The organism is Streptomyces mirabilis (assembly GCF_039503195.1).
In the GTDB taxonomy this organism is placed as follows: domain Bacteria; phylum Actinomycetota; class Actinomycetes; order Streptomycetales; family Streptomycetaceae; genus Streptomyces; species Streptomyces mirabilis_D.
In genome coordinates this window covers 959,655-1,017,325 of record NZ_JBCJKP010000001.1, presented here as the reverse complement: position 1 = coordinate 1,017,325, position 57,671 = coordinate 959,655, and the positions used below count along the sequence as shown (strand labels likewise).

The 57,671-nt window shown below is 71.2% G+C and carries 45 protein-coding genes and 6 pseudogenes (2 of these 51 cut by a window edge); 23 read left to right on the top strand and 28 right to left on the bottom strand.

Annotated elements, in window-relative coordinates; genetic code table 11:
* On the bottom strand, window positions 1-324 hold the 5' portion of the coding sequence (locus tag AAFF41_RS05165) for a phage tail sheath subtilisin-like domain-containing protein (RefSeq protein ID WP_319751622.1). 1,257 nt of this gene lie to the left of the window's left edge; 324 of the gene's 1,581 nt are visible here — the first part of the coding sequence; the start codon lies at window positions 322-324; its stop codon lies beyond the left edge, outside the window.
* 231 nt (window positions 325-555) lie between these two features.
* On the opposite strand from AAFF41_RS05165, the gene AAFF41_RS05160 reads away from it, so the two are divergent.
* The 3 genes from AAFF41_RS05160 to AAFF41_RS05150 all read left to right on the top strand — a co-directional run bounded on the left by AAFF41_RS05160 (window position 556) and on the right by AAFF41_RS05150 (window position 5,293).
* Window positions 556-2,208 (top strand): eCIS core domain-containing protein, encoded by a 1,653-nt coding sequence (locus tag AAFF41_RS05160; protein WP_319751623.1) that lies wholly within the window; start codon window positions 556-558, stop codon window positions 2,206-2,208.
* Between the two features lie 127 nt (window positions 2,209-2,335).
* The gene (locus tag AAFF41_RS05155) at window positions 2,336-3,760 is read left to right on the top strand and encodes an RICIN domain-containing protein (RefSeq protein WP_343323561.1); all 1,425 of its coding nucleotides are present in this window, start codon (window positions 2,336-2,338) and stop codon (window positions 3,758-3,760) included.
* 93 nt (window positions 3,761-3,853) lie between these two features.
* Entirely contained in the window at window positions 3,854-5,293 is a 1,440-nt protein-coding gene (locus AAFF41_RS05150; RefSeq protein ID WP_343323560.1) for a hydrolase, read from the top strand.
* A 34-nt stretch (window positions 5,294-5,327) separates the two neighbouring features.
* Here AAFF41_RS05150 and AAFF41_RS05145 read toward each other — a convergent pair whose 3' ends face one another.
* From AAFF41_RS05145 to AAFF41_RS05130, 4 genes are all read right to left on the bottom strand, one after another.
* On the bottom strand, window positions 5,328-6,527 hold the full coding sequence (locus tag AAFF41_RS05145) for an RNA-guided endonuclease InsQ/TnpB family protein (protein ID WP_343323559.1): 1,200 nt from the start codon (window positions 6,525-6,527) through the stop codon (window positions 5,328-5,330).
* A 272-nt stretch (window positions 6,528-6,799) separates the two neighbouring features.
* Window positions 6,800-8,896 carry an ATP-binding protein gene (locus AAFF41_RS05140; RefSeq protein WP_425526106.1) on the bottom strand — a complete coding sequence of 699 codons (2,097 nt, stop codon included), beginning with the start codon at window positions 8,894-8,896 and terminating at the stop codon, window positions 6,800-6,802.
* Window positions 8,893-9,612: a Pvc16 family protein gene (locus AAFF41_RS05135; protein ID WP_060898972.1), complete on the bottom strand. Its 720-nt coding sequence runs from the start codon at window positions 9,610-9,612 to the stop codon at window positions 8,893-8,895. The genes AAFF41_RS05140 and AAFF41_RS05135 overlap by 4 nt, the downstream gene beginning before the upstream one ends.
* A gap of 133 nt (window positions 9,613-9,745) precedes the next feature.
* A complete protein-coding gene (locus AAFF41_RS05130) occupies window positions 9,746-10,408 on the bottom strand; it encodes a helix-turn-helix transcriptional regulator (protein WP_343323558.1) in 663 nt (220 codons plus the stop codon).
* Between the two features lie 189 nt (window positions 10,409-10,597).
* Between AAFF41_RS05130 and AAFF41_RS05125 the strand changes: the two are divergent.
* Window positions 10,598-13,431 (top strand): annotated as a pseudogene (locus AAFF41_RS05125) (AAA family ATPase).
* Window positions 13,432-13,443: 12 nt separating this feature from the next.
* On the opposite strand, the gene AAFF41_RS05120 reads toward AAFF41_RS05125, so the two are convergent.
* Window positions 13,444-19,008, bottom strand: a complete 5,565-nt coding sequence (locus AAFF41_RS05120; protein WP_343323557.1) for a hypothetical protein — start codon at window positions 19,006-19,008, stop codon at window positions 13,444-13,446.
* 278 nt (window positions 19,009-19,286) lie between these two features.
* Between AAFF41_RS05120 and AAFF41_RS05115 the strand changes: the two genes are divergently transcribed.
* The 3 genes from AAFF41_RS05115 to AAFF41_RS05105 all read left to right on the top strand — a co-directional run bounded on the left by AAFF41_RS05115 (window position 19,287) and on the right by AAFF41_RS05105 (window position 20,571).
* A complete protein-coding gene (locus AAFF41_RS05115; protein WP_343323556.1) occupies window positions 19,287-19,640 on the top strand; it encodes an SH3 domain-containing protein in 354 nt (117 codons plus the stop codon).
* A 59-nt stretch (window positions 19,641-19,699) separates the two neighbouring features.
* Window positions 19,700-20,083 carry an SH3 domain-containing protein gene (locus AAFF41_RS05110; protein ID WP_319751629.1) on the top strand — a complete coding sequence of 128 codons (384 nt, stop codon included), beginning with the start codon at window positions 19,700-19,702 and terminating at the stop codon, window positions 20,081-20,083.
* Between the two features lie 104 nt (window positions 20,084-20,187).
* A complete protein-coding gene (locus AAFF41_RS05105; RefSeq protein ID WP_343323555.1) occupies window positions 20,188-20,571 on the top strand; it encodes a cupin domain-containing protein in 384 nt (127 codons plus the stop codon).
* On the opposite strand, the gene AAFF41_RS05100 is transcribed toward AAFF41_RS05105, so the two are convergent.
* The 3 genes from AAFF41_RS05100 to AAFF41_RS05090 all read right to left on the bottom strand — a co-directional run bounded on the left by AAFF41_RS05100 (window position 20,562) and on the right by AAFF41_RS05090 (window position 22,091).
* A complete protein-coding gene (locus AAFF41_RS05100) occupies window positions 20,562-21,029 on the bottom strand; it encodes a peroxiredoxin (RefSeq protein WP_319751631.1) in 468 nt (155 codons plus the stop codon). The two genes, AAFF41_RS05105 and AAFF41_RS05100, sit on opposite strands and share 10 nt — an antisense overlap.
* Complete coding sequence (locus tag AAFF41_RS05095; protein ID WP_097282726.1) at window positions 21,026-21,406, bottom strand: DoxX family protein; 381 nt, start codon at window positions 21,404-21,406, stop codon at window positions 21,026-21,028. The genes AAFF41_RS05100 and AAFF41_RS05095 overlap by 4 nt, the downstream gene beginning before the upstream one ends.
* A gap of 106 nt (window positions 21,407-21,512) precedes the next feature.
* Window positions 21,513-22,091 (bottom strand): TetR/AcrR family transcriptional regulator, encoded by a 579-nt coding sequence (locus AAFF41_RS05090; protein WP_054229457.1) that lies wholly within the window; start codon window positions 22,089-22,091, stop codon window positions 21,513-21,515.
* A 248-nt stretch (window positions 22,092-22,339) separates the two neighbouring features.
* Here AAFF41_RS05090 and AAFF41_RS05085 point away from each other — a divergent pair, with 248 nt between their 5' ends.
* On the top strand, window positions 22,340-23,794 hold the full coding sequence (locus AAFF41_RS05085; protein ID WP_319751632.1) for an MFS transporter: 1,455 nt from the start codon (window positions 22,340-22,342) through the stop codon (window positions 23,792-23,794).
* Window positions 23,795-23,855: 61 nt separating this feature from the next.
* Window positions 23,856-24,302, top strand: a complete 447-nt coding sequence (locus tag AAFF41_RS05080) for a hypothetical protein (RefSeq protein ID WP_343323554.1) — start codon at window positions 23,856-23,858, stop codon at window positions 24,300-24,302.
* Window positions 24,303-24,332: 30 nt separating this feature from the next.
* Here AAFF41_RS05080 and AAFF41_RS05075 read toward each other — a convergent pair whose 3' ends face one another.
* Both AAFF41_RS05075 and AAFF41_RS05070 read right to left on the bottom strand, forming a co-directional pair.
* Window positions 24,333-24,800, bottom strand: coding sequence for a hypothetical protein (locus AAFF41_RS05075; RefSeq protein WP_319751634.1), 468 nt, complete (start codon window positions 24,798-24,800; stop codon window positions 24,333-24,335).
* A 209-nt stretch (window positions 24,801-25,009) separates the two neighbouring features.
* Window positions 25,010-25,916, bottom strand: a pseudogene (locus AAFF41_RS05070) (EamA family transporter).
* 188 nt (window positions 25,917-26,104) lie between these two features.
* Between AAFF41_RS05070 and AAFF41_RS05065 the strand changes: the two are divergent.
* Window positions 26,105-26,961 (top strand): annotated as a pseudogene (locus AAFF41_RS05065) (LysR family transcriptional regulator).
* Here the strand turns inward: AAFF41_RS05065 and AAFF41_RS05060 are convergent.
* Entirely contained in the window at window positions 26,943-27,551 is a 609-nt protein-coding gene (locus AAFF41_RS05060) for a LacI family DNA-binding transcriptional regulator (protein ID WP_343323553.1), read from the bottom strand. The pseudogene AAFF41_RS05065 and the gene AAFF41_RS05060 sit on opposite strands and share 19 nt — an antisense overlap.
* Window positions 27,552-27,739: 188 nt before the next feature.
* The gene (locus AAFF41_RS05055) at window positions 27,740-28,012 is read right to left on the bottom strand and encodes a hypothetical protein (RefSeq protein ID WP_319751636.1); all 273 of its coding nucleotides are present in this window, start codon (window positions 28,010-28,012) and stop codon (window positions 27,740-27,742) included.
* A 1,001-nt stretch (window positions 28,013-29,013) separates the two neighbouring features.
* Between AAFF41_RS05055 and AAFF41_RS05050 the strand changes: the two genes are divergently transcribed.
* From AAFF41_RS05050 to AAFF41_RS51475, 5 genes are read left to right on the top strand one after another with little or no spacing between them, the layout of a single operon-like run.
* Window positions 29,014-29,664: a GntR family transcriptional regulator gene (locus AAFF41_RS05050; protein WP_343323552.1), complete on the top strand. Its 651-nt coding sequence runs from the start codon at window positions 29,014-29,016 to the stop codon at window positions 29,662-29,664.
* A gap of 48 nt (window positions 29,665-29,712) precedes the next feature.
* Window positions 29,713-30,462, top strand: a complete 750-nt coding sequence (locus AAFF41_RS05045; protein ID WP_319751638.1) for a PIG-L deacetylase family protein — start codon at window positions 29,713-29,715, stop codon at window positions 30,460-30,462.
* Window positions 30,459-31,169 (top strand): 4-carboxy-4-hydroxy-2-oxoadipate aldolase/oxaloacetate decarboxylase, encoded by a 711-nt coding sequence (locus AAFF41_RS05040; protein ID WP_319751639.1) that lies wholly within the window; start codon window positions 30,459-30,461, stop codon window positions 31,167-31,169. The genes AAFF41_RS05045 and AAFF41_RS05040 overlap by 4 nt, the downstream gene beginning before the upstream one ends.
* Window positions 31,166-32,308 (top strand): 4-oxalomesaconate tautomerase, encoded by a 1,143-nt coding sequence (locus AAFF41_RS05035; RefSeq protein WP_343323551.1) that lies wholly within the window; start codon window positions 31,166-31,168, stop codon window positions 32,306-32,308. The genes AAFF41_RS05040 and AAFF41_RS05035 overlap by 4 nt, the downstream gene beginning before the upstream one ends.
* Entirely contained in the window at window positions 32,229-34,166 is a 1,938-nt protein-coding gene (locus AAFF41_RS51475; protein ID WP_425526233.1) for an MFS transporter, read from the top strand. The genes AAFF41_RS05035 and AAFF41_RS51475 overlap by 80 nt, the downstream gene beginning before the upstream one ends.
* Window positions 34,167-34,693: 527 nt before the next feature.
* Here the strand turns inward: AAFF41_RS51475 and AAFF41_RS05020 are convergent.
* From AAFF41_RS05020 to AAFF41_RS05005, 4 genes and pseudogenes are all read right to left on the bottom strand, one after another.
* Window positions 34,694-34,924: pseudogene (locus tag AAFF41_RS05020) on the bottom strand (alpha/beta hydrolase fold domain-containing protein); the annotation flags it as partial.
* Window positions 34,925-35,003: 79 nt separating this feature from the next.
* A pseudogene (locus tag AAFF41_RS05015) lies at window positions 35,004-35,453 on the bottom strand (alpha/beta hydrolase fold domain-containing protein); the annotation flags it as partial.
* 538 nt (window positions 35,454-35,991) lie between these two features.
* The gene (locus tag AAFF41_RS05010) at window positions 35,992-36,771 is read right to left on the bottom strand and encodes an RICIN domain-containing protein (protein WP_343323550.1); all 780 of its coding nucleotides are present in this window, start codon (window positions 36,769-36,771) and stop codon (window positions 35,992-35,994) included.
* 128 nt (window positions 36,772-36,899) lie between these two features.
* A complete protein-coding gene (locus AAFF41_RS05005) occupies window positions 36,900-37,253 on the bottom strand; it encodes a hypothetical protein (RefSeq protein WP_319751645.1) in 354 nt (117 codons plus the stop codon).
* A 477-nt stretch (window positions 37,254-37,730) separates the two neighbouring features.
* Here AAFF41_RS05005 and AAFF41_RS05000 point away from each other — a divergent pair, with 477 nt between their 5' ends.
* On the top strand, window positions 37,731-38,684 hold the full coding sequence (locus AAFF41_RS05000) for an alpha/beta hydrolase family protein (protein WP_319751646.1): 954 nt from the start codon (window positions 37,731-37,733) through the stop codon (window positions 38,682-38,684).
* On the opposite strand, the gene AAFF41_RS04995 is transcribed toward AAFF41_RS05000, so the two are convergent.
* Window positions 38,685-39,515, bottom strand: coding sequence for a M55 family metallopeptidase (locus AAFF41_RS04995; RefSeq protein WP_319751647.1), 831 nt, complete (start codon window positions 39,513-39,515; stop codon window positions 38,685-38,687).
* A 203-nt stretch (window positions 39,516-39,718) separates the two neighbouring features.
* On the opposite strand from AAFF41_RS04995, the gene AAFF41_RS04990 reads away from it, so the two are divergent.
* The gene (locus tag AAFF41_RS04990; RefSeq protein WP_343323549.1) at window positions 39,719-40,915 is read left to right on the top strand and encodes an NAD(P)/FAD-dependent oxidoreductase; all 1,197 of its coding nucleotides are present in this window, start codon (window positions 39,719-39,721) and stop codon (window positions 40,913-40,915) included.
* A 159-nt stretch (window positions 40,916-41,074) separates the two neighbouring features.
* The gene (locus AAFF41_RS04985) at window positions 41,075-41,971 is read left to right on the top strand and encodes an RNA polymerase sigma-70 factor (RefSeq protein ID WP_319751650.1); all 897 of its coding nucleotides are present in this window, start codon (window positions 41,075-41,077) and stop codon (window positions 41,969-41,971) included.
* Window positions 41,972-42,402: 431 nt separating this feature from the next.
* Here AAFF41_RS04985 and AAFF41_RS51470 read toward each other — a convergent pair whose 3' ends face one another.
* Both AAFF41_RS51470 and AAFF41_RS04980 read right to left on the bottom strand, forming a co-directional pair.
* Complete coding sequence (locus AAFF41_RS51470; protein ID WP_425526105.1) at window positions 42,403-42,555, bottom strand: SDR family oxidoreductase; 153 nt, start codon at window positions 42,553-42,555, stop codon at window positions 42,403-42,405.
* The gene (locus AAFF41_RS04980) at window positions 42,552-43,172 is read right to left on the bottom strand and encodes an SDR family NAD(P)-dependent oxidoreductase (RefSeq protein ID WP_425526104.1); all 621 of its coding nucleotides are present in this window, start codon (window positions 43,170-43,172) and stop codon (window positions 42,552-42,554) included. The genes AAFF41_RS51470 and AAFF41_RS04980 overlap by 4 nt, the downstream gene beginning before the upstream one ends.
* A 247-nt stretch (window positions 43,173-43,419) precedes the next feature.
* Here AAFF41_RS04980 and AAFF41_RS04975 point away from each other — a divergent pair, with 247 nt between their 5' ends.
* Window positions 43,420-44,034 carry a TetR/AcrR family transcriptional regulator gene (locus AAFF41_RS04975; RefSeq protein WP_319751652.1) on the top strand — a complete coding sequence of 205 codons (615 nt, stop codon included), beginning with the start codon at window positions 43,420-43,422 and terminating at the stop codon, window positions 44,032-44,034.
* Window positions 44,035-44,115: 81 nt separating this feature from the next.
* Here the strand turns inward: AAFF41_RS04975 and AAFF41_RS04970 are convergent, their stop codons facing one another.
* Together AAFF41_RS04970 and AAFF41_RS04965 are read right to left on the bottom strand one after the other, a co-directional pair.
* Window positions 44,116-44,787, bottom strand: a complete 672-nt coding sequence (locus tag AAFF41_RS04970) for a response regulator (protein ID WP_343323548.1) — start codon at window positions 44,785-44,787, stop codon at window positions 44,116-44,118.
* Window positions 44,756-46,060 (bottom strand): sensor histidine kinase, encoded by a 1,305-nt coding sequence (locus AAFF41_RS04965; RefSeq protein WP_319751654.1) that lies wholly within the window; start codon window positions 46,058-46,060, stop codon window positions 44,756-44,758. Before AAFF41_RS04965 ends, AAFF41_RS04970 begins: the two co-directional genes overlap by 32 nt.
* Window positions 46,061-46,404: 344 nt before the next feature.
* On the opposite strand from AAFF41_RS04965, the gene AAFF41_RS04960 reads away from it, so the two are divergent.
* A complete protein-coding gene (locus AAFF41_RS04960; protein ID WP_319751655.1) occupies window positions 46,405-47,181 on the top strand; it encodes an ABC transporter ATP-binding protein in 777 nt (258 codons plus the stop codon).
* Entirely contained in the window at window positions 47,175-49,745 is a 2,571-nt protein-coding gene (locus AAFF41_RS04955) for an FtsX-like permease family protein (RefSeq protein ID WP_319751656.1), read from the top strand. Before AAFF41_RS04960 ends, AAFF41_RS04955 begins: the two co-directional genes overlap by 7 nt.
* Window positions 49,746-49,839: 94 nt before the next feature.
* Here the strand turns inward: AAFF41_RS04955 and sthA are convergent, their stop codons facing one another.
* From sthA to AAFF41_RS04935, 4 genes are all read right to left on the bottom strand, one after another.
* Window positions 49,840-51,243 (bottom strand): Si-specific NAD(P)(+) transhydrogenase, encoded by a 1,404-nt coding sequence (sthA, locus tag AAFF41_RS04950; RefSeq protein ID WP_319751657.1) that lies wholly within the window; start codon window positions 51,241-51,243, stop codon window positions 49,840-49,842.
* An 82-nt stretch (window positions 51,244-51,325) separates the two neighbouring features.
* Window positions 51,326-52,660 carry an enolase C-terminal domain-like protein gene (locus AAFF41_RS04945; RefSeq protein WP_343323547.1) on the bottom strand — a complete coding sequence of 445 codons (1,335 nt, stop codon included), beginning with the start codon at window positions 52,658-52,660 and terminating at the stop codon, window positions 51,326-51,328.
* A 42-nt stretch (window positions 52,661-52,702) separates the two neighbouring features.
* Entirely contained in the window at window positions 52,703-54,040 is a 1,338-nt protein-coding gene (locus AAFF41_RS04940) for a gluconate:H+ symporter (protein WP_343323546.1), read from the bottom strand.
* A gap of 143 nt (window positions 54,041-54,183) precedes the next feature.
* The gene (locus AAFF41_RS04935) at window positions 54,184-55,143 is read right to left on the bottom strand and encodes a 5-dehydro-4-deoxyglucarate dehydratase (RefSeq protein WP_319751660.1); all 960 of its coding nucleotides are present in this window, start codon (window positions 55,141-55,143) and stop codon (window positions 54,184-54,186) included.
* A gap of 106 nt (window positions 55,144-55,249) precedes the next feature.
* Here AAFF41_RS04935 and AAFF41_RS04930 point away from each other — a divergent pair, with 106 nt between their 5' ends.
* Together AAFF41_RS04930 and AAFF41_RS04925 are read left to right on the top strand one after the other, a co-directional pair.
* Window positions 55,250-56,038 carry an IclR family transcriptional regulator gene (locus AAFF41_RS04930; protein WP_319751661.1) on the top strand — a complete coding sequence of 263 codons (789 nt, stop codon included), beginning with the start codon at window positions 55,250-55,252 and terminating at the stop codon, window positions 56,036-56,038.
* Window positions 56,039-56,106: 68 nt separating this feature from the next.
* Window positions 56,107-56,706 (top strand): annotated as a pseudogene (locus AAFF41_RS04925) (metallophosphoesterase family protein); the annotation flags it as partial.
* A 294-nt stretch (window positions 56,707-57,000) separates the two neighbouring features.
* Here AAFF41_RS04925 and trxA read toward each other — a convergent pair.
* Together trxA and clpB are read right to left on the bottom strand one after the other, a co-directional pair.
* Window positions 57,001-57,450, bottom strand: coding sequence for a thioredoxin (trxA, locus tag AAFF41_RS04920; RefSeq protein ID WP_319751702.1), 450 nt, complete (start codon window positions 57,448-57,450; stop codon window positions 57,001-57,003).
* A 5-nt stretch (window positions 57,451-57,455) separates the two neighbouring features.
* On the bottom strand, window positions 57,456-57,671 hold the final stretch of the coding sequence (clpB, locus tag AAFF41_RS04915; RefSeq protein ID WP_343323545.1) for an ATP-dependent chaperone ClpB. 2,427 nt of this gene lie beyond the right edge of the window; the window shows 216 of its 2,643 coding nt (coding positions 2,428-2,643); the start codon falls outside the window, past its right edge; it ends in the stop codon at window positions 57,456-57,458.

The following is a 57,671-nucleotide window of genomic DNA, read 5'->3' as shown; positions in this document are numbered from 1 at the left end:
CTGCGCGCCGGAGCCGGTCACCGCGGCGGGGGCCGCGGAGTCGCCCGAGGCGCCGCCGGGCGTTCCGCCGACCCGGACGACATACGCGGCGCTGCCGCCGTTGTTGAAGAAACCGTAGACGGAGTGCGCGAGGTAGTACCCGTCGGTGAACTCACCGAAGGCCGCCACGTACTGCGTCCAGTTGGTCACCAGTGTCGGCTCGTGCAGGGGGCCGATCGGGGCGAGACCGACGAAGGCCGCCACCGAGGTGCCCACGCCCTCGATCGGACGCGAGCCGCTGGCCACCTCCTCGACGTAGACGCCCGGCGACAGGTAGGACGGCATGCTCTGCTCTCCTCGGGGTACGAGATGGGACGTCACTCACCCTCACGCGCGAAGCGCGCCCCCCGAAACGTCCTGCGGTGCCGGGTCGGGGGCAGCTGTGTTGCCCCCAGGGGCATATGGCGCGGGCGATGAGGGACGCTGCCCCCAGGACTGCCCTTGAGTGCGTTCCCCATGACGGCGCCGTCCGGTACACCTTGCAGATTGGTGCACCCGCGTTCGAATGGAGTCCTAGTGCACGCGCAGGGCAAGGAGACCGACAAGACCCGTGGCCGGACGGGCGAGGGCCGGCCGTCCGGCCGCGCCCCCGCGCCCGGGCCCGCCGCGGGGATCCTGGCGCTGCAGCGCGCCGCGGGCAACGCGGCGGTGGCCCGTGCCGTGGAGGAGCAGCGGCACGAGCACGACGCGAACTGCGGCCACGGGCCCTCGGTCCAGCGTTCCGCGGTGCACGAGGTGCTGCGGTCCCCGGGCCGGCCGCTCGACGCTCCGCTGCAGACCGAGATGGAAGGCCGGTACGGCGGAGAGGACTTCAGCGGTGTACGCGTCCACACCGACGCGGCGGCCCAGCGGGCGGCGGCGCAGATCGGTGCGAAGGCGTTCACCTCCGGACCCGACGTGGTCTGGGACGGTCAGGACAAGCACGTCCTCGCCCACGAGCTGGATCACTACCGTCAGCAGATCCGGGGCCCCGTTCCCGGCACCGACAACGGCTCCGGGCTGATGATGTCCGATCGCGGGGACTGGGCCGAGGTCCAGGCGGAGGAGAACGCCCGGCGGGTGATGAGCGGGGCGCCGCCCGTGCAGCGCGCCGTCGACCACACGGCGGAGCGGAGCGGGTCGGGGACGGCGGAGGCGGGGGCGCCGGCGATCCAGCGCACGGTCTGGACGTACAACGCCAGCACCCAGACCCGCTTCGCCATGGGAATTCCGGCATCGGGTGTCTGGCAGGACGAGACCAACCCCGCCCAGACCGCCACCTCCGCGCAGTTGGGCGTCGGGGCCGACGGTCTGCGCCACGGGGACAAGTACGACGACGTCACCAGGCGTCACTTCGGAAGTGGGAACGTCGAGTTCTCGCAGCGTGGCACGATCCCCGACACCCCACAGGCGCACCGGAACGGCGCCGCCTACAAGGAACGCGAGGCCAGGGTCCGCAACGCGCTGGTCGACGCCAAGAGGAAGATGGCGGAGACCATCGCCATGCTGGGGGCGGGCGGACCTCCCGGCGGCCGGCTCCTCGATGCGCTCAGGTCCGGCTTCCCGGCCTTCCAGCGGGCCACACCGCAGCAGATCGAACCGTTGCTGTCGCATGTCGTGGAGGTTCTCACCCGGGTCCAGACGGGCCTGAACGCGTCGGGCGCGCAGATCGCGCTGGCGGGGGAGACGGCGTGGTACGACCTGGGTGCGTTGGGGTCCGGCCAGGCCAACGTGGCCGGTTGGGTCGCCCCCACCCTGGGCGAGCGGCTCAGGCCCCACGACATGAAGAGCGAAGAGCTGCCGACGATGGACGCCGGACGCGAGGGTCCGATCAACCTGCGGACACCCGGCGAGAACGTCTGGTACATCATCCACGAGGCCACCCACCGGTTCGCCGGCACGCTCGACTTCCAGTACAGCCCCTACGAGCACGAACTCAGCGAGGACCGGGCCGACGTGGGCATGGCACAGGACCTGGGCTGGAGTCAGCAGCAGCTGGCGCAGCACTCCGCGGGCAGGCTGGACAAACGTGTCGCCCGTGACCCGGACCAGTACACCGGTCAGGACGAACCGGCCCACCCCCACAAGCAGTTGAACTGGTACGCCATGGGCAGGCGGGCCCTGATGAACGCGGACTCCTACGCGCAGTTCGTCGTCGTGGCCACCGGGGGGACGCTGCCCCGGCGCTGACAGGGTCGGGCCGGGTGCCGCTGCCCCGGCCACAGGGCCGAGAGGGCACCGCGCCCTACCTGTTCATGCAGGGACCTTACCCCTGAGGCCACTGCCCCGGGAGCGGACCTGCGGCTAACGTCCCCGCGTGAGCCTTTGGACTTCGCTGGAGCCTGCCTCCAGCACTGTGGATCCCGGTGGTAGCACCAAGGTGCGGTTGCGGTTGCGCAACACCGGTGACGTGGTGGATGAGTACCGGTTCGAGCCGGTGGGTGATGTGGCGCCGTGGACGGTGGTGGAGCCGCAGACGCTGCGGCTGTATCCGGGGACGACGGGGACGGTGGAGTTGACGTTCTCGCCACCCCGTTCTCCCGACGCGGTGGCGGGTCCGAATCCGTTCGGGGTGCGGATCACGCCGACGGAGCATCCGGAGGCGACGACGGTTCCCGAGGGGAATCTGACGATCACGCCGTTCACGGAGGTGCGGGCGGAGTTGGTGCCGCCGACGGTGAAGGGGCGTTTTCGGGGGCGGCCGAAGCTGGCGGTGGACAATCTGGGTAATACGAGGCTGACGGCGTCGGTCAGTGGCAGTGACAACGGCGATCATCTGTCGTACGACATCCATCCGAGCAATGTTCAGATCGAGCCGGGTCGTGCGGCGTTCGTGAAGGCGACGCTGAAGCCGCGGCAGATCATCTGGTTCGGGTCGAAGGAGCAGCGGCCGTACACGCTGGCGATTCAGCGTTCGGGTACGGGTCCGCAGCCGGTGGAGGGCACGTATGTGCAGCGCGGGTTCCTGCCGCGTTGGCTCGCCACGTTCCTGGGTGTGTTCATGGCGCTGGCGATCACGTTCGTGATGCTGTGGATCGCGTACAAGCCCCAGGTGCGCACGTCCGCCACGGAGAAGCTCCAGGAAGCCGGCATCAGCACGCTCCCGGCACCCACCCCGTCCTTGTCGCAGGCGCCGAGCTCCGCGCCGGCGGACGTCCCGGCGGCTCCGTCCCAGCCGCAGCAGACGCCCGAGAGCGGTGGTGGAGGAGGCGGCGGCGGAGCGGAGGCCAGTCCCAAGGCGACGAAGAAGACGGCGACCGGGCCGCTGCCCGCGAGCAACATCGTGCTCAGGAACCCCACGACCAAGAAGTGCGCCGACATCCCGGGCTACGACAAGGGTTCGGTGAACGGCCCGGTCAGGGAGTTCACCTGCGACGGCACCACCCATGACAACCAGCTCTGGAACCTCGAAGTGCGCGAGAAGGGAGGCGGTCCCGAGAAGTCGGACCTCTTCCAGATCCGCAACGTCAAGGACCAGTTGTGCATGGACCTGCCCGACTACGGCGCCAAGCCCGCGCAGACCGGCGTGTTCGAGTTCCGGTGTGACGGCACGACCGCCGACAACCAGCTGTGGTGGCTCGACAAGCAGGACGACGGCCACTACTGGATCCGCAACTACTCCAGCAACCACCTGTGCCTGGACGTCGCCGGCTTCAGCACCGGCGGCAACGACACCCCGCTCACGATCTACTACTGCAGCAACACCGACGACCAGGAGTGGGACATCGTCCACCCGTCCTGACCCACAAAGGGCAGGGCGCCGCAACTCTTTGGGCAGCCGTCATGCCCCGACGCTTGCTGACGGGAGCGAGGTCCCGGCCATAGCGTCGACGGGGTGAGCCTTTGGACTTCGCTGGAGCCTGCCTCCAGCACTGTGGATCCCGGTGGTAGCACCAAGGTGCGGTTGCGGTTGCGCAACACCGGTGACGTGGTGGATGAGTACCGGTTCGAGCCGGTGGGTGATGTGGCGCCGTGGACGGTGGTGGAGCCGCAGACGCTGCGGCTGTATCCGGGGACGACGGGGACGGTGGAGTTGACGTTCTCGCCACCCCGTTCTCCCGACGCGGTGGCGGGTCCGAATCCGTTCGCGGTGCGGATCACGCCGACGGAGCATCCGGAGGCGACGACGGTTCCCGAGGGGAATCTGACGATCACGCCGTTCACGGAGGTGCGGGCGGAGTTGGTGCCGCCGACGGTGAAGGGGCGTTTTCGGGGGCGGCCGAAGCTGGCGGTGGACAATCTGGGTAATACGAGGCTGACGGCGTCGGTCAGTGGCAGTGACAACGGCGATCATCTGTCGTACGACATCCATCCGAGCAATGTTCAGATCGAGCCGGGTCGTGCGGCGTTCGTGAAGGCGACGCTGAAGCCGCGGCAGATCATCTGGTTCGGGTCGAAGGAGCAGCGGCCGTACACGCTGGCGATTCAGCGTTCGGGTACGGGTCCGCAGCCGGTGGAGGGCACGTATGTGCAGCGCGGGTTCCTGCCGCGTTGGCTCGCCACGTTCCTGGGTGTGTTCATGGCGCTGGCGATCACGTTCGTGATGCTGTGGATCGCGTACAAGCCCCAGGTGCGCACGTCCGCCACGGAGAAGCTCCAGGAAGCCGGCATCAGCACGCTGCCGCCCAGCCCCTCGACCTCCGCCGCGCCCCCCACGCCTCCCTCGCCCAGCGCCGAGGCCCCGGTCGTGCCCTCGGCGCCCGAGACACAGGCCGCGAGCGGTTCCGGAGGGGGCGGTGGAGGTTCCTCCGAGACCAAGCCGAAGGAGTCGGCCACACCGCAGGAGGACACGGCGGCGACCGCCGTCGCGCAACTGGCCGCGCAGGACCCCGGACGGCACATCTGCTACCGGGCCTATCTGACGGACAAGGGCTGGACCAAACCGGTGTGCGACGGCGCCATGGCCGGCACCGTGGGACAGAACCGCCCGATCAAGTCCCTCAACCTCGCCACGTCCGACACCGACGGCACCGCTGCCACCGCCTTCGTCTACGACTCCCGGTCGACCAACGGCAACGGGCACTATTTCGGGCCGTGGAAGGGCGTGGTCGACGGCGCCGACCTCTACATCGGCAGCACCAAGAAGGACGACCCGTACATGCTGGGCTTCGCCATGAACGTCGGCCAGAGCAAGAGCGTCGTCTGCCAGACCACGCACGTCCACAACGAGGGCTGGCACGGCCTGGGCTGCGACGAGCCCGGCGGGGACAACTACATCTTCGGCGGGACCCTGAGCAACCTGCTCTGGCTCGAGGCCGTCAAGTTCACCGTTTGAATCCTCCCCCTCGTAAGCGAGGGGGATTCCTAGCTCACGCTGCCTGCCGCCCCGGCGGGGTGTCAGGTCTTTTACGATCAGCACTAGCCGGGTTGAGACCAGCCCGGACGAGCATCACGCGGGCGGAGTTCTTGTCCCTGGGGGATGAGATTCCGCACGCGGTGCAGGTGTAGGTGCGTTCCGACAGTGGCAGTGCGTGCTTGGCTCTCGCTCCGCAGTGCGCGCAGTCCATGGTGGTGTGCGCGGGGCGCACGAGCCGGAGGTCCCGATCGTGCTTACGCGCCATGTTGATCAGCTCCGCCTTGGTGGCGGAGATCGCCGCGTCGGCCGCCTTGCGGGCCATGGTGGACTTGGCGAGAAACTTCGGGCGGAAGTCCTCGACGGCGATGGTGTCATGATCGCGGACGACCTGCTTGGCCCATTTTCGGCCGGTGTCCTGGCGCTGCCGGGCGACCTTCTTGTACAGCTTCGCCGTCAGCTTCTTCGCTGTCCGGTAGCCCTTGGAGGCGGCCTGCCCGGCCTTGGGCTCACGCCGGGCCATCATCCGCCGATACCCGGTGAGTTTCGCGGCGGCCTTCCGCCCGTGCTCGGTGTGAGGAAGGTCGTGGGTGTCGCTGGTGGTGGTCGCGGTCTGCTTCACCCCCCAGTCGATACCCAGCACGTTGCCGGTCTCCGGCAGCGGCTGGACTTCGGTTGCCACGAACGAGGCGTACCAGTGGCCGAGGCTGTCGCGGTGGACACGCACGGACGACGGGTCGGCAGGAAGGTCTCGCGACCACACCACCGTCACGCCGATGCCGCCCGCGAGGTGCAGGCGCCCGTCCTTGAGCCGGAAACCGTTGCGGTTGTAGTTCAGGCTCGGGTCGGCCACGGACTTCTTCTTGTACTTCGGCATCCCCGCCCGCTGCCGCATCGGCAGCCGGGTCTTGATGTCCTTCAATGCCTTGGCGCGGGATTTGCCGAAGTCCCGGATGATCTGCTGTTGCGGAACACTGCTGCCCTCACGCAGCCACGCATTGTGGGTGCGGGCCTCGGTCAGCATCTTGTCCAGCCGCGCCGGACCGCACTTCTCCTCGTCCCGGTGGGCCTTCTTGGACCGGGCGCAGCATTCGTTCCAGATCCACCGGCACCGGTCCCACTCGCCCAGCAACGCCGTGAGCGCGGTGGATGACACCCGAAGCCGGTAGGTGTACCGGGCGTGCCCGGCCTCCCCGACTTCCAATGGTGCCGTCATGGTGTGCCAGCGTAGCGACCATGGACGACGGGCTACGCACAACTGCGAGGATCCCCACTGCACTTCATGTCCGCTGGGCTGTCCACGCCAAGCGCGAGCGGCGGTCACGCAACGCCGATCTCACCTACCTCCCGGAGGGCGTCCTCGGCACTCCCGCAGTGGACGCCGAATCGCCCGGCGGCGATTCGACTACCCCACCCCCGCTACGCGGGAAGCCGGATTCCTTCCCGGCGTGATGGCCGGGGCGTTTACGCGAGCAGCCGGGCGAGGAGCTACCAGGTGCCCTCGCCCGGCACCAGCCGGCCCGCCTTGCGGTACTCGCGGCGCGCGCCCTCCAGGAGGTCGGCCGTGTCGACCTGCGCACCGCGGCCGGCGGCGCCGTAGGCGGCCGTGACCACGGCGCTGCGGATCGAACCACCGGCCAGCTCGAAGTCACGGGCGACGGCCCGCGGATCGGTGTCCTCGGCGCACGGTACATGGGTCAGGGCGTGCTGCCACAGGGCCAGCCGCTGGTCGGCGTCCGGGAACGGGAAGTCGATCACGAGGTCGAGACGGCGGGTGAACGCCTCGTCGATGTTGGCGCGCAGATTGGTCGTGAGCAGCGCGATGCCGTCGAAGGACTCCAGCCGCTGGAGCAGATAGGAGCTCTCCATGTTGGCGTACCTGTCGTGCGAGTCCTTGACCTCGGACCGCTTGCCGAACACGGAGTCCGCCTCGTCGAAGAGGAGCACGGCGTCGGTGCGGTCCGCCTCCGTGAAGATGCGCTCCAGGTTCTTCTCCGTCTCGCCGACGTACTTGTCGACGATCGAGGAGAGCTGCACGACGTAGAGGTCGAGGCCGAGTTCGGCGGCCACGACCTCCGCGGACAGGGTCTTGCCGGTGCCGGAATCACCCGCGAAGAGGCCGAGGACGCCCCGGCCACGCCCGCCGCCCGCGCTCAGCCGCCAGTCACCGAGCACCTGGTCACGGTGGCGGGCGCGCAACGCCAGCTCGTGCAGTTGCACCAGTGGTTTGTCGGGCAGGACGAGATCCTCCCAGCCGACGTCCGGACGGATCCGGCGCGCGTGCCGCTCCAGCCCGGAGGCGGACTGCTGCCTGGCGGCCAGCCGCAGATGAGCGGGGGTCAGCGCGGTCCCTTCGAACACGGCGAGGCGCTGCGCGGCACGTGCGGCGCGCAGGATCCGGTCGCCACCGAGCCGGTACGGCGCGACCACCGGGGCGAGGTCGAAGCCGGGGGCGAGTTCCGGTACGGCGGCGACATGAGCGGAAGTCGCGGTGTCGCCCCCGGTGCCGAGCGCCACCGCCCACGCGTCCACCGCTCCGGAGCGCAGCCGGGGCGCGTCCAGGACGAGCGGATCGCGATGGTCGCACCAGTGCGGATCGTACGGACGCGGATCGGTGAACAGCACGGACACGTCGTCCACCGCCAGCGCCCGCATCAACGGGGCGGGATCCTCCGGCAGCGGCGACACGACGATCGCGCAGTCACGCAGCCGGGCCTCGCGGAGCAGCTCGGCGATCGGCTCCTGCCCGGCGGTCCTGTCCGGAGCGAAGTGGAGCGCCTCCTGCCCCGAAGCGTCGCGCAGCGCGCCCGCGGCACAGGCGAGACCGTCTCCCGCCCGGTGTTCGCGCAGATAGACGGTGAGCGGGGCGGCCGCCAGCCGCCCGGCGAGCCTGCGCAGGAAGACCTCGTCGTACTGCTCGCCCCGCACCGGCGCCCGGAGCCGGTGGACATGACCGGTCAGTGCGGCGTCCAGGGTGTCGTCGCCCAGTAGGTGCGCGATCAGCCGGTCGGGTACGCGCAACGACCGGCTCAGAAAGGGGCGTTCGGGCTCCTCGACCACTGCCAGGCCCAGCGCGGCCAGCGGAGCCGAGGGATGGAACCGGGCCCGTGCCTCGGCACGGTGTGCCGGAAGTCCGCACAGGTCGAGCGCGAGCCCGGTGGTGGCCCGGCGGCGGCTGACGTCGTCGTTGAGGTAGCCGTACAGCGGCTCGAAGGTGCGGTCGAGGTCCGGGGCCAGCGCGATGAGCAGGATCCGGACGTCCAGCTCGGTCAGCCCGAGCCGCCCCGCCAGCAGATCCAGCCGGTCACCCCGCTCGGAGTCCCAGCTCTCGGGGGCGGGGTCCTGACCGGCCGGCTCCAGCAGATGCCGTACCGCGTCCTCGGACAGATACAGGCCGCGCAGCGGATCGGCGGCGGTGGGATCGGTCGCGCTGCGGTGTTCGACCAGCAGCGCCACATGCTCGCGGAGTCGGGACACCCGGACCAGGAGCGCGTCGGCCGATCCCTCGAAGGCGGTGGCGGGTGACGTGTCGTCCGTGGACGACGAGGTGTCGGTGGCGGCCGACGCCGGGACGTGCGGGGTCACTTCGCTCGCTTCTCTCCGTTTCGATCCTCCGCGACCGGGTGGTCCCCGGCCGGGAGTTCCGTGCCCGCCGCCGTGTCGGCCGCGGTCGTGGACGCCAAGTGCCGTGCCCGGTGCCGCCGTTCGGGCGAGCCCTCCAGGGTTCCGTCCATCCCGCGTACGCGCACGCCGGCGCCCTCCGTGACCGGCGGCCCGGCGTCGTACTCCGGGAACGACGGGAACGGCGCGGTCACCACCAGATCCAGCGACGGCTTCAGCTCGCCGCCGAGCGCGGACCAGATCTCCGCGAGGGACCGGGACTCGGTGTGCAGATTCGCCACCGAGAGCGGCACGGACAGCCCCAGTGCGGCCAGCGCGTCGGGCAGTGCGTGCGGGGGCAGGATCTCGTGGGGGAGCAGTGTCGCCAGCACCGCGGACAGCAGTCGGTGTTCGTCCTGCGGCTGCTTGGTCCAGGCCGTCACGAGATACGAAAGCCGGAACCAGCGGGGCGGCTGGCGGCGGCGCAGCACGATGCCGCGTTCGTCCCGCACGGCCATGGCGCCGCGCTCACGGCGCCGTACGTCCTCGCGGATGTCGTACAGGTAGGCGTTGATGGCGGGCGCGTTGCGGCGGGCGGCCCACTCGCGGCTCGGCGCGTCGAAGGCGACCTCGATACCGGAACCGGCCAGCGCACCGCTCCTGAGCAGCCCTTTGAGGACCTCGTCCACCTCGTGAATCACCGTCGTGCTCCCGCCGTGCCGTCACGTCCCGCCGCGTACCAGCCGTGGGCCGGCTGAGTACCCGCTGTGTACCCGTCTGCTGTGATCCGCTCGGTACCCCGCTCGACAGGCCCCGTGCGAACGATCGCCCGCCTCAGATGTAGCCTTCCCTGAGCGCATAGGCCACGGCGTGGGCGCGATTGCGCAGATGGAGCCGGGTGGTCAGCCCGTGCATCACGTTCTTGACGGTACGTTCGGAGTAGGAGAGCTTGCTCGCTATCTCCCCGGTGTCCAGCCCCTCGGCGACGAGCCTCAGCACATCGATCTCGCGTGGCAGCAGGCCGGAGAGTGGAACACCGGTCTGGCCGGAAGCGGTGCGCTGGAGCGATCCCACCTGAGTGATGAGGCGTCCCAGCAGATCCGCCGGCAGATCCCCGTCGCCCCGCGCGGCCGCGAGCACGGCCTGTACCAACCGGTGCGCACTGGCCTCGTGGCGCCAGACGATGGCGCCGACACCGCACTCGATGACGTCGAGCAGCTCGGCCTCGCGGATCGCGTTCACCACCAGCACGGCACGCGCCCCGTCGCTGCGTACGAGTCGGCGCAGCCGGGACAGCGTGGTCTCGTCAGGTCCCTCGTTGACCAGGACGGCCACGGTGCCGGGCCCGGCCTCCGCGCTGTCGAGGAGGTTGATCACGGGGTGCTGCGCCAACTGGCTGCGCACCCCGGCCCGGGAGATCGGGTCGGGTGCCTGGACCACCACCGGTATGCCATTTCCGGAATCCACCGCACCGGTGTCGGCGGGCCGCTGTGACACGCCTGCGTCAGTGGTCCGTAATGAACTGCGCAACCGCTTCTCCCAAATCCACGTGCTGGTCGCCCCTGTGTCGCCAGTGGCCGAAGGGCTTGTCCCAGACTTCTGTGCTCGGCGTGCCTCGCGCAATCGTGGAGGACCACGAGACGTACCACGAGATGGATCATGAAACGTCCCCGACAGGAGACATCGATGGGCGAGACCGAGGCGCTGCGTGAACGACGGGAGGCACTCGAGCTGGTGGCCGCCGAGGCGGACCGCGCCCGCGCCGGGTCCGGCCGTCTGGTGCTGCTCAAAGGGGCCACCGGCACGGGGCGCACCGCCCTCCTGGAGGCCGTCACCGAGCGGGCGGCGGCCCGTGGCATGCGGGTGCTGCGGACCCGCTGCTCGCCCGACGGCGAGGCCGGGGAGTTCGCGGCGGTCCTCCAACTTCTGTCATCGGGCGGCGAACTCGATGCCGGAACCAAGCTGTTTCCGGACGTTTTCGACGACAATCCGCACCACTGGTCGTACGCCGAACACCTGTGGAGGCGGCTGCGCTCCCACGCCGCCGACGCCCCGCTGCTGCTGGCCGTGGACGACGTCCACTGCGCCGACGAACCCTCGCGCCGTTGGCTCGTCGACGCCGCCCGGCGGATCGACGCACTGCCCGTCCTCCTGGTGGCGACCGAGCGCAGCCAGTACGACATCGACCCGCCGTCCGCCGGCCTGGCGCACGCGCTCTCGCCCACCCTGGTGCGCACCCACACCCTCGCCCCGCTGAGCGCGAACGCGGCGGCGCAGCTGGTCCGTTCGGACATCGACGCCGCCACGCCCGCCTGGGTGGACGACTGCGTCCGGGCCGGCGCGAGCAGCCCCCTGCTGCTGCGCGCCCTGCTCGACGACCTCCGCGCACAGGAACCGGACGGCGCGCCCCCGAGGCCCGTGCCGGACACCTGTGCCGCGCTCTACCCGGGTGCCTATCCGGCCGCCGTCTCCTGGTGGCTGGACAGCGCCGGAGAGGCGACGGCGAGGGTGGCCCGCGCCCTCGCGGTGCTGGACGCGGACGTGTGGGAGGAGGGCCACGCGGAGGAGTTCACCGAACTGCTCGCCGAGACGGCCGGCGCGGACCCCGCGCGGGTACCCGGCTGGCTGACCGCCATGACCCGCCTCGGCCTGCTGCGGCCCGGTCCCGACGGGCGGCCGCGCTTCGCCCACCCGCTGCTGCGGGACGCGGTGCTCAGCGGCTGGCCCACCGTCCGGCGGCAGGCGGCCCACCGTACGGCGGCCGAAGTGATGCTGGGCCGTGGCGACCGCGCCGAAGCGGTGGCCGGACAACTGCTGCGGACCCCGGCCGTGGGCGCGGCCTGGGCCACCGTGGCGCTGCAGGACGCCGCGTCCGTGGCGGTGCGGGACGACAGGCCCGACGACGCCGTGTCGTATCTGCGTCGTGCGCTGGACGAACCGCTGACGCCCGCCCGCCGGACCATGGTCCTCACCGAGCTGGGTTCCCTGGAGTTCGCCGCCGCCCGCTCCTCGGCCGGGATACCCCGGCTGACCGAGGCGACCCGGCTGCCGGGCATGCCGCAGGACCGGGTACGGGCGGCCGTGGCCCTGGGCACCGTACTGGCCCGGCGCGGCAAGGCGCGCGCCGCGATGGACGTCCTGCGCGACCTGGACGAGCAACTGACCGGCCATCCGGACCTGACACGGCTGCTGGGGACCGCCTCGGCGCTGCTGTCGGACCACGACCAGGGCATCCGCCAGGAGGCGTACCGCTGGCTGCACGGTGCCGCCGAGCGGGCGCCGGACCTGGTCGGAACGGCAGGTCGGGCCCTTCTGGTCCGCTACGACGCGACGGCCGGACTGATCCCCGCAGCCACGGCGATGAAGCGGATCCACGCCCTGCTGGACGAACCGATCGACGCGCTCGCCGAACCCTTCCTGCTGGGTACGGCCGCCGCCGTCGCGCAGTGGGCCGACGAACTGGCCGAGGCCGAGGGGCTGGTACGCCGGGGACTGGACCGGCAGAGCCCGTCCCTGTTGCACCCCATGCACCTGGCGCTGCTCAACGTACGGGCGGACATCGCCGCGACGCGCGGACAGTACGCCGATCTGCTCGCCGAACCGGCGGCCTGGCAGGTCCCCGAAGCCACCCGGCACCGGCCCGACCCGGCCAACGCGCACGGACACGCCGTGATCGCCCTGGTCGAGACGGGCCGCACCGAAGAGGCGGCCCGCCTCGCGGACAGCTTCGCCCTGGGCGACGCGCACGACTCCTGGGAACTCAACCGATTCCTCTACGCGCGGGGCGTGTTGCGGTCCGCGCAGGGGGATCACGCCGGCGCGCTGGACGACTTCCTGGAATGCGGCCGCCGGCAGACGGCACGGGACGTGGTGAGCCCCGTGGTCACCCCCTGGCGGACCGCGGCGGCCGAGTGCCGCAGCGCGCTGGGCCGTCCGCAGGAGGCCCTCACGCTGGCCCGTGAGGAACTGCGGCTCGCCCAGGTGTGGGACACCCCCGGCTGGTGGGGCGGGCGCTGCGCGGGCTCGCCACCGCGACCGGGGGCCGTCGCGGTCTGGAACTCGCCGACCGTGCCGTCCGCATCCTGCGGGACGCCTCCGCGCAGACCGAGCTGATCCCCGCCCTGATCGGACAGGGGCGTCAGCTCGTCGCGGCGGGGGACCGGAGCCGGGCTCGCGACGCGCTGCGCGAGGCGGCCGAGCACGCCGAACGGCTGGGCGCGGTAAGGATGCGGGCGCTGGCCGAGGAGGTTCTCCCCGAAGGCCGCTCCCGCGGCTCGGCGACCGCGCTCACCGGATGGGAGGCGCTGACCGGCAGTGAACGCCGGATCGCCGCCCTCGCGGCCGACGGGCGGACGAACGCCGAGATAGCCGAACTCCTGCACCTGGCCCGGCGCACCGTCGAGACCCATCTGACCAGCTCCTACCGCAAGCTGGGCATCCGCCGCAGGACGGAGCTCACCGCGGTCATCGGCGAGCGGCCGGCGGATCCGGCGGAGCCCGTGGAGGAGCCGGGCGGCTGACACGCCCCCGCATCAGGACGTGAGGCGGCCGTCCGGGTCGTGGAGTCTGGTGTGGTGGGAAGGATCCTGGAGCATACGGCGGGCCACGGGCGCCGGGATCCGCACGACGACCGGAGTGGGGACGGTGAAGTCCCGCACGGCGACGGAGGGGGCGCCGGGGCGGCTCCGGTTGCTCACCCGGGCCACCACCCGCACGTCCAGGGTGAACTGCACCAGCGTCGCCTCGAACTTGGGCTTGTGCAGAGGCATCGAGCCGGACCCGTGGGCCGAGCTGTCGGTGGCGCCGCCGACCTGGTCGACGTTGCCGAGGAGCTGGTTCATCCGGAACTCGTCCGCGTTGAGCACACCGGCGCCGCCCAGTCCCCGCACCGACTTGTTGTGCTCCACCGCCTGCTGGTGGTCCGTCCCCGTGGGCCGGGGCGCGTCCAGGGCGCTCTGCGCCACCGTCTCGAAGGTCATCTTGTCGCCGACGCCCAGCACACGTCCGGCGCGCAGCCGGGCGTGCAGTGAGGTCCGCAGATCCTGCCCCTGCGCGCCGGAGGCGTGCACGACGGGAAGGTCGACCCCCGCCGCGGTGAGCAGAGGCAGGGCGGAGATCAGCCACTCGGTGGACACCGCCTCGCGCTGCGCGTACGCCGCAGCGTCGCCCGTCTTGCGGTAGCGCTCCCCGCCGTGCGCCGCCCGCACCGCGTCGTCGATCACCCGGCGGATCTCGGGAGCGCCGCGGAACCCGTTGACCTGCGCCTCCATCGGCAGACTCACCCCGCGGCCGTGCCAGGGCCCCAGTCGGCTCGCTTCGGCGTCGTCCTGCCGCAGGAACGCCTGTCCCGCTTCCGCGCGCGGCACCGGCCGCAGCCGGGACAGTGCCTCGAGGTCCTTGACCAGAATGCGGTGGACCAGGGACTGGCCGCCGAGGGTGGCGAGGCCCACCCGCCCACGGGACGAGTGCAGTTCGAGGGTCGCCTCGATCGGCACCCGCATTCTGACGGAACGGGCGGAGGCCTCGGCGACGGTCTTCATGCCGAGCTGACCGCGCCCCACGGCGGCCGACTTCGTGACATCGCTGACGCCGACGCCGAGCCCGCCGGAGCCGCCGACGCTCTTGAGCGGACCGCCGCCGCCCTCCGGCTTGCCCGCACCAGCCACGACCCCCTCGACGGTCCGCGTGTCGCTCGTCTCGCGGGTGTCCGCCCGCTGCGTGGCGGCCGACGTGATGTACTCCATGTCGCGGCCGTCCTTCGCCTCGCCCTCGGACGTGCCCTGCCGGGTGCGGCGTACGCGGAACACGGCCCAGTACGGTGTGTTGCGCCCGCGGAAGAGTTCGACGGGCACCCCGCCGTCCATGGCCCCGGAGAGCAGTCCGGCCGACCCGTCCCGGTCCAGGACGCGCAGCAGCCGCTGCATGTTGTCGTGCGGATCGGCCAGTTGCCGCTTCGGCAGGAGTTCGTCGGCGAGAGACCGGTCACGCCGCCCGACGTCGGCGCGCAGCCGCTCGAGCAGGGGAACGAAGTCGGGCAGTTCCTCGATCATGCCGAAGCCGAGCGGCAGCTCCTGGGCGAGGGCGGGCGCCGCCGGGGCGGTCGTGCTCGACGACTCCCCGCTGCGGGACGCCTCGGTCTGCTCCTGGGTGGCCTTCCCCTTGCCCTTGGACTCTTCGCCCTTGGATTCCGGGCCCTTGGACTCCGTGCCCAGGCGTGCGGACTCCCCCGACGAGGACGTCTGCCCGGCGGCCCCGGGAACGCGCAGGCCGGCCGCCGCCAACTGTTCCTGGGTGAGCCAGACGGCGGCCGCGGCGGGCAGCGTCCGCTCGCCCTTCGCGACGTACGGGCCGCCTCCCGTGACCTTGACCTCGCTGACCATCCGGACCACCAGATCGCAGTGGACCAGGTAGAGGGGCCGGGTGCGCGGGGTGTGGGCGTTGCGTTCGACGGTGCCGCTCAGCGTCGTCGCCGTCGCCGTGCTCCGGCCCAGGCTCCGCCCGGCCGACACGCCCTCGCCCAGCCGCCAGCCGGGGCCGTTCTCCGATCCGAGGGCGCCGCCCTGCACGGTCGTGGAGGTACCGCTGCCCTCCTGCCCGGTCATCTGGTGGCCGCCGAGCAGGAACGTCTCGGTACCCGCCCCGGTGCCCTCCGCCACCACCTCCGGGTTGGTGAGGGCGAACCGGGTACCGATCGCGCCGTTGAGCGCGTGGAGCCTGCGGGGGTACTGCAGGTTCTTCACCACCCACCCGGAGGACACCGCCTGGCGCAGCGCCGAGGTGATGGCCTGCGGACTGAAGCGTTCCTCGATCGCCAGTCGTGGCGCGAGGCCCTCCGTCTGCAGCGCGTGGTCCTCCCGCAGTTCCCGGTTGCGGCTCGCGGCCCGCGACAGGAGCTCGAAGGCGAGGTCCCGGATGGGTCCGCCGCCTCCGACGGTCTCCACCAGCGTCCAGTCCCGGACCGCCCGGCCCGCGATCGAGCGCGGTGCCATGGTCGACAGATCGCCGATGCCCGACGCGTTGAACTGCCGCTGCGGCGGCGCCAGTCCGGCGGTGCGCCTGCGGGTCCTGGCCGTCAGCCGGTCCTTCCCGGCCGTGTCCAGGGTGAACGCGGTCGGGGTGAGCAGCCGTACGTCCTGCTCGGCCAGATCGAGAGCCTCGGTGTCCGCGGTCGAGGCGATGTGCGCGGCGTCGGGTGTGTCCCGCCCCGGCATGCCCGGGGTGAGGGCACGTTTGGCGGTCCGCTCCCGTGTCGTCATGGTGACGTCCACGTCCAGGCGCAGGGCGCCGCCGAACGCGCTGGTGTTCTCACCGCCGTTGGTGAGCACGTCGGAGCGTGTCGCCGGTCCCGCCTGGTTGCGCCGGGTGCTCTGCCGGGTCCGTTCGCCGCGCACCGTGGCGGACAGGGCACCGGGGATCAGCCGGAACTGGCCGAGTGCCAGTCCGCCGATCGACCGTGAACTGGACCGCCCGCTCTGCGAGTTGCTGGTGACGCCGCTGTGGCTGCGCACCAACCAGTCCTTCGTCTCGCCCAGGTAGCCCGTCTCGCGCAGGGCGCCGACGACCTTGATCTGCACGTCGTGCGCGTGCCATCGGCTCTTGCGCCGCATCCGGACCCGGATCCCGGAGGAGAGCAACTGGTCCTTGTTGACCCGCAGGTTGGTCTCCGAGAGTACGGTGATCAGCTCGCGGTAGTTGCGCCGCTGCACCTCGCCCTCCTCGCGGCTCACCTCGGTCCCCGCCCCCGCGCCGAACGCGGGCAGATAGCCCGCGAGTCGCGGATCGGCGGCGAAGAGCCGCTCGATGCCGGAGAGCAGCGGAGCGGCGTCCAGCTGGCTGATCGCCACGCTCGACCCCATGGCTCCGAACGGCAGGTGGCGCTCGGTGTCCTGACCGGCCGACGACCCGGCCCCGTCCCGTGCCTCTTCACCGTGCCGCCGGTCGAGCTTCTTCCCGTCCGCGTCCGTTCCCGGCTCCCTGATCACGGAGCCCGCCGTGACGCCTTCGGGCAGTTCGAGGCCCAGCGACCGGGCCTCGTCGGCGCGCAGACTGACCCACACATCCATCGAGTGCCGGGCCGTGCGGGCCCCGGAGCGCACCTTCATGGCGGGGGAGAGCGGTCCGGTGCCCTCGACGCTGAATCGCACCGTGCCGAGGTAGAGCACCTTGTCGCCCCTGACCTCGGCGCCCTGACGACTCGACACCGTCTGCTCGGCCACCGTGAACCGCGCTTTGCGCGCGCCGGCCGTGGGCATGACCGTCGCGCGCACCGCGGCGGCGTTGCCGAGCACGCCGAACCCCGCCGCCGGGCCCGCGCCGAAGGTCCCTCCTCGGCCCTTGGCCGCCGTGTGGGACACCGAGTGCTGTGCCTGCTGGTGCGTACGCAGTTGGGTCTTGCCGGTCGTCCAGGTGGGCGACAGGGCGGTGAGGTCGGCGCGCATCCGGTAGGTGCCCGTGGCACTGCCGTCCTTGGAGACGAGATCCTCCCCGATCACCCAGCCGCTCAGCAGCCGGGGCAGGTCCTCCAGGACGGTCGTGGCGGCGGTGGCGTCGTGGAGCCGGGCACGCCCGGGCGCACCGCGGGAGGTCAGGGAGGGGTGCAGCACGGAGCGGACCGTGTCGAACAGGCCGCCGCCGCCCGGATGGGGGGCCGCGGCGTCGTCCAGGGCGACCGGGGCCAGCGAGTCCGCGAGCCGCACGCTCCGGGCGGTCCCCGTGCTGAGGGGGCGCGGTCGCGCGGGTGCCTCGGCGGTGACCGGCACCAGGTGTTCGGTGGGTACCCGCATCATGAGGGACCCGGAGCCGCTGAACGTCTGCGCCCGGCCGCCCCGCCCCTCGTCCTGGGGCTGGACCCGTACGCCGTAGCGCACCCGGCGCCGCATCTCGACGGACCCCTTGTCGCTGCGCAGCACCCGGGGTTCGGACATGGCCTTCTGCACACGGGAGTCGGTGGAGGACTGGAACGGCTGTGCGTTGGCCATGACAGCCCCGCCGAGCCAGACGCCCGGGACGACCGGCGCCAGCCCGAACGCCATGAAGTTGACACCCTTGCTGGACGAACCGCCCGAGGAGTGGCTCACCACGCCCGAGGTGTTGTGCTGGGTGTCCACCTTGATGGTGGCGCCCTCGGCCGTCCGCGCGTCCTGGGCGGCCTGCCGGGGGACGACCTCGGTGCCGGTGCCGGTGCCGGTGCCGGTGCCGCCGTCGCGATCGTCGGCTCGCGGCTTCCCCTTCCCCTTGCCCATGGCGGCCTCCGACACGGCCAGCAACGCGGCCATGGCCTTGGCCTGTTCCACGGCAGCGGCCTGAGCCTTCACGGCCTCCGGGGAGACGAAGGTCTCGGGCAGGTCGGTGCCGTCCCGGGAGATGGTGACGGTGACGTCGTACCAGCCCTTGCCCTCCGGGCCCTCGACGGCGAAGGAGCGGCCCTGGCCGTAGAACGTCTCCGGCCGCCCGGCCAGCTCCTCGCGTATCTCGGCCACCGTCCCGTCGGACCGTCCGAGGACCGTCCCCAGGGTGGTGGACACCACCTCGTGCCCGGTGAGCCCGTACGCCGTGGAGAGCCCCGCCGCCCGTAACTCCCGCAGGTACGGCGGCAGTCCGAGCGGCGGATGGGAGGAGCCGGGCCCGCTGCCGGTCGGACGGGGGACCGGCCGACGGGTGCCCTCCCGCCGGGGGCGTGTCGCGGTGGCGGCGCGGGGCCGGGCGTTCCCCACGCCTTCCTCGGACTCCTCCGCCGCCTCGTCGATCGCGGGAAGGACCGCGGGCAGCCGGGTGGCGGCACTGCTCTCGGGCAGTTCCTCAAGGGTGGGCAGCACGGAAGGGGCGGGCCTCGGCGCACGCGTGGCGCCCGCCACGCCCTCGGCGGCCGGGAGCCGTCCACGCAGGGCGCGCGCGGTCGCCGCGTTGCCCGCGTCCCGCTGCAGGGCCAGCAGTGCCTGGGGAGTCATCCCCGGGCCGGCGGTCGCCGGGAACGCCGGGTGCGGCGCCGAGACCTCCGCGCCGTTCCTGGCGGCCGAGGCCGTGTCCGGGCCGACGGCTCCCCGGCCGTGGTCCCCGGTTCTGCCGTTCCCGCCCGATGCCTGTCGCTGCCTTCGCACAGTGAGCCATTCCCGTCATGAGGACCGCCGTCCCGCCCCCATCGGATCCGTCCGCTGGGGAGCGTAACCACTGCGTAGGCCCCACAGGGAGCAAGATCATGGGCTCGGACATATGGACGCCCGCCGACCACCGAAGGGACAACGGCAGTACACCCGCGCTCCATCTTCCGCAGCCGTGCGCTCACTTCGAACACCGTTGAATGGCGTTGCCGCCGTGCTTCCTCGGCGCCCACTGTGGCGGTGGTCGAAAGCGAAACACCACACAGGGGGAATTCCTCATGCGCCGTATTCCGGCCGTCGTCACCACGTGCGCCGCGACGCTCGCCTTCCTCGTCCCGGCCGGCCTGGCCGCCGCCGCGCCTGCCTCGCCCGCCTCACCCGCCGAGCAGTCGTACACCGTCGTGCCCTACGAGAACGTCAAGGTCCGCCAGCTGCCGACGCGGGACAGCGCCTACCTGGCCACCCTGACCGCCGGTCAGTCCTACACCGCGTACTGCTGGACCCACGGGCAGACCATCACGGACCACGGCTACACGAACGACATCTGGATCGGATTCGCCGACGGATTCAGCAGCGCCGTCTATTTCAAGGGCGACTCGTACGCGAATCTGCCGGCCTCCGCCCAGTGCTGATGGCAGCGGAACTCACCGGAATCCACCTCGATCGTCCCTCCGTGCCAAGGAGTTCACCCATGAGCATCCGACGCAAGGCCGCCGCCGTTCTCGCCGGAGCCGTGCTCGCGTGCGGCCTGCTGAGCGCGGGAACCGCCTCGGCCGCGGCGCCGACCGGCCACACGCGGCAGGCCGCCTTCGAGACGTACACCGTCGTGCCCATCGTCGACGCGCCCGTCCGTTCCGGCCCGGGCAACGGCCACCCCGTGATCGGCAGGCTGCGCGCCGGGTACAGCTACTCCGCCTTCTGCTGGCTCTCCGGCGAGACGGTCGTCGACCACGGTTCCACCAGCCACATCTGGGTCTATCTCTCCGGCGGCCCCGGCATCGGCAACGGCTGGGTCAGCGCCCTGTACCTGCGCGGCGACGAGCGGGCCGATCTTCCGGCCTCGGCGCAGTGCTGACCCGCTCGGACCAGTCAGATGACTGAAGCTTCCTCGAGCCACCGCTTCGCACAATGGACGAGGCCTCGCCCGACCGCCTCACGAAGCGAGGGATCAGCATGCACGTGGACGCCCATGACGATGAGATCTGGGCCGTACTCGAAGGTGAGATCACCTTCTTCGTCGGAGAGCAGCGCTACGACCTGGGCCCGGGCGACGTCGCTTTCGGTCCGCGCGGCGTCCCGCGCCGCCATGTCGTGCGCAGCCCGGAATCCCGTCTGCTCGTGACCTCGGTGCCGACCGGGGTCGCGGAATGGTTCACCCGCAACGGCACCTCGGTGGCCTTTGCCGGTGAACTGCCCCGTCCCTCGGCCTTGACGCCGCTGCCGGCCTGGTGGGCGCCTACGACCTTCATGTCGTCGGGCCGCCGGCCAAGGGCGAGTGACGCGGGCGCGCCGGGCGGGGCACGACGATCCGGCCGCCGCGGGGGAGTCGAAGGTCAGCCCTGATGGGCCCGCAGCGCGGCGAGGGCCCGGTCCGCGTGGGCGCTCATCCGCAGTTCGCTGCGCACCACCTCCAGGACGGTGCGGTCCTGCGCGATGACGAAGGTGACCCGCTTCGTGGGTGCCAGGGAGAAGCCGCGCTTCACTCCGAACCGCTCGCGGACCGTGCCGTCGACATCGGACAGCAGCGGGTACCCGAGCGTGTGACGCCCGGCGAACTCCCGCTGCTTGTCGACCGCGTCCCCACTGATGCCGACCGGCCGGCCGCCGGCGGCGGTGAACTCGGCGGCCAGATCACGGAAGTGGCACGCCTCGGTGGTGCAGCCGGGGGAGAGGGCGGCGGGATAGAAGAACAGCACGACCGGTCCCTCGCCGAGCAAATCGGTCAGCTTGCGCTCCGTGCCGGTCTCGTCGGGCAGGGCGAAGTCCTCGACCTTGTCGCCCACGTCCACACCACGCGTCATGACTGACCCTTCCCACCATTGGCAACGCTGCGTGCCCACAGTACAAGGGGCACCTGCAAGGGGAGTCGCGCGATCGCCGCGGCCTTCTGCGGAGCGGGACGCCGACGCCAGTCCACGGCCATCTGGACGTTGGCGGGGAACACCCCGACGAAGAAGGCCGCGGTGGCCAGCGCGGCCACCCGCCGGGTACGGGGCACCGCCACCCCGGCGGCCAGCGCCAGTTCGGCGACACCGCTCGCGTACGTCCAGGTCCGGGGTGCCCCCGGCAGCGCCCGCGGAATGGTCGCGTCGAACTGCCGTGGCGACACGAAGTGACCGACACCAGCGGTGGCCAGCAGGCCGGCGAGCAACAGGGCTGAGCGTTCCGACCGTGGCACGGCTCCTCCTCCAGGGGACTGCCGCGAGATATTACTGGAGGGTAAGTGCGGTGGGGGCGACGGGGCGCACGAAGGGGCAGGGGTCCCCTCCCGTCCCGGGCCGATGTCAGCGCGCGGCGCGGACGCCGTCCAGCGCGACCGTGAGGACCCGGTCGCGCTGGGTGTCGTCGAGGAAGTTCGTCGAGGTGATCCCGGCGACCATGCGCAGCAGGTCGTCGAAGTCCATGTCCGCGCGCGCCTCGCCGGCCTTCTGTGCCCGCTCGAACAGCGGGCCGCCCGCCTGGTACATCGAGTCCCGGCAGGTCAGGAAGATCTCCGACTCGTTGTCGAGCGCCTCACGGATGGCCCGTTTGGTCACGGTGTAGTCCACGAACCGCCGCAGCCACGAGGTCAGCGCCTCCCAGGGCTCCCGCTCGGCGACTCCCAGGGCCACCTGGCACAGGGCGTCCACCTCGTCCGCGTACACGCTCTCGAAGAGGTGGCGGCGGGTGGGGAAGTTCCGGTACAGGGTGCCGATGCCCACGCCCGCGCGCCGGGCGATGTCCTCCAGGGACGCCTCCGCGCCGTGCTCCGCGAAGGCCTCGCGTGCGGCGGTCAGCAGGGCGTCGTAGTTGCGCGCGGCGTCTTTGCGGTGCGGGCGCCGGGACGCCACGATCCCGCTGATGGGGAACGGCTGAGCCGTCACTTGGTGCCTCCCGGCCGAGAAGAAGTTGAAGCGGAGGTAGGCCTCCGTTACAGTGGAGGCATACCTCCACTTTAGCAGTCGGGGGTGCGTTCCCCGTGGTGCCGTGCGTCCGCACGCACCGTCGACGCGCTCGTACCCCCTGTGACCTCGATCGGGCCGTACGCAGCCCGCCACCGCTCCTTGAGTGGCCGTTCCGCTTGCTCTGTTTCGTTCCCTGTTCCGATCCGCTCCGTTCGGAGAGGCTTTTCATGCCCACGAAGTCCACCCGCCTCACCTTCGCGGTCCTCGCGACCGGTGCGGGCGTGTTCTCCATGCTCCAGTCGCTGATCGCACCGGCCCTGCCGACCGTCCAGCACGCCCTGAACACCTCGCAGTCCACCGTGACCTGGGTGATGACGGCCTACCTGCTGTCCGCCTCGGTCTTCACCCCCGTCCTCGGCCGGGTCGGCGACCTGATCGGCAAGAAGCGCACCCTCGTCGCCGTCCTCGTGACCGTGACACTCGGCTGTCTGCTCGCCGCGCTCGCGCCGAACATCGGCGTACTGATCGTCGCCCGGGTCGTCCAGGGCACAGGCGGTGCGCTGTTCCCGCTCTCCTTCGGCATCATCCGGGACGAGTTCACCGCGGCCGAGGTCGGCCCCAGCATCAGCAACCTGTCCGCCGTGATCGCCGCGGGCGGCGGCGTCGGACTGGTGGCGGCCGGTCCCCTCGTGTCCGCGCTCGACTACCGCTGGCTGTTCTGGCTGCCCGTCGGCGTCGTCGCGGTCACCACGCTGATCGCCCTGCGCTACGTCCCCGAATCCCCGAGCCGGGCCGAGGGACGCGTCAGCTGGCTCGGTGCCGTCCTGCTGTCGGGCTGGCTGGTCGCGCTGCTGCTCCCGCTCAGCCAGGCGGGCCAGTGGGGCTGGGGATCGGCCCGGGTGATCGGGCTGTTCGCCGCCGCCGTCCTGCTCTTCGCGCTGTGGCTGCTGGCCGAGGCGCGCTCCCGCACCCCGCTGATCGACCTGCGCGTCATGCGGCTGCCCGCGGTGTGGACCACCAATACGGCCGCGCTCCTGTTCGGTGCGGGCATGTACGCGATCTGGTCCTTCCTCCCCGGCTTCGTGCAGACCCCGAGCTCCGCCGGATACGGTTTCGGCGCCAGTGTCACCGCGGCCGGACTGCTCATGCTGCCGATGCTGCTCGCCATGTTCTGCTCGGGTGTGCTCAGTGGTCGGCTGGAGCCCGTCCTCGGCGCCAAGAAGCTGCTCACGACCGGTGCCGCGCTCGGTGCGGTCGCCTGTGGCTTCCTCGCCCTGTGGCACGACCAGCAGTGGCACGTGGCCTTCGCCGCGGGCATCTTCGGCCTGGGCATCGGACTCGCCTTCGCCTCGATGGCCAACCTGATCGTCGGCAGCGTGCCGCCCGAGCAGACCGGCGCCGCGACCGGGATGAACGCCAACATCCGCACCATCGGAGGGTCCATCGGCGCGGCCGTGACCAGCGTTCTGGTGACCGGCCGGCTCCAGTCCTCGGGCCTTCCCTACGGCTCGGGATACACCCACGGGTTCACCCTGCTCGCCCTGCTCTGCCTGGCCGCGGCGCTGGCCGCCCTTCTCGTGCCGGTCCAGCGTGCCGGCCGGCTCTCCGCCTCGGCCGGCGCGGACGCCCACTCCGCGCGTACGGAACCGGAGGCGGCCGTCGCTCCGGGCACGCGGAGCTGACCTGGTCCACGCTCGGCGTGACCATGCTCGGCGCGACCGCGTCGATGCGTGAAATTGATGGGTGAAGATGCTTGTCGGACAGGGCCATGGCTCCGAACGGGCGGCGCGTTCACCCGACTCGGTGAGCGGTACCACGGGCGCGTACCACCAGCGCGCGCACCGCCGTTGCTCCGGCATGGACAGCACTCACACGGCCCAGCGGCGCCGTCCGGAGCAGGGCCTCGCGGGTCGGCCCTACGCCGAGCTGACGGACGGGCGCCTGGGTCACCTGCCGATCTACGACCAACTGGTCGGGGAGTGGCGGGTCAAGGGGCGGGTGGTTCCGGAGCACCGCGAGGTGGTCGCGGTGCTGTGGGCCTCCTTCGCCGCCTCCAGCCCCTTCGACAGCGCGGCGTGGCCGGTCGACTCCTGCGCGGAGAGGCGGGACGAGAAGACCGACGGACCGGTACCCGCCGAAGCCCGGACCGTACCCGCCGTCCCCGTACCCCGTGGCCTGCTGGGCTGGTGAACCTCTCCGCGCGCCGCCGCGGAGTATTGGTCACCCTCCGGGCGGGGGTGCGAGGACGGCGAGCGTCCCGTTGGCCCGCTGCAACGCCAGTTCCAAGGGGACCGCGGCATGCAGGTCTCCGGTCCCGTCGGGCGGGATCAGCCATTCCAGGAACCGCGCGGCGCGGTACGGCGGTGGAACGGCGACCCACGAGCCCTTGCCCGCGTGACGGAGCCCGGAGCCGACCCAGCGGCTGGCTGGGTCCGGCGGCAGGAGGAAGCCCACTCTCCGGGATGCGGTGTCCACCAGGGTGGGGCCGGGGGCGCGCAGCGGGTCGTTCCACAGGATGTCCAGGGCGAGCAGCCCGAGTTGCTCGGGAACGCTGAGTACGTCCCAGAACCGCCCGGCCTCCATGAGCACGGTCCCCGCCCCCTGATCCCACTCGCGCTTGCAGGCCCGGGGGTCCGAGGCGGCAGCCGCGAGCCACTCGACACCTTGCATCCACATCACATCCGGCATGACCAACTCCAGGACATTCGCAGGCCGTCTGACCAGGTGTGGAGCGGCGCACTCGGATGCGGAACCCGCACCTGGGCGCCGACCCGGCGCGTTCATGCTGGTAGATATCTCTATGTGACGGAAGGGGTGGCGCGGTCTGGCGTTTTCGCCGAAACGTTCTTCTGGGGACGTCCGTTGCCCGGATTTCCGTCAGGTCCGTGAAGTGTCCGTCAACTTCGTGCAGCCAGAATGCCGAGCGCGTTGGCCGCGACGACGGCGCCGATGCCCGTCCACTCCGCCCGGTCCAGGCTCTGACCGAGGACGACCCACCCGACCAGACCGGCCAGGACGGGATTGACGCTCATGAAGAGACCGAACGCCGGGGCCGGGACGCGGCGCAGGGTGAACAGGTCCGCGAGGCAGGGCACCGCGGAGGACAGCACGCCGGCGGCCACGGCGCAGCCGACCGCCGTCGGCGTCGGAGGATGCCGGACCGTGACGGCGACGCCGACCGGCGGGAACAGGAGGGCGGAGAGCCCGACGGTGGCAGCGGACCCCGCCGCCCCGGGGATGCGACGGCCGACGGTGCGGTTGAGCAGGATGTACGACGCCCAGCAGCCGGCGGCCGGCAGCCCGAAGCCCATTCCGAGGAAGTCGGCGGAGGGGCGCGGACGCATCAGCGTGACGACACCCACCGCGGCGATCACCGCACAGCACGCGTCCACGCGGCGGCGGGAGGCGGCCAGCGCGATGCTGAGCGGGCCCAGGAATTCGAGGGTCACCGCCGGCCCCGGGCCGATGCGGTCGATCGCCGTATAGAGGGACAGGTTCATGGTCCCGAACACCAGCGCCAGCAGCACGACCCGGCCACCACTGCGCCCAGGTGAACGCCCGCAGCCGGGGGCGGCTCACTGCCAGCAGGACGACCGCGGCGACGTACTGACGGACCGCGACCACACCGACGGGGCCGAGGACGGGGAAGGCCAGGGAGCCGATCGCGGCACCGGTCTGGTTGGACAGGCCACTGCCGACCATGGTGACCACGCCGGCCAGGCGCGTGCCGTCCGGCTTCGGGGCCGTGGGTGCCGAGGGAGTGCGACGCGCGGGTGCCGCCGGGCGTGCGGAGGCTGCGTGCATGTCTCGATGCTGGGAGGTCGGGGCTCTTGCGCAACGTGCATCAGCCGATCCATTTATACGCTTGGGGCATGGATCCTTCAGCCGAGGACGCCTCCGGCAAGGGCGCTTCCTTCGAGGACGCCTCCGGCAAGGGCGCTTCGGACGAGGACGCAGCTGTCAGGGACGCCTACGCGAAGCACGCCTCCGTCATGAATGTGGAGCTGCGGCAGTTGCGCTGTCTCGTCGCGATCGTCGACGAGGGCACCTTCACCGACGCCGCCATCGCGCTCGGGGTCTCCCAGGCCGCCGTGTCCCGCACACTGCCTCGCTCGAGCGCGTCCTCGGGGTGCGGCTGCTGCGGCGCACCTCCCGCGAGGTCGCCCCGACGGCGACGGGACTGCGGGTGCTGGCGCATGCTCGGCGGGTACTCGGCGAGGTGGCCGACCTGGTCCAGGAGGCCACGTCGGGTCGCGCCTCGCTGCGGATCGGGTACGCCTGGTCCGCACTCGGCCGTCACACCCTGGCCTTTCAGCGCGACTGGGCGCGGGCGCACCCCGAGACGGAGCTGCGGCTCGTGCGTGTCAACTCCGCCACCGCCGGCCTCGCCGAGGGAGCCTGCGACGCGGCAGTGGTGCGCAGACCCCTGGACGACCGGCGGTTCGACGCCGCGATCGTGGGGCTGGAACGGCGGCTGTGCGCCCTGGCAGCCGACGATCCGCTGGCCGGACGCCGCTCGGTGCGACTCGCCGACCTCGGCGGGCGCGTCCTGCTGATCGACCGCAGGACCGGCACCACCACGACCGAGCTGTTCCCGCCCGACTCCCGCCCGGTGACCAGGGAGACCCACGATGTCGACGAGTGGCTCACCGAGATCTCCATGGGGCGCTGTGTGGGCATGACGGCCGAGTCCACCGCGCACCAGTACCCGCGCTCCGGCGTCGTCTACCGGCCGGTGCGCGACGCCGAGCCGATCGCGGTGCGGCTCGCCTGGTGGCGGGACGCCCCGCACTCCGCCGCCCCCGCCGCCATCGAACTCCTGACGGAGCTCTATCGCCGAGCCGCGTAGTCGACGTCGGGGCGCATCGGGTGCGCCGGCCGCCCGCCGGTGTCAGGCCGAATCGCGCGCGGACGATGCGGCCGCACTTCCAGCAGCGGGGAGTCCTGGTCGGGCAACGCCATCGCGAGGTGGGTGTGGCCGGCGGCGAGATGTCGCATCTGCAGGGCGGCGTTGGCGGCGAACCCCGCCCGCCAGTCGCCCGCCGCCCCGGGCTCGTGGCCGGTGAGATGCGCGGCGATCCGCAGCTCGGCCCGGGGAGCGATCGTGTCGAGGACCTGCTGCGTCGAGTGCGGCGCGCCATGGCCGTGCCGGACGAGCAGCACATGGTCGTGCGCGGCGAGTTCGTCGTCGAGGCCCCGGATGTAGCTGCGCGCGTAGTTGCCCTCCAGTCCCCAGCCGACGTTGAGCACGACGATGCGGGAGGAGCCCTCGCGCAGCGCCCGCGCGATCCCGTGCGGTACGTACCCGAGGTCGCCTGCGGCCTGGCGTACGCGTTCGCTCGTGGTCGGAGAGATGGTCTGGTGCGGATCGTCGTTGAGGACGAAGCTCACGGTCGCCCGCGAGACGCCGCTCGCCGTGGCGACGTCGCCCAGCGTCACGCGCCGTGCACCGACCATCATCACGCCCCCGATCGGTTGTGTCGCGGCGCTCCCGGGACCGTGGACGACCCGCCGGTGCAGGTCGTACGGCCGCACGCCGAACGGTCCCGTGTCGTCGGCGCGACACGGGACCGTTCGGACAAGGCCAGTCGTCTTCGGCGAGATGACGGGCCGTCACTCTTCAGATGTCAGTTACGACCACTGGGGTCAGTGTCCGCCACCGCCACCACCGCCGTGGCCGCCTCCACCACCGCCGTGGCCGCCCCCACCGCCGCCGTGGTCTCCGCCACCGCCGCCGTGGTCTCCGCCGCCGCCGTGGTCTCCGCCACCACCATGGTCGCCACCACCGTGGTCTCCACCGCCGTGGTCTCCACCGCCGTGGTCTCCACCGCCGTAGTCGCCACCACCGTGGTCACCGCCGCCGTGGTCTCCACCGCCGTAGTCGCCACCACCGTGGTCACCGCCGCCGTGGTCTCCGTTGTCGTTCCAGTTGCTGCTGTAGGAGTAATCGGAGGAGTGATCCGAATGGGAGCTGGTCGCGCTGGCGATGCCGGCTGTGCCGAACGCCAGGGCCAGAGCGGCGAACAGGCTGGCGACCAGCCGGAACGTCATTGAAGTGATGATCCGCATGGTGCTTTCCCTTCCCGGGAGCGTAGAACAGGTGCCGGCTCTGCACGGCCGCGGTGACGTCGACAGCATGGAGACTGAGACGTTCGCGATAAGGGTCCGGTACATCGGCGTTGAGAGTGACGGGAGATACCGTCGCCGACTCGCGCGCTGAGGATGCGGCATCGGGCCCACCCAGGCTGCTGAAGTGCAGCTAACCCCGCGGCGGGGCGCCCGTCCGTCTGTTAACCGACGACCGGGTTGTCGCCGGTCGGGATGTAGTCGGTCGGGATGTTGAGATTGTTTCGCTCTCACCAGGTAAAACGGATGTTTTCTGTTCAACCCGTACCTAACCTACGCATATCGGGACAATGAAGTCAAGCGGAGCAGGTGGGCCCTGGGGTGCGGGAAGTGGGCCGTGGTGCCGTGGGTAACTCCCTTTACTTTCTTTTGGCGTTGGGCGGCTGACGCCCGCCCGGATCGGGGCTGGTCGGGGCGGTCCCGGTCGTCACCCTCGGCCCGTACGGCACGTGACGCGCGCCCGGCCCGACCCGCCCAAGGAGTCGGACCCGGCGTCGAATTGCATTCCCCGCGACGGACCCCTCGGCGATCGTGCCCTCGAGCCGCCGACACCGCCGGTGCCCGCTGAGTGAACTGCGTCCTTGCCCGGCCCGGGAGATGAGGCGGTGATGCCCCCCTTTCGAGCGGCCATGGGACGTTTACGGCCGGTCAGCGCCCTGTGGTGGCGAGTGACCGGATCGCCGGCGAAGCCTGTCGGCAACATAGGGAACAAAATTGTTGACAATCTTATTGGGCTGGATTTAGGTTCGACAGGCACTCACTCAGGGAGGGCGCGATGCCGAAGGAAGCCCGACCAGGCACCGGCGAGCAGGCCAAGCAGCACGCACTGGTGCACCTGCGGCAGGCGATCCTGCACGGCGACATGGCACCGGCCCAACGGCTGGTCGAGAACGAACTCGCCGAGCAGTTCGGTGTCACGCGGGCCAGCGTCCGGGCGGCGCTGATCGAGCTGGAGTCGGAGGGACTGGTCGAGCGGATCCGCAACCGCGGCGCGCGGGTGCGGGTGGTGACGGTCGAGGAAGCGGTGGCCATCACCGAGTGCCGCATGGTCCTGGAGGGCCTCTGCGCGGCCAAGGCGGCCGTCGAGGCGAGCGAGGACCAGCTGGACCAGCTGACCGACCTGGGCACGGGGATGTCCAAGGCGGTCGCGGGCGGCGAGCCACTGGTCTACTCCCGGCTCAACCACGAACTGCACGACCGGATCAGGGAGTTCTCCGGCCAGCAGGTCGCCGTGGGGCTGCTGGAGCGGCTCAACGGGCAGCTGGTGCGCCACCGTTTCCAGCTCGCGCTGAGACCGGGGCGCCCCCAGCAGTCACTGAGTGAGCACCTGGCCATGATCGATTCGATCAGGGCCCGGGACCCGCAGGCGGCCGAAGCGGCCGTCCGTACCCACCTCGCGGGAGTCATCGACGCGCTGCGCCAATGACGTCGCGGAGGCGGGACATCCGGCCTGTCCACCAAGGAGATGTGAGCAATGACGCACGGCAAGGCGCACACCACCCCACGATCGACGCTTGTCATCACCGCGCATGCCGGGGACTTCGTCTGGCGGGCCGGGGGAGCCATCGCCCTGGCCGCCTCCCGTGGAGAGAAGGTGACCATCGCGTGCCTCACCTACGGGGAGCGCGGTGAGTCCGCCAAAGCCTGGCGCGAGGGCAATTCGCTGGAGGAGATCAAGGAGATCCGCCGTGCCGAGGCCGAGGCGGCGGCCTCGACCCTGGGCGCCCGGGTGCGCTTCCTCGACGTCGGCGACTACCCCCTGCTCGTCACTCAGGAGCTGACCGACCAGCTCGTGCGCATCTACCGCGACACCCAGCCCGACGTGGTGCTCACCCACCCCTTGGACGATCCCTACAACGGTGACCACCCGGCGGCTGCCCGCGTGGCCCTGGACGCCCGGGTCCTCGCCCAGGCCATCGGCTATCCCTCCGAGGGCGAGATCATCGGAGCCCCGCCGGTGTTCTTCTTCGAGCCGCACCAGCCGGAGATGTGCGCCTTCCGGCCCGAGGTACTCCTCGACATCACCCCGGTCTGGGAGACCAAGCGCAAGGCCATGGAGTGCCTCGCCGCCCAGCAGCACCTGTGGGACTACTACACCGACCTGGGCAAGAGGCGCGGCGTACAGCTCAAGCGCAACGCGGGCCCCCACCTCGGCCTGTCGCACGCCACCTACGGCGAGGCCTACATGCGTCCCTACCCGCAGGTCACGGAGGAGCTGGCATGAGCGGCCTGATCGTCACCAACCCGCCGCGCGCCCATGCAGAGGACGTCGAGGCACTCGGCGGCTACGGCGTGGCCACCGTCCACGAGGGCATGGGCCGAACCGGCAGTCTCGGTCCCGGGTTCCGGCCCGTCCAGCAGGACGTGCGCATCGCGGGCACCGCGGTCACCGCTCTGTGCCGGCCCGGCGACAACCTCATGATCCACGCGGCGGTCGAGCAGTGCCACGAGGGCGACATCCTCGTCGTGACCACCACCTCGCCGTCCACCGACGGCATGTTCGGCGACCTCTTCGCCACCGCGCTCCAGTACCGCGGGGTGCGCGGCCTGATCATCGACGCCGGGGTGCGCGACACCGCCGACCTGCGGGCCATGGGCTTCCCCGTCTGGTCGAGGGCCGTCTGCGCCCAGGGCACGGTCAAGGCCACGGCCGGCTCGGTGAACGTACCCGTCGTGCTCGGCGGACAGGTCGTCCGCCCCGGTGACGTCATCGTCGCCGACGACGACGGCGTGGTGTGCGTACCCCGCGAGCGGGCCGGTACGGCCGTCAAGGCGGCGAAGGCGCGCACCGCCAAGGAGGAAGCCTCCCGGGCCGCCTTCGCCGAGGGCCGGTTGGGCCTGGACCGCTACGGCCTGCGCGAGACCCTTGTACGGCTCGGGGTGCGCTACCAGGCCTACGACGAGTACGAACGCAACGGTTCCCCGTCATGAGCGCCGACGAGGAGCTGCGCTGCATGCTGATGCGCGGTGGGACCTCGAAGGGCGCCTACTTCCTGGCCGAGGACCTGCCGGCCGACGCCGGGGCGCGCGACGACCTGCTGCTGCGGGTCGTGGGCAGCCCCGACCCCCGGCAGATCGACGGACTCGGCGGAGCGCACCCGCTCACCAGCAAGGTCGCGGTGGTCTCCCGCTCCGAGAGCCCCGACGCGGAGGTCGACTACCTCTTCCTCCAGGTGGGAGTGGACCGGGCCGAGGTCTCCGACCGGCAGAACTGCGGCAACCTCCTCGCGGGGGTCGGCCCGTTCGCCGTCGAACGCGGTCTGGTCACCGGCCGGGACGGGCACACCTCGGTACGGATCCGAATGGTCAACAGCGGTGACCACGCCACCGCCACTTTTCCCACGCCTGACCGGCGAGTCTCCTACACGGGGCCGGCCGAGATCTCGGGTGTGCCGGGCACCGCCGCACCCGTGGTGATCGAGTTCGAGCGGGGAAGCAACCCCCTGCTGCCCACCGGGCACGCCCGGGACCTCGTCGCGGACACGCCGGTGACCTGCGTGGACAACGGCATGCCGACCGTGCTGTTCGCCGCCTCCTCCCTGCAGGTCACCGGCTACGAGAGGCCGCGGGACCTGGAGGAGGACCTGACCCTGCGCGACCGGCTCCAGCGGATCCGCCTGGAGGCGGGCCTGCTGATGGGCCTGGGCGACGTCAGCGAGACGACCGTGCCCAAGCTCAGCCTGCTGGCACCGCCCGCGAACGGCGGCGCGGTCATGACCCGCACCTTCATCCCGGTCCGCTGCCACACCGCCATCGGTGTCCTGGGAGCCGCCAGTGTCGCCGCCGGGCTGCGCGTCCACGGCGGCGTCGGCCAGGACATCGCCCGTCTTCCCGACAACGGCGGACGGCTGCGCATCGAGCATCCCACCGGATTCCTCGACATCGAGAGCGAGATCGACGACGGCACCCCTGGGGCCGCCCCCGTGGCCCGCCGTACCGCCGTCGTCCGCACCGCGCGCAAGATCTTCGACGGTACGGTCTTCCCCCGGCCTGCTCACTCCGGACCTGGACGGAAGTCTGCGGTTCTTCACCGACTACCTCGGTCTGACGGTCAACGGCCGCAGCGGTGACTCGGTCTACCTGCGGACCTGGGACGACTACGAGCACCACAGCCTCGTCCTCACCGCGCACCAGACCTCCGGTCTGCGCCGCACGGCCCTGCGCGCCTCCAGCGAGAAGGCCCTGCAGCGGAGGGTCAGGGAACTGGAGGCCGCCGGTCACCAGGGCCGCTGGACCGAGGACGAGCCGGGCCTCGGCCCGCTGTACGTCACCACCGACCCCGACGGCCACGAACTGGCCCTGTACTGGGAGTCCGAGTGGTACCAGGCCCCGGACGAGCTGAAGCCGGGGCTGAAGAACCAGCCCCAGGCCAAGCCCGGTCACGGGGTGGGCGTACGCCGCCTGGACCATGTGAACTACCTGGCCGCCGACGTCGCCGCCAACGCCGACTTCCACCAGCACCTCCTGGGCGCCCGGCCGACCGAGCAGATCCAGCTCGACGGCGGCCGGATCGCCGCGAAGTGGCTGACGTTCACGAACAAGTCGTACGACGTCGTCTACACCGAGGACTGGACGGGCTCGCGCGGGCGGCTGCACCACATCGCGTTCGCGACCGACACTCGCGAGGACATCCTGCGCGCCGCCGACCTCGCCCTCGACACCGGTGTGTTCATCGAGACGGGCCCGCACAAGCACGCCATCCAGCAGACGTTCTTCCTCTACGTCTACGAGCCGGGCGGCAACCGCATCGAGCTGTGCAACCCGCTCACCCGTCTCGTACTGGCCCCCGACTGGCCCCTGATCACATGGACCCGGGACGAGCGTGCCAAGGGGCAGGTCGGCCGCAAGAAGGTGATCATCACCTGCACAGCGGTCTTCTCGCTCGCGTCCGCCCTCTGCGCCGTCGCCCCCAGCCTCGGTGTCTTCGGACTCGGCCGGTTCATCGCGGGTCTCGGACTCGGCGGTCTGCTCCCCACCACGATCACGATGGTCGCCGAGTACGCCCCGCGTGGCCGCCGCGCTCTGATAGTCGGCACGCTGATGACCGCCCACCAGGCAGGCGGCATCCTGGCAGGCTTCGTCGGCCTGTGGACCACCGGCGCCGGCCGGTGGCGCGTCGCCTACTGGATCTGTGTGGTCCCGCTGCTCATCGGTGTCCCGCTGATCGCCACGTACCTCCCCGAGTCGCTGAACTTCCTGGTCGCCAAGGGGCGCACTCGGGAAGCCCGCGCGCTCGCCGAGCGCTACGACGTCGAACTGCCCGGCCCCGCGGCGGAGCGCCCCGCGGCCGGGGACCGCTGGAGCGCCGTCGTCGCCCTGTTCCGCGGCGGCCTGTGGCGCACCACGCTGCTGTTCTGGCTGGCCTCGTTCTGCGGCCTGCTGCTCGTCTACGGCGTCAGCAACTGGCTGCCCACCATGATGCGCGGCGCGGGCTACGAACTGGGCTCCTCGCTCTCGTTCGTCGTCGTCATCAACCTCGGCGGCATCGCGGGCATGCTGATCGCCGGCCGCTTCTCCGACCACTTCGGCGGTGCGCGCGTCGCCACCGTCTGGTTCGCGGCCACCGCCCTCGGCGTCCATCTGCTCGGCATCCACATGACGCTGCCGCTCACCTACGTCGTGGTGTTCCTGACCGGCCTGTTCCTCTTCAGCGCCCAGGCCATGATCTACGCGACGGTCGCAGGCCGCTCCGGCGACGACAACCGTGCCACCGCCGTGGGCTGGGTCTCCGGCGTCGGCCGCTTCGGCGCCGTGTTCGGACCGTGGCTCGGCGGTCAGCTCGTCGCGGCCAAGTCCGAGAGCCGGGGCTTCACGGCGTTCGCCATCGCCGCGGTGCTCGCCACGGTCTTCGTCGCCCTCACCGGCCTGCGCGGCCCCCAGCAGACCCCGCGGCGCGACGCCGCCCAGCAGCTGACCACCACCGGCTGACCGCGACACATGCCTGAGGCCGGGACCTGGCACCCGACGCGGCACGGTCCACCGGAAAGCCGTCAACTCCGAGGCGAGGACCGGTGCTGTCCGGCCCCGGCATCGACATCGACGTGGAGCGCACCGCGCGTTCGCTCACCGTCGCCGAACAGACGGTGGTCGAGGTGGCGCGTGAGGTCCGCCGCGGCGGCGGGATCCCGATCCTCGACGAGCCGACCGCCTGCCTGAGCGCCGAGGCGGCACACCGTTCCACCCCGGTGAGCGCCGTGCCGCCGTGCGTGTGCGGCGTGCCGAGAAGGGGGTACCCGTGGCGGCGAAGGTGTGGCGTGAACGGACGGAGAGCGCTGACAAGTTGGGCATCACGCCACCCGAGGCCCGCTCGCAGGGCTGACAGTCACCTCCATGGAGAGGGGGATGGAGGAGCGGGTGGTCGGGGCGTCCGACGTGCGGCGGGCGCCTCGTCCGTCCCGGGGCCGGCCGCTCAACCGCCTCCGGGCCGTCTTGCCGATCCCGGCGTGCGACGCCGCTCAACCCGCCTCTCGGGACCCGGGGTTGACGGCCCGTCGCACATGACGGGCGATCACGGCGTAGGTCTCCAGGGCCTTCTTGTCGTCCTTGCCGTCGTACCCGTGGTCGACTCCGAGCACGTCGTGGTGCTCGACGAGGGTGCCCGCCCGCCGAAGACGCTCGGCGTAGCGCACGGCTTCCGCCTTGAGGAGGTCGTACTCCGCCGTGACGAGCAGAGCCGGGGCGATGCCCTTCGGATCGGCGGTGTCGGCCGCCCGCTGGGGACACCGGCCGGTCGGCGCGCTCGCGCGGGTCCGGGACGTACGAGCTGTCGAAGATCTCTCCCCTCCAGGGGCGCAGCACCGGTTTGGCGATGGCGGCGCGCTTGCCCCGGGCGCTCGTCGCGAGGTCCAACGGCGGGTAGTGCAGGACCTGCAGGGCGATACCGGGCCCGCCCTCCTCGAGCGCCTGGCGCGCGACGGCCGCGGCGAGACCGCCCCCGGCGCTCTGTCCGCCCACGGACGGACGGCTGCCGTCCCAGCCGTGCTCGCCGCCGTGCTCGGCGATCCACCGGACGACCTCGAAGGCCTGCCGGGGCGGGGCGGGGAACGGGTGCTGCGGGGCCACGACGTAGTCGACGTTGACCACGGCCACCCCCGCCTCGGCGGCAAGGGAACGACAGAGCGGATCGTCGGTCTCCGTCAGCGACATCACGTACCCGCCACCGTGGAAGTTGACGTGAACCGGCGACGGCGGACCCTCGGACGTCGGCAGGTACACCACGACCCGGGCCGGAGCGACCGAGTTCGGGACCGTCAACTCGCCCACGGAGCGGGGGAATTCGGGAAGCGGCTGTGGGGGGCGGCCGCTGAACCGCGCCGGCTCGGGCGCCGGTCGGCCGCCACGGCGAGGCGCTGTATCGACTTGGCGGCGAAGGAGGCCACTCCGGGCCGGGCAAGGAGGGACATACGGTTCCGATCGTCGAGCCGTGTCGCCAATCAACAGGATTCCTGGCAATTGGTGGGGCGATGCCAGCACGGGCACCGAGCCTGGACCTTCGCCTTCGCGCGGTGCCGCGCTGCCCTCGGTCGGGGTGTTCAAGGGGATTCCCGCCCCCAGCAGGTGGTGGGGCGAGGGCTCGGGAGCGATCTCCAATGTCGGCCAACAGAATCACGCTGCCCATCGGTACGGCGGGGGAGAGCCTCATGATGTCTCTCCTGAGCGCCGGGCCCACGCCGGACGCCGGCGTGACGTGGCACCCGCCGCGCCGCACGTCCTTGGGCTTCCCAGTGAGCCCCCGTGATGGACCCGACGAGTCCTAGGCGGTCCCCCCGTTGTTCCACAGCTGCTGGGGCTCGTCGCTGTTGCAGGTGGCCACCATCACCTGCTTGCCGCCGCCGTACGCCGGGGAGGCGATCTCCAGGCAATGCCCGGTCCTGGTGTTCTTCAGGGTCTGGCCTGCCGCGGTGGTGCTTCCGATGCGCCACACCACGTAGCCAGTGCCTCCGACGCCACCGCAGGCTTCCAGTCCGGCCGCGTAGTTGTTGTTGAAGGGCGCCGACAGACAGTTTCCACTCGCGCGGTTGACCAACTCGAAGGTGCCGCCGCCGGAGGAGCGCAACGTCCATGCGTAGGCATCGCCGGAGTCGCAGGCCCCGAAGCCGGGGTAGACGGAACCGTCGCCGGACGCGCACTGGTCGGCGGAGACGTTCCGCAGGCGCGACACGGACCCCGGGGAGAGCTTGGTCGCCCCGGACTCCACGGAGGGCGGCGCCCCGGCTTCGGGCGCGGCCGCCGCACCGGTCCGCTCCGGCTGGGCCACGGCTGCCGCGGAGCCGGACGCGCGCACGATCGGTGCCGACGGGGAGGCGGTGGCGGACGGGGAACCGGTGGCGGACGGCGGCCCGGAAGGCGACGGTGTCGCGGCGAACCACGGTGCCGTGGAGGACCGCCCCGGGCCCGACGGGGACGAGTCCGGTCCGAGAGTGATGGCCGTGATCGTCCCGCCCGCCACGACGACGGGCACGACCAGCATCCGCAAGCGGCGTGCACGCTGCTTGCGGATGTACGTGACATGGTCGGCGTGGCCGACCGCCACCGACCCGTGCGAGGCGGTGACGTACGGGCCCCGGCTGTCACCGGCGGCGCCGAGGCCCGCCCTGTGCAGCAGTCTTCCGAGGAACGCGCCGCGGCCACGGCGCTGTGGAGGTGAGGAGCCGGGGGCGGTCAGTCCTGGACCGGCCCCGGCTTGGGAGGGTCCACGCGCACACCTCCGTTGACCACACCGGCGACAACCGATCCGTTTGTGGCCGTCATGGTGACGTCGCCGCTGACCGCGAACCCACCGGTACCGGCCGAGGCACCGGAGCCGGGAGCGTGCTGTCGGACATGCTCGACGAGGGAGCGCAGCGCCCGGACGGCCTCGTCCCTTTCGGGTTCCGGCAGATCCTGGAGCAGGTCCGTGAAACGTGTTTCCCAGGACAGGGACTGTGCGGCACGTACCCGTTCCAGCGCTCCCTGCGCGTCTTCGGCGGATGCCCGTGCGAGATCGGCGGCGGTCCGGTCAAGGCGCTGCAACACCGCCTCTTCCCGTTGCCCGTCTCGCCCCAGGAGCCGGGCCACTGTTGTTCGGGTGCCTAACCAGGCATCGGTGCCGGCCGCCGTCACGACCGCCGTTCCTCCCGAAGCGGCAAGCCCGACCAAGATTTCCGGCAACATCCACATCCCCTATGAACAGTTGAGTGACGGACCTTCAGCCACGCCATTCAACACGCCTCGTCGGGTGCAGGGGCGACGAATCCGACAACGGGGCGACCGGCAGGGAAAAGGGCTCGGCCCTCGGAACTCGTCGGACCGGCCGCGTTCGCCGACGCGCACCCCGCCCGCTCTCCCGCCGGCGGGCGTTGACAAAGCGGAACATCGCTCCGTATCGTAATCGGAACGACGCTCCGTTTGGTGCGGAGTCGATGCCGGACGCCCCTGACGGGGCCTGACCGCCTCACCCGCCGTCAGTCGAATGAGACCGGCAGCAGAGGTCATTGAAGGGACATACGCATCATGAGTGAATCCCCCGCCCACACCTTCGGTCCGCCCACTCCAGTGCTCTCGGTCAGTCCCGTGGTGCTGCCGGCCCCCGGTCGAGCCGTGGACCTGGAGGTACGCGTCTCCGCGCCCGTGACCGGGAGCGACCTGCCGCTCATCCTGCTCTCGCACGGCCAGGGTTTCTCGAACCACCTCTCCTCGCTGAACGGCTACGCCCCCCTCGCCAACTTCTGGGCGGCGCACGGCTTCGTCGTGATCCAGCCCACCCACCTGAGCTCGAGGACACTGAGCCTGGATCCCGGTACCCCCGGGGGACCTCTGCACTGGCGCTCACGGGCCGAGGACATGACGCGCATCCTCGACCAGCTCGACGTCATCGAGGCCGCCGTACCGCAGCTTCCCGGGCGCCTGAATCACGACAAGGTCGCCGTGGCCGGGCACTCGATGGGCGGGCACACCGCGAGCCTGCTGCTCGGTGCCCGGCTCACCGATCCCGAGGAAGGAACGGAAGTGAACCTGGCCGAGCCCCGGATCAAGGCGGGTGTACTGCTCGCCGCGCCCGGCAGGGGCGGCGATGCCGTCACCGAGTTCGTGGCCGAGAACTATTCGTTCTTCTCGACCATGGACTTCTCCAAGATGACGACGCCCACGCTCGTGGTCGCCGGCGACAAGGACGCCTCCACCCATCTGACGGTTCGGGGCCCGGACTGGCACGCCGATCCGTATTTCCTCTCCCCGGGCCCCAAGTCCCTGCTCACGCTGTTCGACGCGGAGCACGGGCTCGGCGGGGTTTCCGGATACGACGTCGCCGAGACCACGGACGAGAACCCCGAGCGAGTCGCTGCGGTCCAGCGGCTCACCTGGGCCTACCTCCGCACCGCGCTCCATCCCGGGGATTCCGCTTGGCAGGCTGCGCGTGACGCGCTGACGGCCGACCCCGACCCGCTCGGACGAGTCGAGTCCAAGTGATCAGCAATACGGTGGCTGGTTGGTGAGGGAAGCCGCCACTCGCATCCACACTCCGAACTGCCGGTAGAGGCTGGGCAGAGGGCCCTGCGCCTGGACGGTCCGCGTGTCCGTCGAGGCCACCCCCGGAATTCCCAGGAGGGTGGAGGCCACGGAAGCCGACTGCCAGCGGACGGTGAGCGCGGAGGGGCCCGTTGGGACCACTGTGGCCGGTCGTTGCGCGGACAGACTGGCGGCGACCGCCTCCTCGATCGCGGCACGTGCTTCCTCGGCAGGTCGCAGATCCGCCGCGAATCTGTCCCGCGCGGTCTTCACGGCCACGGTGGTGACGGAGGCGTCCCACTCGGCCATCTCCGCGCAGGCGCGGTCGTCACCGGTGAGGACCGCCACCGGAACGCCGATGGCCGCCGCGGTGGCGTGGGCCAGGCCGATCTCACCCACCGGCCGGCCGTCCAGCCACATGTCTTCGATCTCGTGGCCCATGAAGCTGTGGCTCAGCACCCCGAGTGCGCCGGCCCGCGAGTGATAGCCGACGCAGACCATGGCGTCGTGCTCGGGCGCGAGACCTTCGAGCATGAGCATGTGCTTGGGCTTGCCGCGGATGAGGCGGGCCGCCGGGTGCAGGGCCTCCGGAAGGATGTTGCGCATCGGTCCGTGAGCATCGTTGACAGTGATGTCGGCGGCGCCGGCCGCGAGGGCACCCCGGATCGCGGCGTTGACGTCCTTTGCCATCATCGACCGTCCACGCTCGTAGTCCCGGCCGCCGGGCTGCACATCGTCGGCGTCGACGAGGCCTGTGACACCCTCCATGTCCGCGCTGATGTAGATCCGCACTGCGCACACTCCTCAAGCTTGATCACTGAGGAGACGACTGCCACTCCTCCTGCGGTTCCGCTGGGCGCGATGGCCTGCGTCACGGTGTGAAGGGGAGCGCGGACCTGCCCTGTTGGTCCGGGGAGTGACCTGCCTCACATGCTGTCACAGCGATCGATCCCGTGGTGTCTTGAGGCCGAACCCCCGGAAACGAAGGAGACACCATGACGGAGAACACCGATGTGGTCGTGGTCGGCGGCGGATACGCCGGCGTCATGGCGGCCAATCGCCTGACACAGCGCGACGACGTGACAGTGACTCTGATCAACCCGCGCCCGACCTTCGTCGAGCGGATCCGCCTGCACCAACTGGTGGGCGGGTCCCACGACGCGGTCCTCGACTACCGCAAGGTCCTGAGCGAGCGCGTGCGGCTGGTGGTCGACACCGTCACCCGGATCGACGCGGCCGAGCGCAGCGTGACGCTCGCGACCTGCGGCACGGTCGGCTACGACTATCTGGTCTACGCGGTGGGCAGTGGCAGCGCCGACCCGCAGGTGCCCGGGGCGGCCGAGTTCGCCCACCCGATCGCCGGCCTGGAGGAGGCGCAGCGGCTGCGGCCGGTCGTCGACGCCGCGCCCGCAACGGCCGCGGTGACCGTCGTCGGAGCCGGTGCGACCGGCATCGAGACCGCCGCCGAACTGGCGGAGGGGGGCCGCACCGTGACCCTGGTCTGCGGCGGCGTGCTCGGCCCTTCCCTGCACCCTCGGGGTCGGCGCTCGGTCACCAGGCGGCTGGCCGTACTCGGTGTGACCGTGCTCGAAGGCCCCGACACGAAGGTGACGGCGGTGACTCGTGATGCCGTACGGCTCAGTGACGGCCGCGAGCTGCCGAGCGAGGTGACCGTCTGGACCACCGGATTCGGTGTGCCGGACCTGGCCGCGCGCAGCGGACTGAGCACCGACGCCTTGGGCCGCCTGCTCACGGACGAGACCTTGACGAGCGTGGACGACGTGCGCATCGTCGCGGCCGGGGACTCGGCGGCGCCCTCGGACCTGCCGTTCCGGATGAGCTGCCAGGCCGCGGTTCAGCTGGGCCCGCAGGCCGCCGAGACAGTGCTCAGCCGGCTCGCGGGCGAGCAGCCCGCGCCCATCGACGTCGGGTTCGTCAGTCAGTGCATCAGTCTGGGCCGCCGCGCCGGCGTCTTTCAGCTCACCGGCAGGGATGACACCGCGAAGGGGTTCTACCTCGGCGGCCGCCCGGGTGCGAAGATCAAGGAGCTCATTTGCCGGGGCATCCCCTGGCAACTGGCGTACGGGGCACGCAAGCCCGGTGCACGCACCTGGTGGGCCAAGGACGCCGAGCGCCGACAACTGTTGCAGACCGGGCGTCGCGAGGCGCCTGCCACTGAACGGACGGCCTGACCAGGCACTCGTAGGGCGTCGCCTCGGGCCCAGGGCGCCTGATCACCACTCGGCAAATCCACGGGTATGGACGATTACTCATGAGAAGGATCTCGCTGTGGATGCACGCTTGAAGGACTTCGGCGACCGGCGTCGGCCGTGCGGGAGAGGGGCCGGGACATGAGCGACCACGTCACCGACACGGCGACCGAGACGTTCCTCGCCCACCGCAACCTGCTCTTCACCGTGGCATACGAGATGCTCGGATCGGCCGCCGACGCCGAAGACGTCCTCCAGGAAACCTGGTTGCGATGGGTCAAGGTCGACTTGGGGCAGGTACGCGAGCCGCGCGCCTACCTGGTCCGGATCACGACCCGGCAGTCGCTCAACCGGCTGCGCACGATGAGTCGCCGCAAGGAGGTGTACGTCGGTCCCTGGCTGCCCGAGCCGTTGCTCACCGCGCCGGACGTGGCCGAGGACGTCGAACTCGCCGAGAGTGTGTCGATGGCGATGATGCTCGTCCTCGAGACGCTGTCGCCGACCGAGCGCGCGGTCTTCGTGCTGCGCGAGGTCTTCGACGTCGGCTACGACGAGATCGCGGCCGCCGTCGACAAGACCCCTGCGGCCGTCCGTCAGATCGCACATCGCGCACGTCGGCACGTCGATGCCCGCCGCCCGCGCGAGGTGGTCCCCTCGGGCAGGATCCGGGCGGCTCTGGAGTCGTTCCAGCGCGCGTTCGAAGCCAGGGACCTGCAGGGCCTCATGGACGTGCTGGCGCCCGAGGTCGTCCTGGTGAGCGACGGCGGCGGCGTCAAGCAGGCCGCGCTGCGGCCGATCAGCGGCGCCGAGAAGGTGGTCCGCTTCATCGTCGGCGGGACCGGGAAGGCCGAAGGCACACTCACCAGTGACCCCACCGTGGTCAATGGCAACCCGGCACTCGTCCTACGCCTGGACGGCGAGGTCGACGGCATCATGGCGATCCGTGTCGAGGACGCCCGCATCACCGGCCTCTACTACGTCCGCAACCCGGAGAAACTGACCCGCGTCGCATCCGAGACCTCGCTCACCCTGCGATGACGACCGGTGGCGCAACGGCCCCCCGGGTATCAAGTGCCGCGTCCGGCGCGCGGTGTGTCGTGCGGGACCGGGCCAGACGCCGGTCCCGCTTCGGACGTCAGCCGATCTCGTCGGTGAAGCCCACTGACAGGAACGTCTGACGGGTGACGGGTGACGGGTGACGGGCAGTTCGGCCGGGGCCCGGCGCAGTGCGGGGGCCGGCGCGGCCGCGTCCAGCCGCTGGTCCGCCGCCTGCCAGGGATCGGTGACATCCGGGCCCGGTACGGGGTCTTTCCGTCCCGTCCGCCTCAGGTACCCGGCGCTTGCCGGGCCCCAACTGTGCGGAGAGACACGTCGATACGCGTGGTCAGCCCCGCGCGTCTCCCGCCACGGACTCCAAGCCGGGACGTGTTGGTCCTTGCCGTGGAGTGAGGGAAACGGCCTGCGGTGACTCACACGGCGATGACGGCGGCACCCACGCGACCGCCGTCGACGTCCACCACCGATCCGTGCACGAAGGAGGCCTCGTCACCGGCCAGCCAGACGGCGGCGCGCGCGATGGCGTCCGGGCTGCCGACTTCGCCGGCCGGTGTCCCCTTCATCATGACCTCGCCGGGATGCGGTTCGCTCCCTTCCGCGGTGCGGGGAGGATCACGCCAGGCGAGATGGCGTTCACCCGCACTCCCCGCGGTCCGAACTCCGCGGCCCATGCCCGGGTGAGTGTCTCCATGGCCCCCTTGGTGGAGCTGTAGAGCGCGCCGACCGGAATACCCAGGCGCGCGACCCATGACCCGAGATTGATGATGCTGCCCCCTCCGGCCTCCGCCATGGCCGGTGCGACGGCGGCGGTCAGGAAGAACGGTGCCTTGACGTTCACCGCGTAGACCCGGTCGAAGGTCTCCTCGTCCGTGGCGGTGGTCACGGCGCCCGGGTAGATGCCGGCGTTGTTCACCAGGATGTCGATGCGCCCGCCGAGGGACCTGCGTGCCCGCTCGGCCAGGTCCCGGGAGGCCCCGGCACTGCCGTCGAGGTCCGCCACGAGGAAATCGGCCCGCCCGCCGGCGGCGCGGATGCCTTCGACGACCCGGGCCGCCCGCTCCCGATCGCGCCCCGACACGATGACATGGGCCCCCTCGGCGGCGAACGCCTCGGCGATCGCCCGCCCGATATTGCTCGTCGAGCCCGTGACGAGCGCGGTCTTGTTGTGCAGTCGTTCACCCATGATGTGGTCCCTCGTCCCGCTCTCCGCGGCCGGGCAGGCCGACCGGCTCCGTACGGCGGTCCACCAGTGGGCTGAACCGCGCGACCCACTGTGCATCGGTAAAAATGGACCGGCAAGTCCAGTCTGGGGCGCCTGTGAGGACATAAAATGGACTCATCGGTCCAGTGAGTCAGCAGTGAGTTCGGTCCAGCGAGTCGCTTCAGTGAGTCGGGTCCGTACGCCGGTCCAGGGATGGAGGGAGCACGCCATGTCGCACGTGCCGACCACGAAAGGCCGGGCCACGCGGGCCCGCATCGTCGAGGGTGCCGCCGAGGTGCTCCGCGAAAGGGGTGTCGCCTTCACCACCCTCGACGACATCCGCGCCCGGACCGGCACGAGCAAGAGCCAGCTCTTCCACTACTTCCCCGAAGGCAAGGACGAACTACTGCTGGCGGTGGCACAGTTCGAGGCGGACCGCGTCCTGGAGGACCAGCAGCCGCATCTGGGATGCCTGGACTCCTGGGAGTCCTGGTACCAGTGGCGGGACGCGGTCGTGGAACGCTATGAACGCCAGGGTGATCAGTGCCCGTTGGGATCCCTGTTCCTCCAGGTCGGGCGATCCCGGCCGGGCGCACGGGCCATCGTGGCCGAGCTGATGCGTCAGTGGCAGGAGCAACTCGCCCGGGGCATACGCGCGCTCCGGGCGCGTGGCCTGGTGTCGCCCACCCTCGACGTCGACACGACGGCCGCCGCACTGCTGGCCGGAGTCCAGGGAGGCGTGTCGGTGATGATGTCCACGGGCGACTCGACCCACCTGAAGGCCGCGCTCGACACCGGTATCGAGTACCTGCGCGTGACGGCGGAGCGCCACAGCCCGCGCTGACCGTGGCGCTCCCCGTGCCCGCGATCGGTGATCACGCGGGCGTGCCATGCGATGGTCAGGCGCTCGCGCCCCGAGGCCCCGTCAGGACGTGCCGCGCGGGACGACCAGGCCGCAGTCGTACGCCAGGATCACGGCCTGGACGCGATCGCGCAGCTGGTACTTCTCCAGGATGTGGGCGACGTGCGTCTTGACCGTGGTCTCACCCACACCGAGTTCGAGCGCGATCTCCGCGTTGGACAGACCACGGGTGAGGGCGCGCAGCACGTCGAGTTCGCGCCCGGTCAGGGCGTCGAGCTTCGTCGGCACGGCCGACGTCGCGGGCGCGGCGAGGTGGGCGAAGCGGTCCAGCAGCCGGTGGGTGACGCGCGGGGAGAGTACGGCCTCACCGCCGGCCACTGTACGGATGGCGCTCACCAGAGAGTCGGCGGGACCGTCCTTGACCAGGAAACCGCTGGCCCCGGCGCGCAGGGCGTCCACGACGTGCGCGTCCAGGTCGAAGGTGGTGAGGATGACGATCCGGCTGGGTGAACCCGTTCCCACGATCCGGCGGGTGGCCTCCACACCGTCCATGTGCGGCATCCGGATGTCCATCAGGACGACGTCCGGGGTGAGGGCCTCGGCGCGCTCGACGGCGGCCACGCCGTCCGACGCCTCGCCGACGACGACGATGTCCGGTTCGGCCTCGAGGATGAGCCGGAATCCCGTCCGGATCATGGGCTGGTCATCGACCAGCAGGACGCGGATGGCTTGCATGCGGGGAGTGCCCTTCGTGCTGGGGGTCGGGTTCGGGGGAGGGGAGCGGGACGACCGCGTGGACGCAGTATCCGCCGCCCGGGCGGTTGCCGGTGTGCAGGGAGCCGCCCACGGCGCCGATCCGTTCCCGCATACCGACCAGACCGTGGCCGGAACCCCTCGTCGGCTTGGGCGGCCGAGGTGTCTCGTCTCCCTGCCGCGGCCCGTCGTCGCAGAGCCGCAGGGTGAGCCGGTGCCGCTCCGGCTCCCAGGAGACGGTCAGCGCGGTGTGCGTGTGACCGGCGTGCTTGAGGGTGTTGGTGAGGGCTTCCTGCACGACGCGGTAGACGGCGAGTTGTGAACCCGCCGGGAGCTCGGCGGGCGTTCCCCTGGTGTCGAACTCGACCTGGAGACCGGCGGCGCGCACCGACTCCACGAGCGCCGGCAGGGCGTCGACGGTGGGCTGGGGCGGTTCCTTGTTCGGGTCGCTCTCCGCCTCTTCGTCGGTCCGCAGCACGTCAAGGAGCCTGCGCAGCTCGGTGACGGTGGCCCGTCCCGTCTCCTCGACGGTGCCGTGCAGTTCGTGGGCCTTGGCGCTGTCGCGGTCCTGGACCCGGTCGGCGGCGATGGTCTGCACCACCATGAGACTGACGTTGTGGGCGACGATGTCGTGCAACTCGCGGGCGATCCGGGCCCGTTCCTCCATCACGGCGGCGCGCGCGTTGGCGACCTGTTCGCGCTCGATCGCAGCGGCCCGTTCCAGCGCCTGGTTCCGGATGGCGGCGCGTGCCCCGGAGAGCCGGCCCAGCGCCCACGCGGCGACCAGCAGCACCGTCTCGATCAGCAGGGTGGTGACGCGGTACCCGGTCGGCGCGAGCAGCGACTCGGTGACGGCCGCGGCCGGAATGAGTACCGCCACGACCAGGGTCGCCGTACGGGGGGTGGACCGTACGGCGGTGAGGAACACGCCCGTGGCCACGCCCACGTAGGTCGGTCCGATGGAGGTGCCCTCGGGTCCGGAGAGCTGCGGGATGTAGTGGAGGCCCTGGAGCGCGGCGGCCGCCGCCGACATCACCAGCAGCGCGGGCAGCGGAGCCCGGCGGTGGAAGGCGAGCGGCAGCGCGGACACCAGCACGAGCACCAGGAACCAGGTATCCGGCGAACGCAGTTCGGGCCCGCCGGGCGGGATCGCCAGCGGCGTGGCCGCGCATCCGGCGATGAGCAGCAGGGCCAGACCCGCGTCGGTGACGGCCGGGGGCACACGGCGCCCGGCGAACGAGTCCATCAGGTCCATGCGCCCCACGTTAGACGGCTCACCCGGTGCCCTGATCTGCCCTGAGGGTGAGAGCGCGCCGCCGGTCTCCTCCGCGGCGGCATCCTCCGCAAGGAGGAGGCGCCCCGCGCGGCCGGCGGCGCGAGGAGACCCTGCCCTCCTCCGTACGACGGAGGGCATCGCGGATCTCGCCCGACCGGCGGAGACCACGGTTCGACGGTGCGGCCGAGGCCGCGGCCCGTTGCCGCCGCTGGACTGGGAGCACCACTCACGGAACGCCGTGCGAGAAGCCGGAACTTGAGAAGCCGGAACGTTGGCAGCCGGAACTTGAGAAGTCGGCATTTGAGAGTCGAGGAGGAGTCACAGTGCGGTCTTGGGGCCAACAACCGGACGGGCCGACCGACGGCCGGTACGCGGTGCAGCTGACGGACGTGACCAAGCGGTACGGCGACGGCCCCTCGGCCGTCCTGGCGCTCGACAAGATCGGCGCGGGCATCGCCCCCGGCACGTTCACGGCCGTGATGGGCCCTTCGGGATCCGGCAAGAGCACCTTCCTGCACTGCGCGGCGGGCCTCGACCGGCCCACCTCGGGCTCGGTCCGGCTGGGCGCACAGGACCTGTCGACACTGAAGGAGCGACGGCTCACGGAGCTGCGGCGCACCCGCATCGGCTTCGTGTTCCAGGCGTTCAACCTGCTGCCCTCGCTGACCGTCGAGCAGAACATCACGCTGCCCCTGCGGCTGGCCGGACGGCAGGTCGACGCGGGCTGGTACGACCACATCGTGAAGGCCGTCGACCTCGGCGACCGGCTCGCGCGCTTGCCCGCCCAGCTGTCCGGCGGCCAGCAGCAGCGGGTGGCGATCGCGCGCGCCCTGGTCACCCGGCCCGAGGTGATCTTCGCCGACGAGCCGACCGGGGCGCTCGATCCGGAGACCGCACGGGACATCCTGGGGCTGCTGCGGCAGGCGGTCACCGATCTGCATCAGACGGTGGTCATGGTCACCCACGATCCGGTGGCCGCCGCACACACCGACCACGCTCTCTTCCTGAGCGCGGGGCACCTCGTCGACGCCTTGACCGAGCCGAGCGCCGACCGCGTCGCGGACGTCATGGCCGGCCTGCGCAGGGCCGCCCGATGCTGAGTCTCGCCCTGCTGACGCTCAAGGCCCGCAAGGGCGGTTTCGTCGGCACCTTCGTCGCCCTGCTGCTGGGCGCCGCCGTCCTGAGCGCGTGCGGGATCCTGCTGGAGTCGGGCATACGGGCCGGATCCTCCGCCGAGCGGTACGCGGCGGCCGACGTCGTCGTCACGGGCCGCCAGGAGGTCGAACTGACCTTCAAGGACCTCGACGGATCGACCGTGAAGGAGTCCCAACCGCTGCCCGAACGCGTACCGCTGCGGGCCTCGTCGGCCGACCGGATCACCGGCGTGGACGGAGCGAAGGCGGTGATCACGGACGTGGGCGCCCCGGTGCGGCTGGTGACCGATGCCGGTCAGCCGGTGCCGGGACACCACGGCGCGGGGGTGGAGGCGCACAACTGGTCGAGCCTGGGCCTCGGCGACTTCCGTCTGATCACCGGTCACGCGCCCCGCGCCGCCGGAGAGATCGTCCTGGACACCGAACTCGCCGCGCAGGCGGACGTCCGCCCCGGCGACGACATCCGTCTGATGACCACCTCGGTGCCCCGCACCTTCCAGGTCGCCGGACTGGTCGCCCTGAAGGACGGCGGCGCCCCCCGTCGGTCCGTGGCGTTCCTGGCCGACGCGACCCTGCGCCGGTCGGTTCCCGAAGCCTCCGTCCAGGCCTTCGGCGTCCTCGCCGCGCCCGGCGCGTCACCGCACCGACTCGCCGGCGCCATCCAGGCCGCGCTCCACGACGACACCCTCGCCGTGCACACCGGGGAGGGGCGCGGACGGGCCGAGTTCCTCGACGTCACCGTCAGCGGCTCCAACCTCGTCGTCCTGGCGGCCGCGATCGGCGGCAACGTCCTGCTCGTCGCCGTCTTCGTCCTGTACGCCACCACGTCCCTGTCGATCCGACACCGCCGCCGGGAGATCGCCCTGCTGCGCGCGATCGGCACCACCCCGGGCCAGATCCGGCGCATGGTCGCCGCCGAGGCCGCCGCCACCGGCCTGCTCGCCGGAGCGGTCGGCTGCCCGGCGGGTCTGCTCCTCGTGTACTGGCTGCGCGACCGGTTCGCCGGACACGGCATCGTGCCCTCCGACTTCGGGCTCGCCCTCAGCCCCCTGCCCTTCCTCGCGGCGGTGCTCGTCACCGTCCTGACCGCGCTGGTCGCGGTGGTGTCCGCCGCGCATCGCGCGACCCGGATCCGGCCCACCGAGGCGCTCGGCGAGGCCGCCGTGGAGACCCCGGGGCTCGGCCGCGGACGCCGGATCACCGGCGGTGTGCTGCTCGTGCTGTCGGCCGGGATCTTCGTCACCGGACTGGCACAGGACGCCGACTTCTTCACCCTCGTCGGGCTCGCCAACTCCCTCGTCCTCGTCCTCGTCGTCGCGGTCGCCGTCCTCGGCCCGCTGGTCTCCCGTACCGCCGTACGCCTCCTTGCCCCGCTGCTGAACCGGACCGGTGTCACCGGCTACCTCGCGGCGGCCAACACCCGGGCCAACGTGGTCCGGCTGGCCGGCGCGATCACCCCGCTCGTGCTCGCCGTCTCCTTCTCGTCGACCGTCGTCTTCGCGCAGACCACCGGGCTCAGGGAGTCGGCCGACCAGCTGCGGGCCGGGCTCGTCGCCGACCACGTCCTCACCGCGCCGTCCGGAGTGTCACCCGAACTCGCCGAGAAGGCGAGGGGCATGAAACAGGTGGTGTCGGCCACCGGACTGGTCAGGTCCAAGGTCGTCGCCATGGGCAGGATGCTGGGCGCCCAGGAGTCCGTCTCGCTCAGCGCGCAGGGCGTGGATCCCCGGGCGCTCGGCAGCGCCCTCGATCTGCGGCCGCGGGAAGGGAACATGAAGGCCCTGTCACGGGACACCGTGGCGATCAGCACCACCACGGCCTCCTGGCTCGGGCTCGGCGTCGGCGACACCGCCCGGCTCCACCTCGGCGACGGCACCCCGTTGCGGGCCAAGGTCGTCGCCGTGTACGAACGCGGCTTCGGATTCACCGACGTGACCGTGGACCACGACCTGTTGCTCGCCCACACCACAGGGAAGGTCGACGAGTCCGTCCTCGTACGCTCCGCCGCCTCGGCACCCGACCTGACCCAGGCCCTGTCGCACCTGGCCGCGGCCTACCCCGGCACGGTGCTCCGGGACGGCCTCGCCGTCGACGACCAGCTCGCGGAACAGCGGGCGAACGCGTGGGTCAACTACCTCGTCGTCGGCGTGATCATCGCCTACACGGCGATCACCGTCGTCAACACGCTGGCGATGAGCACGGCCGCGCGACGCCGCGAGTTCGCTCTGCTGCGGCTGTCCGGCACGGCGCGCGGGCAGGTCGCGGGCATGATGCGGCGGGAGAGCGTCATCGTCATCGCGGCCGGGGTGGGCATCGGGACCCTGCTCTCCGCGTTCCCACTCGTCCTCGTGTCGTTGGCGGTGAGCGGCACCCCGATCCCGGCCGTACCCGGCCTCGGCTACCTGGCGATCGCCGGCGCGACGGCGGCTCTCGCGGCCGCGGGCACGATGCTGCCGACGCGGATGCTGCTGAGGATCCGGCCGGTCGAGGCGATCGGCGCGAGGGAATGACCTCGGCGTGAGCGGGCCCGGGGTGCCTCACCAGGCACCCCGGGCCTCGCCCGTGCCGGACCTCGATACGGGCCTCGCCGGGCCCCGGCGGCGGTCAGTCCCTCAGGCGGTCTATCTGGCGGATCTTGTTGGTGGCGTCCAGGGCGGCGACCTTGTAGGACTCGGCCAGCGTGGGGTAGTTGAACACCGCGTCGACGAGGTAGTCGACCGTGCCGCCGCACCCCATCACGGACTGCCCGATGTGGATCAGCTCGGTGGCCCCGGTGCCGAAGCAGTGCACGCCGAGCAGCTTGCGGTCGTCCGGGGAGACCAGGAGCTTGAGCATGCCGTGCGAGTCACCGATGATCTGGCCTCGGGCCAGTTCGCGGTAACGGGAGATGCCGACCTCGAAAGGCACGCACTCCTCGGTGAGCTGGTCCTCGGTGCGCCCGATGAAGCTGATCTCCGGGATGGTGTAGATGCCGATCGGCTGGAGGTCGTGCATCGGATGCACCGGCTCGCCGAAGGCGTGGTACGCGGCCGTACGTCCCTGCTCCATCGAGGTCGCCGCCAGCGCCGGGAAGCCGATGACGTCGCCCACCGCGTAGATGTGCGGCACCTCGGTGCGGTAGTTCTCGTCGACCTTGATACGGCCGCGCGGGTCGGCGGACAACCCGGCTTTGTCCAGGTCGAGTTCGTCGGTGAGGCCCTGTCGGCCCGCGGAGTACATCACGGTGTCCGCGGGGATCTTCTTGCCGCTCTCCAGGACGGTGAGAGTGCCCCCGGGATGATGCTCGACCGAGGCGACCGTCTCCCCGAAGCGGAAGGTGACGGCGAGGTCCCGCAGGTGGTACTTGAGCGACTCGATCACCTCGACGTCGCAGAAGTCGAGCATCCCGGCCCGCTTCTCGACCACCGTGATCTTGCTGCCGAGGGCCGCGAACATGGAGGCGTATTCCATGCCGATCACCCCGGCCCCGACGATGACCATGGAGCGCGGCACTTGCTCCAGGTTGAGAACGTTGTCCGAGTCCATGATCGTGCGTCCGTCGAACGCGACGCTCGCGGGACGGGCCGGCCGGGTGCCGGTGGCGATCACGATGTGCTCGGCGGTCAGCAGCTTTTCGTTGCCGTTCGCTTCGATCAGGGCGACCGTGTGGTCGTCCACGAAGCGGCCGGTGCCGGCGAACAGGGAGACGTGGTTGCGGGACAGCTGGCTGCGGATGACGTCGACCTCGCGGCTGACCACGTGCTGGGTGCGCGCGGTCAGGTCGGCGACGGTGATGTCCTCCTTGAGGCGGTAACTCTGGCCGTACATATCGCGTTGGGTGAGGCCGGTGAGATAGAGGACCGCCTCGCGCAAGGTCTTGGAGGGGATGGTCCCGGTGTGGATGGAGACCCCGCCGACCATGTCGGGGCGGTCGAGGACGGCGACCCGGCGGCCGAGCTTGGCCGCAGCGATGGCGGCCTTCTGACCACCCGGGCCGGATCCGATGACAAGCATGTCGAAGTCGCGCACCCTCCGGAGTCTGTCAGGCCGAAGTCCTCACCCGGAAGGGTGAATGGACACCAGTCGGTCCCACGACGGAAATGAGAGTGGCTCAACGCACCAGACACGGACGCTTGCTGTCGAACTCCCAGCCGGGGACCAGGTAGCGCATCCCGACGGCGTCGTCACGCGCCCCCAACGCCTTCTCCTGGTGGAGCTCGTGGGCCGCCAGCAGCCGCTCCTTGTCGAGCCGGACACCGAGACCGGGCGCGTCCGGCACGGCGATCTCCCCGTCGACGATGCGTGGCGGTTCGACGGTCAGGCGCTCCAGACCCTCCTGCCAGATCCAGTGCGTGTCCAGGGCGTTGTACGCGCCCGGAGCCGCGGCCCCGCAGTGCGTCACCATCGCCAGTGAGATGTCGAAGTGGTTGTTCGAGTGGCAACCCCAGGTCAGCCCCATCGCGTTGCACAACTGCGCCACGCGCACCGAGCCCTGCATCGTCCAGAAGTGCGGGTCGGCCAGCGGGATGGACACCGACTGCAGGGCCAGGGCATGGGTCAGCTGCCGCCAGTCGGTGGCGATCATGTTGGTCGCGGTCGGCAGGCCCGTCGCGCGGCGGAACTCGGCCAGGATCTCCCGACCGGAGTAGCCGCCCTCGGCTCCACAGGGGTCCTCGGCGTAGGCGAGTGTGCCCACCAGGGGCGAACACAGCTCGATCGCCTCGCGCAGCGACCACGCGCCGTTCGGGTCGAGGGTGATCCGCGCCTCGGGGAAGCGGTCCTTGAGCGCCCGTACGGCCTTCACCTCCTCCGCGCCCGCGAGGACACCGCCCTTCAGCTTGAAGTCCCGGAAGCCGTACAGGTCGTGGGTCGCCTCGGCCTGCCGGACGATCGCCTCCGGCGACAGGGCCTCCTCGTGCCGGATCCGGTACCAGTCCTCGGCCGCGTCCGGCTCGCGGACGTACTCCAGTTCCGTCCGGCCGGGGTCACCGACGTAGAACAGGTAGCCGAGGACCCGTACGGAGTCGCGCTGCTGTCCGTCGCCGAGGAGCGCCGCGACGGGTACGTCGAGATGCTGCCCCAGCAGGTCGAGCAGCGCCGACTCGACCGCGGTGACGGCGTGGACGGTGGTCCGCAGGTCGAAGGTCTGGGCGCCGCGCCCACCGGCGTCGCGGTCGGCGAAACGGTCACCGATCTCGCGCAGGACGCGCTTGTAGTCCCCGACTTTCGCTCCGACGACCAGGGACTCGGCATCCCGCAGAGTCCGCGTGATCTTCTCCCCGCCGGGGACCTCACCGAGACCCGTACGCCCCTCGGAGTCCGTCAGGACGACGACGTTGCGAGTGAAGTAGGGGCCGTGCGCTCCGGAGAGGTTCAACTCCATGGAGTCCCGGCCGGCGACCGGGTAGACGGAGAAGGCGGTGACGGTCGGCTGGCTCTTGCTCATGCGTCTCAAAGTCCTTGGGTACGGGGGTGACAGGGGCTGTGGTCAGAGGCTGAGGACGTCGAGGGCCCGTTCGACCGCCAGGACACCGCCCAGACCGAGGACGGCCAGCACGGTGGTGTACGTGGTGCGGACCTTGATCGCCTCGACGACCGAGAGGTCGAAGTACTCCTTGAACAGCCAGAACCCGGGGTCGTTGACGTGCGAGAAGGCGATCGAACCGCAGCAGACGGCGAGCACCATCATCTCGGGGTGTACCCCGCCGCCCGCCAGGAGCGGCAGCACCACGCCGGAGGCCGTGACGACGGCGACCGTCGCCGAGCCCAGTGCCACCCGGAGGATGACCGCGATGAGCCACGCGAGGACGATCGGCGAGATGGACCAGCCGTGCGTCTGGTCCTTGATGTAGTCGGATATCCCGCCCTCGACGAGGACGTTCTTGAAGGCGCCGCCCGCACCGATCACCAGCAGGATCATGGCCATCGCCTGGGCGGCGGAGTTGCAGGAGGCGCTGACCTCCGCGAGGCTCCGCCCCATGCGCGGGCCGAACGCCCAGACCGCCAGCATCAGGGTCAGCAGCAGTGCGATCGGCGCGGATCCGATGAAGGCGACGACGTGCAGGAACGGGCTCGAACCGGACGTGGCCATGTCGGTCACGGCGGCACCGGCGATCAGCACCACGGGGAACAGGGCCACGCCCAGTGACCAGCCGAGCCCGGGCATCTCCTCGTCCTCGAAGACCCGCTCGCTGACCAGGCCCGGGGGTATCGAGGGATTCATCGCCCTGACGAACGGCAGCCGTGGCCACGCCAGAGCGATGAGCGCGCCGACCGGGACGGCGATGAACAGGCCGTAGAACAGCGTCAGACCGACGGACGCGTGGAAGGTCGCGGCCACCGCGGTGGGACCGGGGTGAGGCGGCAGGAAGCTGTGCATGGTCGACAAAGCGATCGACATCGGCAGCCCGACCCACAGCAGCTTCGCGCCGGTCACCCGTACCAGGGTGAACGCGATGGGCACGATGATGATGAACGCGACCTCGTAGAACATCGTCACGCCGATGAGCATCGACGTCACCACCATGGCGACCTGGACGCCGCGCGGGCCGAAGGCGTCGAGGAGCTTGCCGGCGATGCGCTGGGCGGCGCCTGAATCCCCCATGACACGGCCGACCATCGCGCCCAGCCCGATGGTGAGCATCGTGTCGCCGATCTGGTCGCCGATGCCTTCCGAGAGGACGTCAGGGATCTTCTCCAGCGGAATCCCACGGACCAGACCGACACCGACCGCCACCAGCAGCAGGGCGGCGAAGCCGTTGAGTTTGAGCTTGGTCATGAGCAGCAGCAGGACCAGCACGCTGATCCCGACTACGAGAAGCGGCACGTCTCAGTTCCCCTTTGAACTGGTTGGACCGGGTGACGGGAGATGGGCCCCGGATGACGGAGGGCAGATGGCGAATTGCGGCTGACAGGTGACAGGTGACAGGTGACAGGTAACGGATGGCAGATGACAGACGCCGTCATCTGTCAGTCGGGTCGCCGTACGGCCCCGACCACCTTCAGACCGTCGTCGAGCACCTTCGCCAGCGCGTCGAGCTCCTCCGGCCCCGGGTCCGTGAGCGGCGCGCGTACCGGCCCGACCGGCAGACCGCGCAGCCCGGCGGCGGCCTTGACCAGCGACACCGCATAGCCGGGGACCCGGTCGCGCAGTTCGACGAGCGGGACGTAGAAGTCGCGCAGGAGCTTGGTCACTCCCGCGTCGTCGCCGTCCCGCAGGGCGGCGAAGAAGGCGTTCGCGATCTCCGGCGCGAAGGCGTGGACCGCCGAGGAGTAGGCGGGGACGCCTACGGTGGCGTAGGCGCGGGCCTGGATCTCGGCGGTGGAGGCGCCGTTGAAGAAGAGGAAGCCGTCGGGCGCCGCGAGTGTGAGGCGCTGGAGGCGGTCGAGGTCGCTGTGTCCGTCCTTGAGGCCGATGACCGTGGGGATCTCCGCGATCCGGCGCAGGCTGTCGGCGGTGAAGGCGACCTGGCCGCGCTGGTAGGCGATCAGCGGCAGAGAGGTGCCGGAGGCGATCCGCCGCAGCTGTTCCACCAGCCCGTCCTGCGGGGCGGCGACCAGGTAGTGGGGGAGTACCAGCGCGGCGTCCGCCCCCGCCTCCTCCGCGATCCGGGCGAAGCGCAGGGCCTGCGCCCAGCCGTAGCCGATGCCCGCGACGACCGGCAGCCGTCCGTCGGCGATCTCGACCGTGGCCCGGACGACCGCGCGGTACTCGTCCTCGTCCAGCGAGAAGAACTCCCCGGTGCCGCAGGCGGGGAACACCGCGCCCGGCGCGCTGTCCAACTGGGTGGTCAGGTAGGCCCGGTACGCCTCCAGATCGAGACCGCCATCCTCCCGGAAGCTCGTGAGCGGGAAGGACAGCACCCCGCCGACCATGCCGTCCCGCAGTCGCTTGGCCACGTCCTCGGCGGGCGTACTGAACCGTGTCATGAACTCTGTCCTCATATGCAGATGGTGTCTATGTATGAAGATGGAGGCTAGGTTCGTGAACGCGCGGGGTCAATGGGTGCGGCAGGGCGGATTTACGATGGGCTCCATGCCGGAGAGCAGTGGTGTCCGAGAAGTGAAGTCGGCGGCCCGCACGGTCGCGCTGCTGGAACTGCTCGCCGGGCGGGGCGACCGGCCGGCCCGGCTGGACGAACTCGCCGCGCAACTGGGGGTGCCGCGCAGCAGCATGTACCAGTTGCTGCAGACCCTCGTCGACCGCGGCTGGGTGCGCGCCGACACCACCGGTTCGCTGTACGGCATAGGGATCCGTGCCCTGCTCACGGGCACCAGCTATCTCGACAGCGACCGGCATGTAAGGGTGGTCCGCCCCTATCTCGACGAAGCCTCGGACGCGCTCGGCGAGACCATTCACCTGGCCCGCCTCGACGGCGCCGACGTCGTCTATCTCGCGACCCGTGAGTCCCACGAGTACGCGCGCACCCTCAGCCGGGTCGGCCGCCGGGTCCCGGCCCACGCCGGTGCCCTCGGCAAGGCCCTGCTCGCCGAGCGTCCGGACAGCGAACTGTCGCTTCCGGCGCAGCCGTTGGCCGCTCTCACGGAGAACACGCACACCGAGTCGGCCACCCTGCTCGCGGACCTCGCGGAGGTACGGGAGCGCGGCTACTCCATCGACCGCGAGGAGACGGTGCCCGGCATCGCGGGCTTCGGCTTCGCCCTGCGTTACGACACGCCGGCCGTCGACGCGATCAGCTGCTCGGTTCCGGTGGTCCGGCTCACCGGCGAGCACGAGGCCCGTATCGTCGCCGTCATGCGGGAGATGCGGATGAAGATCGAGTCCCTGCTGTCGCCCGCCTCGGGTGCTCCCGACTGGCGTTGACCGGTTCGGTGGCGACGGTTTCGGTGGAACGGCCGGTGCGGCACCGGCCGCCGTTGTTACCGTCAATCATGAACACGACCTTGTACGGCCCCAGGGCCTGGGAGGGGCCGACGCGCCGCTACGGTCCCATGCGACGGGTCGCGGTCGTTTCCGACGTCCACGCGAACGTGCCGGCACTGACCGCGGTCCTGGCGGAGATCGAGGGAGCCGGCGTCGATCTGGTGGTCTCGTGCGGAGACCTGACCTGGGGTGCCGAACCCGACCGTACGGTGGAGCTGATGGCCGGGCTGCCGCGGGCCCTGTTCGTCCGGGGCAACGGGGAGCGCACCGTCGTGGACATTCACCGCGGGGTCCGTCGTCCGAGCACCGAGCGTGAGGCGTGGGTGCCGCGGCAGCACTCGGACGCGAGTGTCGCGTTCGTCGCCGGGATCCCCTTCAGCGTCGTCGTGGACGTCGTCGGGCTGGGACCCGTGCGGTTCTGCCACGGATCGCCGCGCGGCGACACGGAGTTGGTCACACCCGCCACGCCTGCCGGGCGTTTCGCGGAGCTGGCCGCGGACGTCGAGGAGGCGGTGATCGTCACCGGGCACACGCACCTCCAGTTCGACCGCACCGTCGCCGGACGGCACAGCGTCAACCCGGGCAGCGTCGGGCTCCCCTTCCGCGAGGGTCCGCCGGGCACCGCCTTCTGGGCCCTGCTCGGCCCGGACGTCGAGCTGCGGCAGACCTCGTACGACGTCGACGCTGCCCGTGCCGCCGGGCCCCGCACGGGCGACCCCGCCGCCGAACGCATCACCGCCCGGCTGAACGCCCCGCCCACGCCGGCCGAGATCACCTCGGACGCGGAGGCGCGGGTCTTCTCCGACCAGGAGCGGGGCGCCCGGCCCACGGGGCTCCGGACAGCGGGCGACGTGTGTGGGGTTCACCCTGCTGGGGCCGTGCCCGCGTTCACGCGGCCCGGTTCAACGACGGGCGGCCAGGGTCTCCTCCACCCACTGCCTCAGCGCCGGCGCGGGCGCCGCTCCCGTCTTGCGTGCGATCACCTCTCCCTTGTCGAGCAGCAGGAGCGTCGGTACGGCCTGCACCTGGAACCGCAGGGCGAGCCGCGGGTTCTGGTCGATGTCGACCTTGACCAGCTTGACCCGCCCGGCGAGTTCGTGGGCGACCTGCTCCAGCGCGGGGCTGACCATCCGGCAGGGCCCGCACCAGGTGGCCCACAGGTCGACGACGACGTAGGGCGTCGCCTGTTCGGCGACCTCCGCGAAGTCCGCGTCGCCGGCGTCGACGATCCACGCGAGCGGGGACGCGCAGTTCCCGCAGCGTGGCGTGCCGTCGGCCGCCGCCGGCACCCGGTTCTTGCGACCGCAGTGGTCGCAGACGACCGTTTTGCTCGTGCCCGTACTCGTGGTCACCGCACTCACGCGGCTTTCCGCACGTCCGGTGCGGCCTGTCCGCCGTAGGTGACGACGAGTTCGCCGTTCTGGGCGTCGACGCGGATCGTCGTGCCGTCCTGCACATCACCGCGGATCAGCGCCCGGCCGACCATCGTCTCGACCTCGTGCGAGATGTACCGGCGCAGCGGCCGGGCTCCGTACACGGGGTCGAAGCCCTGCTCGGCGATGAGTTCGCGGGC

Bases quoted from the DNA above. Each gene is read 5' to 3' on its own strand.
- AAFF41_RS05075 (WP_319751634.1), bottom strand. From the start codon at position 24,800: ATGCCGGATGTGATGTGGATGCAAGGTGTCGAGTGGCTCGCGGCTGCC.
- AAFF41_RS04935 (WP_319751660.1), bottom strand. From the start codon at position 55,143: ATGACACGGTTCAGTACGCCCGCCGAGGACGTGGCCAAGCGACTGCGG.
- AAFF41_RS05050 (WP_343323552.1), top strand. From the start codon at position 29,014: ATGCCGAAGGAAGCCCGACCAGGCACCGGCGAGCAGGCCAAGCAGCAC.
- AAFF41_RS51470 (WP_425526105.1), bottom strand. From the start codon at position 42,555: ATGATGAAGGGGACACCGGCCGGCGAAGTCGGCAGCCCGGACGCCATC.
- AAFF41_RS04970 (WP_343323548.1), bottom strand. From the start codon at position 44,787: ATGCAAGCCATCCGCGTCCTGCTGGTCGATGACCAGCCCATGATCCGG.
- AAFF41_RS04945 (WP_343323547.1), bottom strand. From the start codon at position 52,660: ATGAGCAAGAGCCAGCCGACCGTCACCGCCTTCTCCGTCTACCCGGTC.
- AAFF41_RS05045 (WP_319751638.1), top strand. From the start codon at position 29,713: ATGACGCACGGCAAGGCGCACACCACCCCACGATCGACGCTTGTCATC.
- AAFF41_RS05145 (WP_343323559.1), bottom strand. From the start codon at position 6,527: ATGACGGCACCATTGGAAGTCGGGGAGGCCGGGCACGCCCGGTACACC.
- AAFF41_RS04985 (WP_319751650.1), top strand. From the start codon at position 41,075: ATGAGCGACCACGTCACCGACACGGCGACCGAGACGTTCCTCGCCCAC.
- AAFF41_RS04990 (WP_343323549.1), top strand. From the start codon at position 39,719: ATGACGGAGAACACCGATGTGGTCGTGGTCGGCGGCGGATACGCCGGC.
- AAFF41_RS05000 (WP_319751646.1), top strand. From the start codon at position 37,731: ATGAGTGAATCCCCCGCCCACACCTTCGGTCCGCCCACTCCAGTGCTC.
- AAFF41_RS04955 (WP_319751656.1), top strand. From the start codon at position 47,175: ATGCTGAGTCTCGCCCTGCTGACGCTCAAGGCCCGCAAGGGCGGTTTC.
- AAFF41_RS05085 (WP_319751632.1), top strand. From the start codon at position 22,340: ATGCCCACGAAGTCCACCCGCCTCACCTTCGCGGTCCTCGCGACCGGT.
- AAFF41_RS04965 (WP_319751654.1), bottom strand. From the start codon at position 46,060: ATGGACCTGATGGACTCGTTCGCCGGGCGCCGTGTGCCCCCGGCCGTC.
- AAFF41_RS04975 (WP_319751652.1), top strand. From the start codon at position 43,420: ATGTCGCACGTGCCGACCACGAAAGGCCGGGCCACGCGGGCCCGCATC.
- AAFF41_RS05040 (WP_319751639.1), top strand. From the start codon at position 30,459: ATGAGCGGCCTGATCGTCACCAACCCGCCGCGCGCCCATGCAGAGGAC.
- AAFF41_RS05100 (WP_319751631.1), bottom strand. From the start codon at position 21,029: ATGACGCGTGGTGTGGACGTGGGCGACAAGGTCGAGGACTTCGCCCTG.
- AAFF41_RS05115 (WP_343323556.1), top strand. From the start codon at position 19,287: ATGCGCCGTATTCCGGCCGTCGTCACCACGTGCGCCGCGACGCTCGCC.
- AAFF41_RS05035 (WP_343323551.1), top strand. From the start codon at position 31,166: ATGAGCGCCGACGAGGAGCTGCGCTGCATGCTGATGCGCGGTGGGACC.
- AAFF41_RS05110 (WP_319751629.1), top strand. From the start codon at position 19,700: ATGAGCATCCGACGCAAGGCCGCCGCCGTTCTCGCCGGAGCCGTGCTC.
- AAFF41_RS04930 (WP_319751661.1), top strand. From the start codon at position 55,250: ATGCCGGAGAGCAGTGGTGTCCGAGAAGTGAAGTCGGCGGCCCGCACG.
- AAFF41_RS04980 (WP_425526104.1), bottom strand. From the start codon at position 43,172: ATGGGTGAACGACTGCACAACAAGACCGCGCTCGTCACGGGCTCGACG.